A 57,671-nucleotide genomic window follows, 5' to 3' on the forward strand; every position below is an offset into this window, starting at 1 on the left:
CAACGGGAGAAGTGTGTCTGAAAATGAATGTAGGGACGTATGCGTTTATTCCGGAACGGGATTTGGCTTATTCGTTTGCGGTGTTCTTTTTCATAAGCGTATGTTCTGAAACGATTCATAACAGTCATTCTATATTCCTTGTATGCAAGCCGCAGCCTTCTGCGGCTTTTTTTATTGCTTCCGGGATCAAAAAACCGGACTGGGAAAGGATGATCGTGGTATGAGAACAATTTTGCGTATTCGCAATGTAGTAAAGGATTGGAACGGGACATCTTTATTTGAGAATGTGTCGTTGGATGTGATGGAAGGAGAACGGCTCGCACTGTTTGGAAGAAATGGAGCAGGTAAAACGACGCTATTGCGAATATTGCTGGGAGATGAAGCACCAACCTCTGGTCAAGTAGAGCATGATTTGCCACTGGAAGAGCGGGGCTGGCTGAAGCAGCAGGATACGGTGGCTTGGTCTCGAACCGCACTGGAGGCCGCACAGCAAGCCAGCCCTCGGCATTGGCGTCTCAAGCAAGCGTTGGGACAGCTGGAAGCTGACCTAGCCGATGCTGGGAAGGATCTGGAGCATCATCTGGAGCGTTACGGCGAGCTGATGGATGAATACGAACGCCTGCAAGGCTTTGCCTGGGAGTCTGAGGTGGAAAAGGCGCTCACTCGAATGGGAATGCCTGTTCAGACGTGGTCCATTGCTTATGGTGACCTGAGTGGCGGACAGAAGACGAGAGTGCGATTGGCCGGACTCATGGTCAGGCAACCGAAGCTGCTGGTGTTGGATGAGCCGACCAACCATTTGGATGCCGAAAGCTTGCTTTGGCTGGAGCAGTGGCTGTCTACCTATCCGGGGACGCTGCTGTTTGTATCGCATGACAGAGCCTTTTTGGATCGGGTGGCTACGAGTATAGTTGAGCTCACATCGACAGGTATTGGGCGTTATAAAGGCGGCTATAAGGAATATAAAGCGCAAAAGGAGCGGGAACTCCGAGAGCAGGAAGCCAGCTATCGGAAGCAGGAGCTGGCGAAACAGGCTCTGGAGGAAACGATTCGAAATTACAGGGAATGGTTTCATCAGGCGCATCGTGGCGCATCCAAGGTTGAGATGGCCGTTACGCAGAGCTTTTATAAGGCCAAGGCTAAAAAAAATATTTCACGTTATCATGCGAAGGAGAAGGAACTGGAGCGACTGGAGGCCAATAGAGTAGAGCAACCGCGTGAGGCTACGTCTTTGCACATGAAATTAAGTGACAGCGGGTTTCAGGCAAAATATTTGCTGCGTGCTGAGCAGGTCGACTTTAGCTACGCCGACCGTATCATTGTGAAGAATCTAAATCTGATCGTTGCACGTGGAGACCGTCTGGCTGTTCGGGGGCCCAATGGAATGGGTAAAACCACGCTGCTTCGGTTATTAACAGGTCAACTGGAGCCGCAGACGGGAAAAATCACAGCCAACCCACAGTTGAACATCGGATATTTTTCACAGGAGTTGGAGCAGCTTCCGGAGGATCAAACGTTGCTGGACAGTCTGCTTGCGCTCCCGACGATGACCCAAACAGAAGCGAGGACGGTATTAGGCTGCTTTCTTTTTGCGAAAGAGGACGTGTTTAAAAGGATCGGGACACTTAGTATGGGAGAAAAATGCAGGGTAGCTTTTCTGCGTCTGTACTTTAGTGGAGCCAATCTGCTGGTGCTGGATGAACCGACGAATTATTTTGACATTGAAACCCGTGAAATTGTAGAGGATTCTTTGCGTAACTATGATGGAGCACTGGTGCTCGTCTCACATGATCGGGAGCTGGTGAGGTGCACGGCAACTCGGTTACTGGATATGAAGCCGGGGGGCGGATATGAAATCTATGAGGGGACAGCCGACGAAAAGCAAGAAGATGAGCGGAGCCGTCAACGGGAGCCAGAAGACCAGGAGCGGCGTGAGGAACGTCTTCGATTACAATTGCGTCTTACAGAGTTGATGGGAATGACGGGCACGAATGACGAAAATGAGAAGTTGTTGAGCGAAATCAGGCGCATTCGTGCAAATCTGGAGCGGTTGGATGATCTCGATATCTAAAGAAATGAAACGTATGCCCTGCTTGCCAAAGCGCGGTAGTTTGCATATAATAATGAACAATAGTTCGAATTTTTGAAAATGTCTTGATGGAGAAGAGTAGACAGTGTCCGATTGAACAGGGAGGAAGCGCCGTAGGATTGAGAGCGTTTCTGCAAATACTGGGCTGTTGAAGTTCGCTCCGGAGCAGTTCCTTGAACCTCAGGCGCCATGTGAATGGCGAATGTGCAAGTAGGGGATACCGGTTCACGACCGTTACAACGTGCAGAGCGAGACAATGATGCATAGCATAAACAATCACCTGTAACTAGTTGCCGTAAGGCAGAACGCCGGGTGAGCTGAGCTTATTGTCTAACGAGGGTGGTACCACGGTCTTTTCGTCCCTTACCGGGAGAAAAGACCTTTTTTTGTTGTCTGAAAAGCTGGATATGAAGAAAGGGGACTGAACAGGCGATGAGCGAAACCATCCAAATGAAGGAACATTTGCTGGCCTTGAAGGAAGAAGCACTGGAAGTATTGGAGAAGGTGGCAACACCCAAGGAGCTGGCTGATTTACGGGTCAAATATTCGGGGAAAAAGGGCGCACTGACTGAAATCTTGCGCGGTATGGGCAAGCTGAGCGCGGAAGAGCGTCCGGTTGTTGGACAGGTAGCCAATGAGGTGCGCGAGGCGATTGAAGAAGTCGTTAACCGTAAGCAGGACGAGTTCACGAAAGCAGAAACGAATGAGCGTCTGCAAGCGGAAAAGATTGACGTTACGCTGCCTGGACGCGCGTTGCCGCAAGGTGGACTGCACCCGCTCAACAAAGTGATTGAGCAAATCGAGGATATTTTTACAGGTATGGGCTATCGAGTGGCTGAAGGTCCACAGGCAGAGACGGATTATTATAACTTCGAAGCATTGAACCTGCCTAAAAATCACCCAGCACGGGATATGCAGGATTCATTTTACCTGACCGAGGATCTGTTGATGCGTACCCATACGTCACCGGTTCAGATTCGCGCGATGGAAGCGATGAAGGGCGAAACGCCTATTAAGGTTATCTGTCCGGGTACGGTTTTCCGACGTGATGATGACGATGCAACGCATTCTTTTCAATTCCACCAAATTGAAGGGCTTGTCATTGGAAAAGACATTCGTATGAGTGATTTGAAAGGAACCTTACTTCAATTTGCACGCGAAATGTTCGGAGAATCGACCGAAATCCGTTTGCGCCCAAGCTTCTTTCCGTTCACAGAGCCGAGTGCTGAAGTAGACGTGACTTTTGTGAAGAAAAATGGCGAACGTGTATGGATCGAAATTTTGGGCTGTGGCATGGTCCATCCGAAAGTGCTGGAGATGGGCGGTTTTGATCCCGAGGTGTACAGCGGCTTTGCATTCGGTATGGGTGTAGAGCGGATTGCTATATTGAAATACGGTATCGACGATATTCGTCATTTTTATAACAGTGACCTGTCGTTCCTGAAACAGTTTGCGCGTCAATAAACAACTATATCAAGGGAAGTGAACCCATATGAAAGTATCATTCGAGTGGCTGTCCGAGTATGTATCGCTGGATCAGGTAAGCGCGGAGGATCTAGCAGAGAAAATCACCCGTTCGGGTATAGAAATTGATGAGGTCGAGCAGCGCAATCAAGGGATTACTGGCGTCGTTGTCGGCTATGTTAAAAGCAAGGAAAAGCATCCAGATGCTGATAAGCTGAATGTATGTATTGTCGATGCAGGTCAGGAGGAAGATCTGCAAATCGTGTGTGGTGCCAAAAACGTGGATGCAGGTCAAAAGGTTCCTGTTGCAGTTGTAGGGGCAAAGTTGCCGGGAGATTTCCACATTAAAAAAGCCAAGCTACGCGGTGTTGTATCCATGGGCATGATCTGCTCGGCCAAAGAACTGGGCATAAATGACAAGCTGCTTCCAAAGGAATTGCAAGAAGGTATTTTGGTGCTGCCTGAGGATGCTGAAATTGGTATGCCAATTACGAAGCTGCTGGCGCTGGATGATCAAGTGCTGGATTTTGATCTGACACCCAACCGTTCGGATTGCCTGAGCATGCACGGAGCAGCATATGAAGTGAGTGCGATTCTGGGACGTGACATTTCGCTGGCTGACCCGGCTAAGGATCTGGTGGAAATTAGCGATGCAGCAGCAGATCATCTGTCCGTGAAGGTAGATACTCCTGAACTGTGTACGCACTATGCGGCCCGTTATATCACAGGTGTAAAAGTGGGGGCTTCCCCGTTATGGATTCAAAACCGTCTGATGGCGGCAGGTGTTCGTCCGATCAACAACATCGTAGATATTACGAACTACGTCATGCTGGAATACGGTCAGCCGTTGCATGCTTTTGATGCGGATAAGCTGGAAAATGGAAATATTGAAGTTCGACTCGCTCGTGCCGGCGAAACATTGATTACACTTGACGATCAGGAGCGTAAGTTGGAGCCGCATATGCTGCTGATTACAGACGGTGTGAAACCAATTGCTTTGGCAGGCGTGATGGGTGGAGCCAACTCCGAGGTTACGGATGCGACGGTCAGCATTGCGCTGGAATCTGCCAAGTTTGACGGCGGTACAGTTCGCAAAACTTCTCGTCAACTTGGACTGCGTTCAGAAGCAAGTCTGCGTTTTGAAAAAGAGGTTGATCCGGGCGCTGTTGTGCCTGCTGTGAATCGTGCAGCTGCGCTGATTCAGCGTTATGCGGGAGGCACTGTACACCAGGGCATCGTAGAATCTGCGTCTGCAAAAGCTGAAAACCGCATTATCAAGCTGTCGCTAGATAAAATAAACCGATATTTGGGAACCGAACTGTCGCTGCTTGAGGTGAAAACGATTTTCGGTAGACTTCATTTCGGATGTGGCGACGCAGAGCAAGGGGTACTGGAAGTTCAAGTTCCTACACGCCGTGGAGATATTACTATTGACGTGGACTTAATCGAAGAGGTAGCTCGTCTGTATGGTTACGACAATATCCCGACCACGCCGATTGAAGGGCCGACAACTCCGGGAGCTTTGACAGCATCGCAATCATTGCGCCGCTCCCTGCGCAGATTGCTGGCTCATGGTGGTTGGCAGGAGACGATCAGTTACTCTTTTGTACATCCGCAAAGTACGGGGTTATTTAATGCCCTGACAGAAGGTAGCCATCCGGTACGTTTGGCTATGCCTATGAGCGAAGACCGTAGTGTTTTGCGTACGAGTATCATTCCACAGATGCTGGATACAGCAGTGTACAACATGAATCGCAAGCAAGACAATCTGGCGATTTTTGAGATGGGAACGGTATTTTATACAGAGGAACAAACATTAACCCGTCAGCCGCAGGAAATTCAAGTGCTTAGTCTACTGCTGACTGGGGTACGCCGTGAAAAACAATGGAATATTGGTGCTGAAAAGGTTGATTTCTTTGATATTAAAGGCGCGCTTGAAACGGTGTTTGACTATTTCGGGTTGAGTGCCAGCATTCGTTATGTGGCTGACCAACCGCAAAGCTACCATCCGGGCCGTTCCGCTTCGGTATGGCTGGATGTGAATGGAAACTCCCAACGGATCGGTACCATTGGGCAGATTCATCCGGAGCTGCAACAATCTTATGGGCTGAATGATACGTATGTAGCGGAAATTGCGTTGCAACAGGTCGTTGAACACGCAAACTCTCATATTCAGTTCAGAGAGCTGGCTCGCTTCCCGTCCGTGGAACGTGACATCGCCCTCGTGGTGAATAAAGACGTTGAGGCAGGCGAACTGCTTCGTGTTATTCACGCAGCAGGTGGAGAGCTATTGCAGGATGCACGAGTGTTTGATGTATTTACAGGCAGTAAGCTTGGTGAAGATAAGAAGAGCGTAGCTATCTCTCTGACCTATCGTCATTGGGAACATACGTTGACGGATGAAGAGATCAATGCGGCGCATACTCCTGTCGTTACGTCTCTGGAACAAACTTTTGGAGCGGAATTGAGAAAGTAGCAGGAAATGCGGGAAGCCGTATCGAATCTTAGTGACAGAGGTTCGATACGGCTTTTTGGCCTATCATCATAGAAGCTCTCTTACTCTGATATTTACCCGCTGCGGGGAAGCCGGACTAATAAGGTTGAACGCTTCACGGAAGGCGGGTTACCATAGTACCGGACACACCTTAGAATCAACATACAGTAGTATTGAAGGAGGGCATAATTGTGACTACACCAGATCGTACTCGCGTCACTGTAGAGATCTACGGTACTTCTTATAAACTCGTCGGCAGCAATACCGATTATATGAAGCAGGTTGCTAATTACGTGGATGAGCGTATGCACAGCATTTCTCAAGCTCATTCGCGTCTGGATATGCCCCGAATTGCCGTGCTGGCTGCGGTTCATATGGCAGAGGAAGCTGTACAAATCCAGGAAATTCAGAGTCATATGAACCGCTTAGCAGCGGAACGAGCAGAGCTCCGGGGAGATCTGGCGCAACTCCAGACGGCTCTAGGGGAACAGCAGCAAAAAAATACAGATATGCATCAATCTCTTATTCAACTAAAGGAAGAAAAGGAAGCAACGCAGAAGAAGCTGATGGAAACCGAATCTGTATCAGCCAAGGAGATTGCCCAATTGAAGGCAAAGCTGGAACAGCAGGAGAAAAAAGCGGCTGAACTTGAAAATGGACAAAAACAAGCTAAACGTGAATTAGAGGAGTCTCGTCAAGAAGCTTCTCGCAAGCTGAAAGAGCAGCAGGAGGCGGCCAATGCTCGTATCCGGCAGATAGAAGAGCAGATGAAGAAGGAAGTGGCTGAAGCGGCTAAGCAGGCTGAAGCCAAGCTGTCAGCTGCAGAGAAGACTCATCAGGAGCAAAAGCGTACAGAACTGGACAAGCTGCGATCTGCTTTGCAGCAAGAGCATAGTAAGAAGGTAAGCGAATGGCAGACCAAGTGCTCCGGGCTGAATGAGCGGCTGGAGCAGGAACGTAAACAGGCTGAATTGGCGTTGAATGAAGAAAAGCTCCAGCATCAAGAAGCACAGAAACGAGCTGATGAAGCTGCACTGGAGCAGGAGATTCGGGTTGAGGAGCTTCAGGAACAATTAGAACAAGTACAGGCAGGCAGTACAGAGCTTTCTTCTCGTCTGGGAGAGGCTCAAGAGCAAGCAAGAGTACTGAAGCAACAACAGTCCGAGCTGGAGTCTGTGCTAGCCGCACAGAGACAGGTTGCGATAGAGCGAGAGCAGGCAGATACGCTTGCGCGTGAAGAACTGCAAAGCCGATATGATCAATTAGAAGCTGAAGCCAAGGCTGCGCAGCAGCAGACGGCTAAGCTGGAGGAAGAACAGCGGCGGATGCAGAAGCTGCTGGAGCAAGCTCACGTATCTTCTCGCAAGCTGCAAAGTGAGCTGGCAACGCTAGCTGAAAGCGAGAAGTCATGGAAGAAACTTGCAGAAGAACGCCAGTTGGCAGTTGATGAGCTGGAGCTCTCCCTGCTGGAAGCGCGTGAACAGAAGGAATCGATACAGGAGCAATTACAGCACGCAGCGGCTGAGCTCGAAGCTATTAATGATAAATTTGCTTCACAACAGCAACGGCTAGTTCAACTCGAAGCGAGAATCAAGGAGCTTTCACCTGAGCTGATTCGTGTTCAGGATGAGCTTGAGAAAGCCAAAGTCCGAGAGCAAGAGGGAGCGAAGGCGTATCAATCGCTTCAGGAGCAATATGGAAGCATGAAGAGCCGAGCTGGACAGCTGGAGCAAAATATCAAGCAGCTTCAACAGGAAGATCACGAACGGCGGAGTAAGCTGGAACGTGCTGAGGAAGAATCTCTGGAGTGGCAACTTAAATATGATCAGTTGAAGGCAGAAGCGGAACGTCTGGAAGCTGAAGATGCTGCCCGTAAGGAAGAATTTGCATCTTGGGAACGTGAAATAGCGGTAACAGTTGAACAAAAGGAACAGCTTCAGGAGGAGACTCGTTTGGCGGTTGAAGCTGCCAAAACGGCGAAAGCTGAACAGCAGTCCATAGAGCAGGAACGAATGGCCTTGCAGTCTGAATTGGACGAAGTGGGTCAAAAATATGAAATGGCGGCGCATCAGCTTCGTTTGTTACAAGTACAACAGGACGTAGATCGGGAAAATACGGAGAAGATTTCTACAGAATTACGTCAATTACAGGAAGAATACACTAAGCTTCAAACGGAGTACAATGAATGGATTGAACTTATCGAACAGGATCAGTAGATACGGATTATAAATGTAAGGCAATCCCCGGCTGCTCATCGCCGGGGATTGTTTGCTTATTGTATCCACTCAGAAGTGTTTATGACAAAAAGCTGTCCTTTGGCAGACGAAATCTGCTTCGGGACAGCTTTGCCGGGAGTGTCTACTGAAATTATTTCCCGTCTTTGCGACCGGCTTCAAACGGTGTCGATACCGGAATGAACAGGTCGATAATCCCAATAACCAATGCAGCGAGCAATGCGCCCAGAACGGAAACACTGACATTGGTCACCACATACTGAGCGATCCAGATAACCAGAGCGCTCACTAGAAAACCTACGATACCGCGTCCAAATGGAGAAACGCGTCGGCCGAACACTGCCTCGATGATGTAACCAACCAAGGCAATGACAATGGCAAGAATCAGCGCGCTCCAAAAGCCGCCTACACTAAATCCGGGAACGATCCAGCTTACGACCATCAGCACCAGAGCGGCAACGATGAAACGTACAATGTGCCCGAGAATGCTCACGGAATAACCTCCTTTGTTTTTTGAATTTACAGGGTTAGACAAAGGTTAGTGTGTGGCATGAAGAGCTTTCTTATGTGTAAAACAGAGTTGGCAAATAGCGTAAGTTTGCTGCTTTCGGTATAATATAGATATAAGTGAAAGGAGTAGTGAAGTTGGACTCTAAAATTTTCAAAACCCTTGAATATCAAAAAATTCTAAATAAACTAAGTCACTATGCCCAAACGGCAACGGGACAACAGACAGCCCTTCGATTACAGCCCAGCGATGATTTGGAGCATATCAAGAAAATGCTAAAAGGCACGGATGAGGCCTACGCTGCTGATCGCCTCAAAGGAGTGCCTTCATTTAACGGAGTAGTGGATATCACTCCGGCGGTGAAGCGTGCTCGTATTGGTGGAACGTTAAGCCCGCAGGAGTTGCTTGGCATTCGGACAACAGTTCAGGCCGCACGCCGTATACAGGTATACGTGACAAGTTTGCATGAGGAAAATCCTGTCGAAACATTGCTGTATTGGAGTGAGCAGCTTTCGGAGCAGAGAGGTTTGGAAAACTCCATTAAAGGCTGTATTGACGAAAATGCAGAGGTGCTGGATTCTGCCAGCACAGAGCTTTCTCAAATCCGTCGGGAGCTGCGCTCGGGAGAAGTGCGTATTCGTGAAAAGCTGGATTCCATGATTCGTTCCTCAACTGTCTCCAAAATGCTTCAAGATCAGTTGATTACGATTCGCGGAGATCGGTTTGTGATCCCGGTTAAGGCCGAATACCGTTCTTATTTTGGCGGAATTGTTCATGATCAATCCGGGTCTGGTGCAACATTGTTTATCGAGCCTGAATCCATTGTAGCCATGAACAATAAGCTGAGGGAAACAAGGCTGAGAGAAGAGCGTGAAATTGAAGTCATTTTACAAAAGCTGACCGCACTCGTCGCAGAACAAGCAGATATGTTGCTGTATGATGTGGACATTTTGGGCAATCTTGATTTTATTTTTGCAAAAGCGCGTCTCGCCCGTGAAATGAAGGCAACCTTGCCTTTAATGAATGATCGCGGATATTTGAAGCTGAAAAAGGGCAGACATCCTCTAATTCCGTTGGAGCAGGTTGTTCCCATTGATGTGGAGTTAGGAAATTCATACACCTCTATTATCGTTACCGGACCGAACACAGGGGGGAAAACCGTTACTCTGAAAACCATCGGTGTGCTTAGTTTGATGGCGATGTCTGGACTGTTTGTACCTGTTGAGGATGAAAGTCAGCTGTGTGTATTTGATGCAATCTATGCCGATATTGGTGACGAGCAGAGTATTGAGCAAAACTTGAGTACATTTTCCAGTCACATGACCAATATCATTAGCATCCTGAAAAATATGACGCCAAAAAGTCTTGTATTGCTTGACGAAGTGGGGGCAGGAACGGACCCCGCGGAAGGTTCGGCTCTGGCTGTATCTATTTTGGAGCATATACATGCCATGGGTTGCCGCATGGTTGCGACGACTCACTATAGTGAATTGAAGGCGTATGCCTATGAGCGCAAAGGAATTATTAATGCAAGCATGGAGTTTGATGTCGCTACATTAAGCCCGACTTACCGCCTTCTGGTCGGTGTACCCGGACGAAGTAATGCATTTGCCATTGCCGAGCGATTGGGATTGCCAGGGCGTATTTTAGACTATGCCCGTGGTGAGGTAACGGAAGAAGACCAGCGCGTTGAGCACATGATCGCGTCACTGGAGCAGAACCGTTTGACAGCTGAGCAAGAACGGGAAAAAGCGGAGCAGCTGCGTAAGGAAATGGAAGCATTGCGTAGCCGTCATCAAACGGAGTTGGATAAGCTGGAGTCCCAACGGGACCGTATGCTGGAAAAAGCTGAGGACGAAGCAAGAGTTCTCGTGGATAAGGCTCGTAGTGAAGCAGAGAAAATCATTACTGATTTGCGTAAATTGGCTCAGGAAGAAGGGGCCTCGGTTAAGGAGCATAAGCTGATTGCAGCTCGCAGAGAACTGGATGAGGCTGAACCGAAGCAACGCAAAAAAAGTGCCGTCAAACGTCCGGCTGCTACGCGTACTCGTTCTATCATGGCTGGCGATGAAGTATCCGTCCACAGTCTGAATAAAAAAGGCCACGTGGTTGAACTGTCCGGTACCAAGGAAGCTGTGGTTCAACTGGGAATCATGAAGATGAAAGTCAGTCTGGATGATCTGGAACTACTGCAACCTGCCCAAACAACGACTCCAAGAGTTCAAAAACCAGTGACTGGCGTTAAGCGGACACGGGATGATAACGTACGAAGTGAACTTGATCTTCGGGGGGCGAACGTGGAGGAAGCCTTGATGGAAGTGGACCGTTTCATGGATGAAGCGTTTCTGGCCAATCTGGGTCAGGTACACATTATACATGGCAAAGGTACAGGTGTCCTGAGAACCGGTATTCAGGAGTACCTGCGCAAGCATAAGCATGTGAAAAGCTACCGTATCGGTAATTACAATGAAGGCGGCACAGGCGTAACAGTTGCTGAATTGGAATAGCTATGGGTTGCCGGTTTTGCCCGGGAACGCTTGGTAGAACGGGAGGGACGAAGTGAAGATGGCGATTGATGAATTGCTGTCACATCCGTTGGGGATGATGCTGGGTTATTTCTCGGTGGCGGTGCTGGAGCTAATTGTATTTTTGTCGTGTTTTGAGCTGGTAACCCGCTATAAATGCTGGGAAGAGATCAAGCGCGGTAATGTTTCGGTAGCCATGGCTACGGGAGGGAAAATGTTCGGTATTTGCAACGTACTCCGCTTTGCAATGGAAGCCAAATCCAGTGTGTATGATACGATGATTTGGTCGTTCGTTGGCTTTTTACTGCTACTTGCGGCGTACTTTCTTTTTGAGTTTCTGACACCGGTATTTTCTATCGATCAACAGATTAAAGAGGACAATCGTGCTGTTGGCTTGTTCTCCATGATTATTTCTATATCTTTATCTTATGTGATCGGTGCCAGTGTAACTTGACACATCTTGTATACTAGAGCTTGGTATACGCTTGGAACGGAAGGATGATAAAGCTTGGAAATGACTATTTGTCCATGGTGTAACATGGAAATTATTTGGGATGAAGAATTAGGACCTGAGGAAGAGTGTCCTTATTGCCATAATGATCTGAAAGGGTACTCTGACATCACCGATGATGAAGATGAGTCTGTTTCTCCACCTGTTCATAGACATGCCGGTGAGCATGGACATGAAGAGACGAAACATGATCATGTGGCTTCTGTAACCCCGGCGCCCCACTCTCATGGAAAAGAAGACCTAAAGGGTTATCGGACATTGAGTATTCAGCTCGGTGATGATGAGGAGCAGGATATTTTATATGAGGCAGAGGATGAAATCGTAGTTGAAAAACCGGTTGATGCACCGTTGTTGCAGGACAATGAGCTTCATAAGTTGCCTGTACTGCATACTTTGCAAAAATTTGAAGAAAGCGGTGCGGATCTGATGGCTTATGAACAAGGCGCTGAACAAATACTCGACAGACAAGATGAGGTTCTTGAATGTTCTCAATGTGGGGAGTACATGCTGCATGCAGGTTCGCAAACCGTAACCAGAGAAGGTTTTGAACCGTCGATGTCTCCAGCGCTTGGCAAGCCCGTTCTGGATTTGCCGTTCGTCTTGAATGTTTATGTGTGCCCTAGCTGCTTCCATGTCCAGCAGACACTGTCAGAGAATGATCGATTGCGGATGCTGGAGAAGCTCAGCGGTATTTCCAACAATTAAATAACAATCCCCCGGATAGGCCCAAGCTCAATACGGGCATCTTAAATCGAAGAAATCTTTGAACAAGCTGGCTTGAAATAAGCTGATTGGTGATTTTTCGGTTAGGGGGAACTGCATTGAAATCAAACCTGAACGGACAATCCATTCTGCTATTAAGCTTGAATGGATTGTTTGTGTTTGCAGCAGCATTGTCAGGCACATTTCTTAACGTGTATTTGTGGAAAAGCAGGCAGGATTACGCGATGATCGGCTGGTTTAATGTCAGTCAACAAATTGCACTGGGAATTATGGTCTGGGTGGCTGGAAAGTGGGTCAAGGAACATAACAAAATGAATGCCCTACGCGTGGGGACCGCATTATCAGGCCTATTTTATCTGATCGTGTTATATACGGGACCGCAGGCTGTAAACTACATATGGCCGCTCGGGATGCTGCTGGGTGCAGCATTAGGTTTATTCTGGCTGGCGTTTAATGTGATTTTTTTCGAGGTCACGGATCAGGCAAGCCGTGATCATTTTAACGGATGGGTGGGTCTGCTGGGCTCGTTTTCCGGTATAGTGGGTCCTTGGCTGTCCGGTTGGATTATTGCCCGTATGGAGGATGACGCAGGTTATCGCGTGATATTCAGTATTTCCTTGGTCTTTTATGTCGTAGGAGTGGTGCTTAGTTTCTTTCTTCGCAAACGTAAGCCGACAGGAAATTACAATTGGAAGGAGCCCAAGCAACGATTGTCACAAAAAGGGAGTATGTGGCGTCCGTTGTCGTTATCGCTTATTGCCCAGGGCATCCGTGAAGGGGTGTTTGCCTTCCTGATTACGCTGCTCGTATATGTAGCTACCCAACAGGAATGGAAGCTTGCACAGTTTTCACTTATCACGTCGGCGGTTTCATTTTTCAGCTTTTGGGCTGTTGGAAAATGGCTCAAGCCACATTATCGTTCGGCGGGTATGCTGTTGGGTGCCGTGTTGTTGGTGATCGCGCTTTTACCGTTATTGTGGCGTATGGAGTATAGCACGCTACTGATTATGGGGATCGGCACCGCTTTATTTATGCCTTTATATTTAATTCCCATGATTTCTGCGAGCTTTGATTTAATGGGTACGAGTAAAGGAGATGCCAATCAGAGAGTGGAACTGGTTGTATTGCGCGAACTATGCTTAATGGTAGGCCGGTTGATCGGAACACTCATTTTCCTGGGTGTCCTAAGTATCAGCAAGGCTCCTACGGCGATGATCTGGTTGTTGATTGGCCTTGCATTGATGCCAGTGCTCGGATGGTTTTTTATGCGAAGTGTGCTGAAAATGGAACAAAAGACGAAGCAGAGCAAATCTCATTCCCATGTACACCGCTGGCACAAGCAAACCGAATAGTTTGAAAATACATTTAAAAAGACCTCCAGACCCAATTAGTAGTAGGGGAAGGAGGTTCTTTTTTGTATTCCATATGTTAGACCATCGGCTCCGTTGTTTCAGGCGAGGGCTTGGTAGTACGAATTAGAGAATAAAGCTCCATTTCAGGTCGGTGTGTGCCTGTCAGTTCATCAGCCAATAGCTGTGCGGCCATCATACTCGTAACCGTCCCATTTCCCCCGTAACCCTCCAAAAAATAGCAGTTTGGAAAACGTGGATGTGGACCAATATAGGGCAAACCGTCGTGAGAGGAGCCGAATACAGCCGCCCAAGCATAGTCGATCTGAAATGGAACACCGGGAAAATGCTCCTCTAGTGTTTGCAGTAGCTTTTGCTGTTGGTGTAGCAGCCTGATTTCACGTTGATTGGCATCCAGTACAGGTTCATCCAAACCACCAATAATGATGCGTCCTTCCGGTGTTGAGCGTATGTATAGATAAGGACGAGCAGTTTCCCAGATCAGACACTGCTCATGCCACAAGGGAACATCTCCGATTGGATTGGTGGCGATAGCATAAGAGCTTTCTAGAACGGCTCCGCGATCTGTTTTAATCTCCTGTGTTTCATAACCCGTTGCAAAAATGATTTTTTTCGCTCGGATAATTCCACCGCTGGTATGACAAACAACTTCATTTTCGTTGAATTCAAAATGCTTGGCTTCCGTATGCTCATATAAGCGTACACCGAGACGGCTGGCGGATTTCAGCAGTCCTTGGGCAAACAAAAATGGATTAACCTCGGCATCTTCGTGCGTGTACAAGGCTGCTGATTTTCGAAAAGGAAATCGGGCTGCAATCTGTTGCTCATCCCAGTATTCGACGGGAAATCCAAACCGGGTTAGCTGTTTGTACTCTTCCTGAAGCGTCTGCACATCCTCCGATGTACTTGCATAGTACAGGCTACTGCGGCGTATAAAGGACGGATCAATTTCCAGCGTGGTAGACAGTTTTTCCAACTGATCCAGAGCATCTTTGCACATACGGTAAAACAATACACCGTTCGTTTCACCAAACGTATTGATGAAGGAGGTTAAGGTCTTATCATTGCTATATTGCAGCAGTCCGGTATTGGCCGAAGAACTTCCATGTACCAGCTTGCGTTTGTCAATAACCACGGTGTCTACCTGTCGTTCTCCCAATAGCCGGGAGCAGATGGACCCACCCATCCCGCCTCCGATGATCAGTACATCACAATTTAAATCCTCTGCCAAAGGCGGAAAATCCGATGTTTGCTCCAAGGTACTCGGCCAATACGTATTTCCGCTAATCAATTCCATATAAACAGCACTCCTTATAGGCAATATGTAGTATCTCTTATGTGTACATAGTATTTCGCCAAACGGACAAGATAACCAGCGTGCAACAAAACATTTAAGGAGGCACAGAGACTATGCAATCTACCAACATGCAACCCTTGACAGGCAAAGAGCTGGAGTACATCGTGGACTCCATTTCCAATGAAGAACTGCTGCTCAAGCAATGTACGGCGACAGCAGCATCCATTCAGCATCCAGCTATTCAGCAAGCTTGTTTGCAATTCGCGAGAACTCATGAGAACCACCTGAACCTGCTTTCCAATGCACTTCAACAGCACCAGCAGCTTGCTCCTATGCAACCGCAGCAGTAATTATGGATTAACCAATAAAGGAGGTAATATCACGATGTTTTCACAGAACAATACGTCATTTATGCCCGAAGAAGATTTGCTCTATACCATTCTTGCCGATATGAAACGCACGGTGGGAGAGTATACAACAGCGACAACGGAATCCAATTGTCCGTCTGTGCGTCAGATGTTCACCGACCTTACGAACGATACGCTGCGCCTACAAGGCGATTTGTATCGTCTGATGAGTCAGAACAATATGTACTCCACTTCGTCAAAAGCACTGCGCATCGATTTGGACAAACAGATTCAAGAAGCTCGCAAGACCCAACACGAATGCCAACAGTTCATTCAGCAAAAGTCGTCATCAGCGGGGGGATATGGTCAACCTATGCATCAGCAAGGGCAGCCAACTCACCAAAACAACCCTTACTATATGTAAACGGGATATTCCGTTTTTGAAGCAATTTCCCATAACAGCCGTCCGTCTGCCGGGTTTACCGGGGCGGACGGTTTTTCTTTGCAGGTTTAAAGTGCGTATTGTATGATGTATAGTAATCTCTTTCGATGGAGGCCTTATGTAGAATGACAGAGCTAAATGGTTTGAAATTAAAAGTGCTGGAATTGTTAAAAGAAGATGCAAGAAGAACACCGACTTTGTTGGCTACTTTACTGGGGGTTGATGAGCAGGATGTACGCACCTCAATTAAAGAGCTCGAAGACCAACATGTAATCGTTAAGTACGCCGCCGTAGTCAATTGGGATAAAGTCGACGACGAAAAGGTTACTGCTTTGATTGAAGTACAGATTACACCCGAGCGTGGAAGAGGATTTGAAGGTATTGCAGAACGGATTTATTTGTATCCGCAAGTTAAATCGGTTTATCTCATGTCCGGAGCATACGACTTGCTGGTAGAAGTTGAAGGCCGCAACCTCCGTGAGGTCGCTAATTTTGTGTCGGAGAAACTGTCTCCTATTGACTCGGTCTTGTCCACCAAGACTAATTTTACGCTTAAAAAATACAAGCAGGACGGAATTATCTTTGAGGATCATCAGGAAGATAATCGTCTGGTGATTTCGCCGTAAAGGAAGATCATGATGAATCTCAAAACAGAAACATTTACCGACAGTAACAAAGCCATGAGTTCCTATTTGTCCCCGTTGGTGCGCGAAATCCCATCTTCGGGCATTCGTAAGTTTTTTGACTTGGTGGGTGGCAACAAGGATATTATTACCCTTGGTGTAGGCGAACCGGATTTTACAACCCCTTGGCATATGCGGGAAGCCTGTGTCTATTCATTAGAGCGAGGTTTTACCAGCTATACGTCTAATGCGGGAACGCCAGAACTGCGTGAAGCGATTAGTGATTATCTGAATGAGCAATTTGAAGTTAATTATGATCCTAAAAACGAGATTATCGTGACCGTTGGGGGAAGCGAGGCGATTGATCTTGCTTTGCGTGCGTTAATTGTACCTGGCGACGAAATTCTCGTGCCCGAGCCGTGCTACATTTCATATTCTCCAATCACTTCGATTGGAGGCGGGATTCCGGTAGGTATTGAAACATTTGCTAAGGATGAATTTAAGCTGACGGCGGAGGCGTTGGAGGCAAAAATTACACCTAAATCCAAGGTGCTGATTTTATGCTATCCGAGCAATCCAACTGGGGCTACGATGACTTATGAAGATTGGCTTCCGATTGCCGAAGTCGTGGAAAAGCATGATTTGATCGTCATTTCTGATGAAATTTATGCTGAATTGAATTATGGAGAGAAGCATGTTAGTTTTGCCGCTATGCCTGGTATGATGGATCGTACGATTCTCGTCAGTGGTTTCTCCAAAGCCTTCGCCATGACAGGTTGGCGTATTGGATATACATGCGGACATCCAGATCTGATTGCGGCTATGCTCAAAATCCATCAGTACACCGTAATGTGTGCGCCTTCTATGGGGCAAGTTGCGGCACTGGAAGGCTTGCGGAATGGTTTGGGTGAGAAAGATCGTATGGTAGAAGCCTATAATCAGCGTCGCCGTCTGATGGTTGAAGGGTTCCGGGAAATCGGCCTGGAGTGCCATGAGCCAAGAGGGGCTTTTTATGTTTTCCCTAGTATTCAAAGCACGGGACTCAGCTCAGATGAATTTGCACAGCGTCTATTGGCAGAGGCTAAAGTTGCGGCTGTACCGGGTAATGTGTTCGGTTTGGGAGGCGAAGGCTATCTTCGTTGCTCATACGCGACTTCTGTTGCTCAGCTGACAGAGGCACTGGATCGGATTGGTCATTTTGTAGAAAAAGTAAGAAAAGAAGGTTAAAATTATTTTTTTATGGGTAATTCATAAAAAATAGTCTTTTATTTCTAAATTTCTATGCTATAATTTGAAATCGGAAGCAGGAAGTTCAATTTTTCAATTGTAGGAGGAATGCTCATGTCATATGTTGGATATAATTCGTCTAGTTCAATAGGATACGACATTTCCCTAGAAGATGAAATTTTGTTCCTGCGCAATGAGATGATGCGGACGTTTCAGGAAGAGCAGTCCTTCACCTCTGATCTTGTCATCGAGATTAGTTGCAAGCTCGATTTGAAAATCAATGAATACATGAAACTGTATGGTACGGAATGCAAGGTTTAACCGTGTGAAGTCAGCAAAGATAAGAAGAAGGCCGTAGGGCCTTCTTTTTTTGCGTTCACAACTTATGATATATTAATGGCATGGAAGAGGGGGCGTACATATGAGAGCAGGGCTAAAAAGGCTATCGCCATGGATTATCGGAATGCTGGCACTTGTATTATTGGCAGGATGTGGGGGACGGGACAAGGACAGCTTCTCCATTTTTATTATGGATAAAGGGGATGCTTCAGTCATCCGTGAAGAGCTGGCACAAAAGCTTAAGGATAAGCTGGGCGAACAGGCTCCGACTATTGAAATTTCAGTCAGTCCGCTGTATAACCAGCAGAAGCTGGTTGTAGAATATGCGGCCGGGGAGCATGATCTGTTTCTTTTGCCGGAAGAGGACATGAAGCTGTATGGACAGAATGGTTCGAATCTGCCGTTAGATGATGCTTTTGACAAGAAGACGTACGCTCGGGGCGTGTTCGAGGGCGGCGTATTTAAGAAGAAGGGGCAGGAGGAAGAAGGAACAGATGTAAGCAAGGAAACTCATTTGTTCGGAATTCCAGTGGAGCAGATGAAGATGTTTAAGGAGCTAAAATATAACTCAAAAACATTATTTGCTACCGTGCCGCCTCGTACAAGCAATAAGGAAGAAGCCATCAAGGTGCTGAAAGCACTTACGGAATGATAAGGGGGATGGAGTAATATGGGAATCTATACCAGAACAGGTGATGAAGGACAAACTTCTGTGATTGGAGGTCGAGTTTCCAAAGATGATGACCGTGTGGAGGCATACGGTACAATTGACGAGCTGAACAGCTTTGTAGGACAAGCGATCAGCTTTGCCGAAGGGGAAAAGTTTGCGGATATTCGGACTCAATTGGAGGAAATACAGCAGGAGCTGTTTGATTGTGGTTCGGATTTGGCGTTTGTTAAAATCAGTGAAAGCAAATATAAGGTGAAAGACGAGCTGGCAGAGCGTCTGGAAGGCTGGATTGATGCATGTCAGGAGGAAAATCCGAAGGTGGAGCGTTTTATTATACCGGGTGGTAGCACATTATCCTCAACGCTTCATGTTTGCCGCACGGTTTGCCGACGCGCGGAACGCCGTGCTGTTACACTAGGTAAGCATACGGACATTAATCCGGCGGTACGTCGGTATTTGAACCGCCTTTCCGATTATTTCTTTGCCGTTGCTCGCACAGCGAATGTCCGTCAGGGTGTGCCCGACGTCGAATATGTGCGCAGCAAAAAAGTGTTCCGCAAATAAGGAGGCAACCGGGAATTTGTGATGAGCTTGTACTATGAACCTATCGTATATACGATCCCTCCTGAGGAGGAGGGCATGCTGTTGAAGACTATTTTACAAAAACGTATGAACATTTCTCGAAAGTTAATATCCAAACTCAAGCTGACCGAGCAAGGTATTATGCTGAACGGGACACGTGTGTACATCAGCGTAAAGGTGAAGTCCGGGGATCAAGTAGAAATTCGCATGGAGCGCGAGCGTTCTGATGATATTTTACCTGAACCCATTCCTTTTGAGATATTGTTTGAGGATGAACATTTGTTAGTGGTGAACAAGGCGGCGGGCATGATTGTCCATCCGACTCACGGTCATTACACTGGAACACTGGCTAATGGGGTTGTGCATTATTGGCAGGCCAAGGGAGAACTGTTCCGGTTTCGTCCTGTTCATCGTCTTGATCAGGAGACGACGGGGGTGCTGGTAGTAGCTAAAAATCCGTATGTACACCAGCATATTTCTGAGCAGATGATTGCGGGAACGGTGGATAAGCGCTATACGGCTCTGGTGCATGGGCGCCCTGAGCTGCAGGAAGGTAAGGTAGACGGACCGATTGACCGCAACCCGGATAATCCGCATTTACGTATGGTGACCCCGGACGGTTATCCTGCCCTTACGCTGTATAAGCTGGAGGAAGTGTGGAACGGGGGAAGTCGCATCGGACTAAAGTTGGAATCCGGGCGTACGCACCAAATTCGAGTGCATATGACTTATATCGGTTGTCCGTTGATCGGAGATAAAATGTACCGGATTACACCTGATGATGCTGCGCAACGTGAGCGATATGATCAGCTTGATGCCAGGATGCCTCGACAAGCCTTGCATGCCTCAGAACTGTCCTTGGAGCATCCTGTAACCGGGGAGCGGCTGACGTTCTATGCTCCTCTACCTGACGATATGGCTGAAATGCAGGAGCTATTAAGAGCGCAATATTTTTCAGAATAAAATATAAATAAGCTATCGAAACCAAATGGAGGTTAATCTAGCGATGAGCCAACTGAAAGTATATCAGTATTCTAAATGCAGTACCTGTCGTAATGCAGTGAAATGGCTGCAAAACAAGGGACATGAGACGGAACTTATTCCTATTTTTGAACAGCCTCCCGGCCCGGAGGAATTGGAAGATTTAATTCGAAAAAGCGGGCTGGAGCTGAAAAAGTTTTTTAATACAAGCGGTGAGGTGTACAAAGAGTTAAAGCTGAAAGATAAGCTTGGAGACATGAGTCGCGAAGAGCAAATTTCGCTTTTATCCTCGAATGGAAGATTAATCAAACGCCCGATTGTAACCGACGGGAACAAAGTAACGATAGGATTCAAAGAGGAAACATTTGAGGGCACATGGGGAGCTCAATAACGCCCAATTTACACTCACGATATGTTATACTGTGGGGGTTAAATATTATGATGAATGGGAGCAATACAATCTGTGACACAACGCAATGAACAATCCGTAATGCTGGTTGACGGCATGGCCCTGCTATTTCGCGCTTATTATGCAACCGCCGCAAACGGTTATATCCGTCGTACAAAAGCTGGGGTGCCAACGAACGCCATATATGGTTTTATTCGATATTTTTGGGATGCAGTCCAAACGTTTAATCCTACACATGTCATTTGCTGCTGGGATATGGGCGGAACGACATTCCGTGGGGAGCATTTTGCTGCGTATAAAGGAAACCGAGCCGACGCACCAGATGATTTGATTCCCCAATTTACATTGATTCGTGAAGTGACGGACAGCCTCGGCATACCCAACATTGGAGCGGAAGGCTTTGAAGCCGATGATTGTATCGGTACGCTTGCACGTCATTATTCGCAAAATGAGGACATGGATGTAATGATTCTCTCAGGAGATCATGATTTACTTCAATTAGTGGATGAGCGGACACGGGTCATTATTATGAAAAAAGGGCACGGCAATTATATGGTATACACCCCGGAGACCCTGCTGACTGAAAAAGGGCTTAAGCCACGCCAAGTGGTGGACCTTAAAGGCCTGATGGGGGATGCAAGCGATAATTATCCAGGAGTACGAGGTATTGGTGAGAAAACGGCACTCAAGCTGGTGCAGGAATACGACTCTATTGAGGGCATTCTGGAGAATCTGGATCAATTAACACCCTCGGTCCGTAAAAAAATTGAGAGTGATTTGGATATGCTGCATCTTTCACGCAAACTTGCTGAAATTCACTGTGGTGTACCTGTAGCATGTGCTTTGGATAGCTGTCTGCTGACGCTGGATCACGTGCAAATTGTAGACAAGTTTGAGCAGCTTGAAATGAAAAGCTTGTGTACATTGATGGGTGTCGCAACCGGATCTTAATGAAGCTGTTAGGCTTGGTACCTACAATTCAGGTAAAGTAAGTAATATAGGGATACTGACGCTTGGTGCGTTAGTGTCCTTATTTGTATACCCATATGTCGACGGAGTTATATAGTCATGTGAAGGATTATATACAATTGCGATAAGGGGATTGACCTCAGGTACATTTCAGGTGAATATAGTGGAGAGAGAACCGGATTATCGAAAGGGGACAACAGCAACTATGACAGTATTGGGAGCAATTGAGGCAGGCGGTACCAAATTTGTATGTGGAATTGGCAACGAACATGGAGAGGTGCTCGAACGGGCGAGCTTTCCAACCACCACCCCAGCAGAAACAATGGAGAATGTCATCGCATTTTTTGAAGGCAAGGGCATTGAAGCATTGGGCGTAGGCTCGTTCGGGCCGATTGATCCTATCGAAGGTAGTGATACATATGGCTATATTACAACAACGCCAAAGCCACATTGGGGAAATTACAATCTGATTGGCAAACTGAAAGAGCATTTTGATGTACCTATGGGGTTTGACACGGATGTGAATGGAGCAGCACTTGGTGAGTCTATTTGGGGTGCCGCCAAAGGATTGGACAACTGTCTGTATATTACGATAGGTACTGGCATCGGGGCGGGTGCTTTGGTTGGTGGAAAGCTGATACATGGATTATCCCACCCGGAAATGGGGCATATTTTGGTACGTCGTCACCCAGAAGATACTTACGAGGGGACATGTCCTTATCACGGAGATTGTTTGGAGGGACTGGCAGCAGGTCCTGCGCTCGAAAAAAGATGGAAGGTTAAAGGACATGAGCTTTCTGTCGATCACCCGGCCTGGGAAATGGAAGCGTACTATTTGGCACAGGCTTTAATGAGCTATGTATTAATCCTGTCACCGCAGAAAATTATTATGGGCGGGGGAGTGATGAAGCAGGACCAACTGTTCCCGCTCATTCGTACCAAGCTTCAAGAACTTTTGAACGGATACGTACAGCATTCGAGTCTGACAACAGATATTGAGCAATATATCGTATCTCCGGGATTGGGTGACAATGCTGGATTGTGCGGTGCTCTGGCATTGGCAAAGGAAAAGCTCAATCATTAGAATTTATGGTTGACGGCACTCCAAGGTACGGTTATTATATAGGCAACAGTATAGTACGGCTCAAAAAGGGAAGCACCTTTCTTGCGAATACGCAGGATAGGTGCTTTTTTTTGCGTTTTTGTGTTGTGCGGGACTGTCTTTCAACGATATGAGGGAGGAAGAAATCATGGAGATTGTATTTTTAAATCGCTTGTCCAAACGGAATGAACAGGGCTATGAGGACTTTGCTCAGGTATGGATTGGGCAGCATGAAGGGGGATGGAGTGCAGGTTGGAGCACACACCATGTCCCGGATGAAAGTATAGACGACCTTTGGTATGAGGGCAGCTTGTGGCAGGAATTACTGCATGTATACCGTCATGAGCTGGCGCTCAAAATGGCTGAGGGCTACAGGCCCTTAATCCATGGCGTATTTCATGAGCAAGAAGGATCATCAGGACGAGGACAAACGCTGCAAAAGCTGTATTGCTACAGTGATTTGTTTCCACGTGATGAAGTGTATGAGCAGTTGACGATGTGGAGACGGCAAAAAGCAGCAACGGAACGAAAAGCCCCTTATTTTATCGCTACGAATCGGCTGCTTCGACTCATTAGCGTCTATCTTCCCCATACCGAAGAAGAACTTTTGGAGCTGCCTGGTATGGGTCAGGGTAAAGTGTCGCAATATGGGACGGAGCTATTGGCTATTACAACACAAAATGACCGGACCACGCCATTTCCGTTGAACTGGGTAACAGAGACGCTGGAAGAAGAAGTTTTTTTGTCATGGCTATACAAGCAAAAAGAGAACCAGTACAGGCAGGAGCTTAACAAATTCAGCCTAACTAGAACGATTATCGAAGGCATTTCGGACGGTCTTTCACTGGAGCATATCGGAATGAAGACAGGTTTGCATCGTAGAGAGATGATTGAAGCTGTGGAGCATTTGGACAGGGATGGCATTGATATGGAGAAGCTGATCCGCAAGGAATTGGTGAATGTATCTGAAGAGGAGCAGGCAGCCATCTGGTCTGCTTATGAAGAGTTGGGGGATACGCTGCTCAAGCCCGTCATGCTGAAAGTGTATGGGGAAGAAAAGGCAACCGAAACAGGACTGGATCAAATTTACGAGCGTCTGCGTCTGATCCGTATACGGTTTCGTCATCAGCAGGTACCCGACCGACATGTTGGATAATAAAGAACTGATTGAATAAAGCTAAAGTATTAAAGTACATTCAGGGTTCAACATACTAAAAAGCAGCAGCGAGTTCCACACAGGACACGGCTGCTGCTTTTTATGACCAAGCTTAAAATCGAAATAAGTATCCAAATCGGTACTTTTTCCCCTTTTCTTTTAAACCCAGTCTTTCTTGCGGAAAATACAGAACATACTGACACCTAATGCCACCATAATACCAATGACGACAAAATAGCCATAACGTGTATGAAGCTCAGGCATATTATCGAAGTTCATCCCATATATTCCGGTAATGACTGTCAATGGCATAAATACGGTCGTAATTGCCGTAAACACACGCATAATTTCATTGGCACGGTTGGCGATACTGGATTGATAAGCTTCTCGAAGGTTACCCATCAAGTCGCGGTAAGTTTCAAAAGTCTCCGAAATTTTCACAGCATTTTCATAAATGTCGCTGAAATATTTTTGCAATTGATCGTCGATGAGCCGCAAATCCCGTTTGTTCAGGGTATTGATGACTTCTTTTTGCGGACCCAGCACTTTTTTCAGCCACAGAATCTCACTTCGTAAGCCGATGATTTCGTTCAAATGCGACTTTTTCGTATGCATTAGAATATCTTCTTCCAGCTTCTCAATGCGGACCTCAATCCGGTCACCAACCAGAAAATAGTTGTCAACAATCAAGTCGACCAACAGATACATAAAACGGTCAGGCTGGCTGACTTCTTGCTCCCACAGCATAGGCTTGAGGGTACGAAGCTCATTTATTTTCTGCTTGGTCACCGTAATGATAAAATGGCGGCCGAGAAAAATGTTCAAAGCTCGCAAAAATATTTCTTCATCATCAAAACGAATGCTATTTACAACGATAAAATAATGGCTTTCATAAATTTCAATCTTCGGACGCTGTTCTTCTTCACTCAAACAGTCTTCTACTGCAAGATCATGCATGGAAAATAAAGGCTGGAGCACTGCCAAATCATCGACATCGGCATCAATCCAATAAAAACCTTCTGCCGGTGCAGTAAGCGCCATTTCAATTTCTTCGACAGGGGTAAAAACCCCGTTGTTGACCAAACGGATTTTCATATATGTCACTCCTTATGCTCCGTCGTAACGGAAATACGTTTACCTTAAGCATAAGGAATGGACTCAGTTAGCCAGTTAGCCGGTGCGGGTAAGCGTGCACTCCCATCAAAAGCCGGAGGCTTTTGGAGCATGCAGAGCCTGGCGTCCCGTCTTTCGGCAAGCTGAAGTCATTCCTATGCTGTTGTTCAGGGATCGCCGCCTATTCGGACTCGGGTCGCCTTCCATTCCGGATTCACCTCTCAAATGTTCTTTTTTAGATTGCCACAGTATCGCAGGAAACACTCAAATCTGCACTACTGCTCCATATTTTTGCCTAATAGCACTTGTATAGTATAACGCTCGGCCTACGGCCTTTCAAGCGCAAAATCATGGGCTAAATCAACAGTAGTGGCAAGAGCTTCAGCGATAGGAGGGATATGATTTAACCTATGGAAAAGGTAGACAAAATGTGAATACAGGGTACAAATTTAAAAGTCCTATCTTGACGAAGCCCAGCCGATGCATTAAAGTGAACAACAAGAACTTTGTGAACCCAAAATGAATATAGCGAAATCTTATCAAGAGCAGGTGGAGGGACTAGCCCGATGATACCCGGCAACCGGCGATTTTAATCGCACGGTGCTAATTCTTGCAGGACGCGCGCTTTGTACAAAGAGCGTTGCCCTGACAGATGAGAGAGGCGCATATGGATACAAATATGACCTTTCTCTAACCTGAGAAAGGTCTTTTTATTATATGCCCGGCATCTCAACAAGACGATTTTCGCAAAACTTACCGAACAAGGAGTGAGTTTACATGCCGATTAAAATCCCAGACACGCTACCTGCAAAGGAAGTGCTGGAGGGCGAAAATATTTTCGTAATGGATGAAAGCTTAGCTTATCATCAGGATATTCGTCCGTTGCGTATCGCCATTTTGAATTTGATGCCTACAAAGGAAACGACGGAAACCCAACTGTTGCGCCTGGTCGGCAATACGCCGCTGCAAGTGGACGTCACGCTGGTGCACATGAAGTCTCATGTATCCAAAAATACATCGCAAGAATATTTGAACATGTTCTATAAAACGTTTGACGAGATCAAGAACAGTCGCTTTGACGGCATGGTCATTACAGGAGCCCCGGTTGAACAGCTTGAGTTTGAGGATGTGAACTACTGGGAGGAGATCCGGCAAATCTTTGAATGGACGAAAACGAATGTAACTTCGACCATGCATATCTGTTGGGCCTCACAGGCAGGCTTATACCATCATTTCTCTGTCCCTAAATACGGGCTCGACTACAAATGCTTTGGCGTATTTCCACACACTGTGATTAAACCTAAAGTAAAATTGCTACGCGGCTTTGATGAACTGTTTTATGCTCCTCACTCCAGACATACGGAGGTTCGGCGGGAAGATATTGATCATATTGCCGAATTAGAAGTTTTATCCGAATCCGAGGAAGCTGGAGTGTACCTCGTAGCCACGCTTGACGGTAAACAAATTTTTGTAACTGGGCACTCTGAATATGACCCGCTTTCCCTGAAATGGGAATACGACCGCGATGTGGCCAAAGGAATGGATATTGAAGTCCCCAAAAATTATTTTCCTAATGATGATCCCAAGCGCACACCGCCCTCAATCTGGCGGGCACACGCCAATTTATTATTCTCGAATTGGCTGAACTATTATGTATACCAAGAAACACCTTACGATATCGGGCCCCAGATTTAAAAAGGGGCTTGTAGTTTACCCTTGTACAGTACCACCTTGCAGTAGCGCAGCAGTATAGTCTTTGACATCCATTTTTGCAGGATTTGTTATAGCACCCACTATGGAAGTTAACAGGAGGATTCATATGAGTGAGAAACAGTGGAAAATCGAAAGCAGATTGGCACAAATCGGTTCAGTAGAGGAGCCAGTAACCGGGGCTGTTAATTACCCGATTTACCAATCTACGGCGTTCCGCCATCCCCGTCTAGGTCAAAGCACAGGATTTGATTACATTCGGACGATCAATCCCACGCGAAAGGTACTGGAAGAGGCTTCTGCTGCACTTGAATCTGGTGATGCAGGCTTTGCATGTAGCTCAGGTATGGCGGCGCTGCAAACGGTATTTGCATTGTTTGGACAGGGAGATCACCTCATTGTATCGCTGGATCTGTATGGCGGGACATATCGCTTGCTGGAGCGTATTTTATCTAAATTTGGTGTAACAGCAAGTTATGTGGATACGAATGATCTTGAAGCACTCGAACAGTCATGTCGACCGAATACCAAAGCTGTATTCATAGAAACACCTACAAATCCGTTAATGATGATCACTGATATTCGAGCGGTTGCCGAGTGGGCATCACAACATCAGTTGCTTACCATTGTAGATAATACGCTGCTAACCCCATATTTCCAGCGGCCATTGGAGCTGGGCGCGGATATTGTGGTACATAGCGCAACCAAATATTTGGGCGGACACAACGATGTGCTGGCAGGGTTGATCGTAACCAAAGGCAAAGAGCTATCGGCTGAAATTTCCTTCCTGCACAATTCCATAGGGGCTGTGCTTTCCCCGAGCGACTGCTATCAGTTGATGAAGGGGATGAAGACGTTAGCGCTGCGTATGGACCGACATCAGCATAATGCAACAGTGCTGTCTAACTATTTACTGACGCATCCGGCGGTGGCGGAAGTATTTTATCCAGCTCTCGAAGGCCACCCAGGTCGTGAGATTCAAAATAAACAATCCAGCGGAAATACAGGTATCTTCTCCTTTAAAGTAAAGGATGCTCGTTATGTGGAGCCTTTGCTTCGTCACATTAAGCTCATTGCGTTTGCGGAAAGTCTCGGCGGTGTGGAATCATTAATGACCTATCCCGCTGTGCAGACACATGCGGACATACCAGCAGAAATTCGGGATGCAGTCGGGGTAGATGACAGGCTGTTGCGTTTCTCCGTAGGCATTGAACATACAGACGACCTAATTGAAGATTTGCGTTCGGCGCTGGAAGCGGCACGTCAAGAAGTAGAAGGAGGGGAGCAGCAATGATAGAGGATGCGAGAAGGATCGGCCAGGATCTGGACAAAGAGCGGAAGTTCGCTACCAAGCTGCTGCATTTCGGCTCTGAAATTGACAGTGTGACGGGGGCATCGAGCGTCCCGATCTATCAAGCTTCTACCTTTCACCATCATGATATTTTTAATCCTCCACAGCATGACTATAGCCGTTCAGGTAATCCGACACGACAAGCTTTGGAGGATTATATCGCCTTATTAGAAGGCGGAGCTAGCGGTTTTGCCTTTGCATCAGGTATGGCGGCCATCTCTACTACATTTATGCTCTTGTCTGCTGGAGATCATGTCATTGTTTCCGAGGACGTATATGGAGGAACATATCGACTGCTGACCTCCATTTTGAAACGGATGAATATCGAAACGACCTTCGTTGACATGACGGATCTCAACCTTGTGAAAGAGGCGTTGCAGGAGAATACAAGGGCTGTATATATGGAAACCCCATCCAATCCGACACTCAAAATTACCGATGTAGCAGGAATAACCTCTTGGGCACAGGATAACGGACTTTTGACGTTATTGGACAATACTTTTATGACACCTTATTATCAACGTCCGATTGAGCAGGGTGTCGATATTATATTGCACAGTGCGACCAAGTTTCTGGGCGGACACAGCGATGTGCTGGCAGGACTTGCAGTAGCACGTACCGAATCGCTGGGGAGACAAATCAAGCAGCTCCAAAATGGACTGGGTACCGTGCTGGCTCCGCAGGAGTCATGGTTGCTCATGCGCGGTATGAAGACACTGGAGGCTCGTATGGCTCACAGCGAAAAGAGTGCAGCAAAGCTCGCCAATTGGCTGAACGAGCGCAACGACATTGAGGCGGTGTACTACCCGGGTCTGGAGAATCATCCAGGACGTGAAGTTCATGAGCGTCAATCCAGCGGTTATGGTGCAGTAATATCATTTGATGTAGGTTCTGGTGAGCGTGCAAAAGAAGTCCTCAGTCGCGTACGTATTCCAATTGTAGCGGTGAGTCTGGGAGCTGTGGAAAGCATCTTGTCGTATCCGGCGATGATGTCACATGCGGCTATGCCCCATAGTGTACGATTGGAGCGCGGGATTACGGACGGACTACTTCGTTTCTCCGTAGGTCTGGAGGATATTGACGACCTGATCAGTGATCTGGATGAGGCGCTGCGCTAGAGCGTTAGCACATCAGTAGTATCTTTGTCGTTTTCACGCCGGGAGCAAATATGTACAGTACTAAACAGCAAGTTTCCAGTATTTCAGGAGGCTTGCTGTTTTCTATAAGAATGACATGAAGGACAGTGTGAAAAAAGGCACTTTTCAGTCCTGTTTTCTTATTTCTTGGCTATATGCAATGTTGAGGTAAGCTTGGTAGTTGCCTATTTTCCTAGGTGAAAAGCAGATAGAAGCGGGAATAAGTATGGTTCCTTACCTAAAGATATGTTAGTATTATCATTAGGTTTTACTATGCTAAATAGCACAGACAACATACAAGACCAGTCATGAACATACATTACGGCAGGGTTCGAACGCAGGTTTGTGAAAGCATTCTCGTTCATAAGTCCTGTCTTTCATTTCGTCGCCCTGTGACAGCGAAGGAGGATACACCATGAGTGTAATCGACCATATTTTAGATAAAGCCCTACGCGGCGAACGCCTGAATTTAGAGGATACCGTTGCTTTGTTCGAATCAGATGAGGTAGAAAAAATAGGTCATGCGGCGAATAAAGTTATGAATCGCATGCACCCCGATCCCATTAAAACCTTCGTCATCGGACGAAATATTAACTATACGAACGTATGTGACGTATACTGTCGCTTCTGCGCTTTTTACCGTAGACCGGGTTCTGATGAAGGTTATGTTTTGCCGGACGAGGTGATCTTTCAGAAGATCAAGGAAACGCAGGATGTAGGTGGCACCGAAATTCTAATGCAAGGCGGTGTGAATCCGAATCTGCCATTCAGTTATTATACGGATTTGCTGAAAGCTATCAAGGAGCGTTTTCCCGATATTACGATGCACTCCTTCTCGCCAGCTGAAATTCACAAAATGAAGGAAAAATCCGGTCTATCCATGGAAGACACGATTCGAGCCATTCATGAAGCTGGATTGGATTCGCTTCCGGGTGGAGGCGGAGAAATTTTGGATGACCGCACACGCCGCAAAATTAGCCGTCTCAAAGGCTCTTGGCGTGATTGGATGGATGTGATGCAAACGGCTCACAAGGTTGGGATGAACACGACTGCTACGATGGTTATCGGTTTTGGCGAGTTGATGGAGGAGCGTGCGCTGCATTTGTTGCGTGTTCGTGATGCTCAGGACGAATGCATTGAAAACAAATATAATTCTGAAGGATTTTTGGCCTTTATTCCTTGGACCTTTCAGCCAGACAACACCAATCTGAAGAAGGAACGCCAGACGCCGGAGGAATATTTGAAGACCGTTGCGATCAGTCGTCTTGTGTTGGATAACATCAAGCATATTCAGTCTTCATGGGTAACGATGGGACCTGAAATCGGTAAAAAATCGTTGTACTACGGTTGCGATGATTTTGGCAGCACCATGATTGAGGAAAACGTAGTTTCCGCTGCAGGCGCAACGTATAAGGTTAACATTGAATCTATTTTACAGTTGATCCGCGAGACGGGTCACGTTCCGGCACAGCGCAATACCCGTTATGATATTATTCGTACTTTTGACAGTGCCAGCAGTATTGAACATGATTTTATCATGCAAAATTAATATCCGTTAATATATTGTTAATTACAAAACGCTTATCCATCACTAATCTATGTACAAGGATTAGTGTAGATAAGCGTTTTTTGATGTGTTACTTTGCTATGCTTTCCATCGTTTCATATACATGATCTCAGCCTGCGGGTCTGCCATTTGGATGACTGCCTTAAAGCGCTGCAAATCCAACAGATGAACGCTGTAAACGATGACCATTTGTTCTTTTTTATCCTCAGATTCGCTTTTAATCTTGCCCTCTATCTGGGCAGATTCTGCAACAGGCGTGCTGTGTATACGCAGCCTGCGATAAATGGCATCCTCGACGGTTTGCTGTTTCTTGCTGACAACACAAACCATACGCGTCAGACCGGTAAACATCAGCCGGGTCGTTTCATAAGCGGCGAGGCAGGATAAGGCTGAATAGAGAGCTGGCTCCCAGCCTAGCACAAAGCCAGCCGTAATGAGCAGCAGACCATTACACAGCATAACAATCTGTATTAACGGAATCTTGCGATGTGTTAGCAACAATGTGGATGGACGGCCATCGTCTGATTCGTTAAGTCCTAGTGAATCGAGCAGACCACCGTGACGAGCTGCCAGCCCTGCGCCAAGACCGATACAGATTCCGCCGCCCAAAGCACATACGACCGGATGGCCACTCACTGCCGGAAAAGGCGAAAGAATAATGGCTGAGCCCGAAAAGGCGAACAAGCCGGGTAGTGCACGGAGCAGCATGGGTTTGTGAGTAGACAGAGAATACAGCAGCATGAGTGGCAAGTTCAAAACGAATAGCAGTAACCCAAAATGCTCTTGTGTATAAAGCGACATGAGTCTAGAGATCCCCGTGACGCCTCCAGCGATCATATCATGCGGATGTAAAAACAATTCCAGACCGACGGATGCCGTAATTCCACCAATCACCGTATAAAAGACAGGGAACCTGCTCGCATCTCCTGAAGCGGGCTTCACAAGCCGCCTCATAGAGTTTTGGCATGTTTTACAGCGTGCGGCATAGCCTTCCCTCCTATGGATTGTCGTATCCAGCTTTTACAGTTACGCCGAGTTACTTTCTTCCTTTCGTAGGCGGGGGTCCTTGAACTTAAATATTTTGTTTAACATATTAAAAATAGGTTTTGACTGCTTTGTCAGAAGTGGTCCAAGAATCGCCAGTATGAGTACATAGATGGCTGCAAAGGGTTGAACAATATCAAGCAAACCGCCTTCTTTACCCAAGTTGGCCATGATAATCGAAAATTCACCCCGTGCCACAATGGTCAGGCCGATATTTGCTGACGCTTTGGGAGATAAGGAGGCTGTACGCCCAGCCAGCATTCCTGCCCAAATGTTACCAAACAACGTGAGGATGACTGCTACCAGTGCAAGCCATATCGCGTTTCCTCCCAGGGACAGTGGATCAATGGATAGTCCAAAGCTGAAGAAAAACAGGGCGCCAAAGAAATCGCGGAAAGGAACAATTAAATGCTCGATCCGTTTGGCGTGTTCCGTTTCGGCTAGTACCAGACCGACCAACAGGGCGCCGATAGCTTCCGCCACATGAATCGTTTCCGAAAAACCAGCCACCAGAAATAGAGAGCCGAAAACAACAAGTCCGAATACCTCATTGGAGCGAATACGGAGAATCCGATTTAACAGAGGGACGGCCTTACGGCCGATAATAATGACTGCAAGCATAAAGCCTAGCGCGATTAGCGCTGATAGCAGCACACCCCCGAGCGAGGATGAATCGCTAAGAACCAATCCGGAGAGGATGGAGATGTATACGGCGAGGAAAACATCCTCGAACATAATAATGCCCAAAATCATTTCAGTTTCAGCATTGGCGGTCCGCTTGAGATCTACCAGCACCTTCGCAGCAATAGCACTGGATGATATTGTTGTAATTCCGGCGATAACCAGTGTCTCTGCTACAGGGAAGCCGCTCAGGAAGCCAAGAGCCAGCCCCAGTGTGAAATTGATGCCAATATAAATGGTGCCGCCCACGGCAATGGAACGGCCTGATTTAATTAACCGACCTACTGAGAACTCCAGACCCAAGTAGAAGAGAAGAAACAGCACTCCGATTCTTCCCATAAAATCAATAAAAGGGGCGCTTTCGATAAAGCGAAAATCAAAATGCCATAGCTCCATCGCATGCGGTCCAACTGCCATTCCGATCAGGATATAAAAAGGGATGACCGAGAAGCGCAGCTTGGAGGAAATAAGTCCGGCCGCAGCGATGAGAGCAATAGCCAATCCAACCTCAAATACCAGATGATCCATCCAATCACCCGCTTCCGTTCATAAGGATTTGTTTAAAGCGTTTTTGCTGATCGCGTTCCCCAACAACGACTACAGTGGCATCATCGTTAATCATCACTTCAGGACCAGGATTCACATATTTCTTTCCTTTTTTCTCCACAATGGCAATAACAGTGGCTCCCGAATTTTGCCTTACATCCAGCTCACCGATGGATTTGCCGACACTTGCATAGTGAGATTCCACTCTATACCATTCGATAATAAAATCGTCAAACGTCATTTCTACACTTTCAAGCTGTTTGGGCTTATATGTCATACCACCGATGATGGAGGCTACCAATCGCGCTTCCTGATCATTCAGGGTTGTCATAGAAATACTTTGTTCCAGATCCTCGTAATCAAAGTGATACAACTCGCGCCTGCCATCATCATGAATAATAATGACAATTCGGTCGCCACTCTCTGCATCTATTCGATACTTAATCCCGATTCCTGGCAAAATAGACTCTCGAATATCCATTTGTAAAAGCCTCCTGTATGATACGTTATTTAAATGAATGGTATGGGAAATAAATCACATACTTTGGGAGTGACATGGAAACTTTCTTTTTGTATTAAATTTTATAAATTAACATAAAAAACCTGATAAATACACTTTACGTATTACACTTATTGGGAAAGGTTAACAAATAGACATGCAAATGTGGTGATGTGCATGCAAAGGGAGGTTAAGCCACATAACTAGAGGTGAATTTGATGGGGAACAAGTACAATTGCTTTTTTAGTTTGCAAATGACAGGAATAAAAGGCAGACGTAGTTTAGGGATGCTCAATAGCAGCACAAGCGCTATCAAAATGACAAAGGGAAGTGATTTGGCCGCAGCGATCACCAGATGAAGTAAAGGGGAGGATTTACGTATAGCTGGTTTGGAATGGTGCTCCAGACCGTGAGAGTCTGTTTCTAATGAGGAAATATCAGCATGAGGCATAAGAGAAGATCCCGCCGTAAACTGAAGAGATTGAGTGGTGTCTTCCGCATGAAACGTCACAGGAAGGGACAAAATCTGAACGAGGCTCAATATGACAATCATGAATGTACGCAGCATGTTCAGCATCGTTGACATCTTATCTCCTCCCTCTTGTGAAAAATTCATATTACTATAACCTTAACATACCCCACCCTAAATATTCAAACGTCTTTCGGTTTTTTTCCTATATCACAGTAATGTTTATAACACGCCAACCGGCTTTTTGAAACCAGATCATCCTCTTTTGAATATGTCTTTCTGTTTCCAGTCGTTCACTTCGTATAACCCTTCAGAGGCCGCCATATACTGAAAGCAGTGATCGAAAGGAGTGAGCCAATGGAACTGTTTACAGTGTGGACCAATACAGACGGAGATCAGGAAACCGACCGGTTTTACGAAGTGGTCAAAAGTAGAACAAAGGGACTACATATGTCACGGCGCGGATTTCGATTCACTTTCAGACAGCTGGATAACAAAGTGGCATGGACCTGCAAGGGCACAGAAAGCAATTCGGCGTTTGAAAGCTTTCTCCCCTGTGTATACAGCATCATGTCTTCGGCAATAGCGGATTATATTATCGAAGTCAAGGAGTGGGGGCTGCTCAATCTCATTCTCACCAAAGCCTGTTCGCTGCTGGAGAAAGAGGATACAGAGCAAATTGGCAGTATGATTCGTTCACTGTTAAACGATGATGGCCCCAGAGGCCGTTTGAAGCGTCATGGTAAGCTCACTACTCTCCTGGAGAAGGATTTCAAGGAGCTTCGTGTGATCAATTTGGAAGGACTGATTCAATTTAGGCTCCATGCATATAAAAAAGAGCTTGAAGAAATCGTCGACTATGCTATGGAAGAATTCTGGGCAGATCGGCAATACGAAGAATTTATGGGGCTGCTTAAATATTTTGTTTTTTTTCAGGAAAGCAAAGTTCCGCTCGTACACGTACTTCACCAAGGCGGACATAATTTTACGATTCTGGATAGTGCCATGGTGCCCATACCGACTCCTGATGCAGATGACATCATTGTCGAGATGCCAGGCATTGAATTGGAAATGGAGGTCGAGGATCGAATCGTGAGCACCCTTATTTCGATTTCTCCTGCTTCCATTATATTGCACACAGACGATGAACACACCCCCATAGTGCGGACACTCCTGCATATTTTTGAAGATAAAGTGAAGCTGAGCAGACTTTATCCAGGTCAGGATGTTCAAAAATAATAATCTGTTCGTATAAACTAATGGATTTCTGGAAAGCCTTTGCCTCAAGGGGAGGTTTTTTATGAGATCCATGTTGGTATGGAAACGGATTTTGGGAACCGTGTTAATTGCAACCTGTCTGGTATTGCCCGGCAATGAAGTTTACGGTCACAAAGAACCGATCCAGCATAAAAAATGGCAGTCCACACCTGTTTTAGCTCCACGCGAAGAGCAGGTTATTACGACCATGACGGTCACGGCAACAGGATATACAGCAGGCTATGAATCGACTGGCAAACGGCCAAGTCATCCCGGTTACGGTATTACGTATTCCGGTGTAAAAGTGCGTCGTGACAAGAACACACTGTCTACGATTGCGGCTGATCCCAAAACGTTTCCTTTGGGAAGCATATTGTACATTCCAGGTTATGGATACGGGATTGTAGCAGATACAGGTTCTGCGATTAAGGGCAATAAAATTGACTTGTATTTTAAAACAACCCGGCAGGTATATTCTGAATGGGGCAAGAAAGATGTGGATGTTCAAATTATAAAAAAAGGGAACGGAAAATGTACAGAAAAGATGGTCAAATCGCTCCAAAAGGTGATAGAAACGCATAAAACTATTCCGACCGCGACACTGGATGCTTCCATATAATCCTTGAATATTGTTTTTTCCAACATCACATACTATGTTGCGGGATGAGCTTATCCCGCAAAACATACTGGGAGGTTGAGAATTATGCCAAATCAAGGCGGAAGTTCTTTCACGAACAAAGGCTTCAAGGCAAGCGCAGGAAATCAGTTCAAAGCGGAATTTGCACAAGACAATACGGTTGGTGTCGTTTCACAAAAGGTAAAGCAGTCTGAACAAAATAAAATTCAAGACAACTTTCAGACACCAAATGAGAAGTATGATGAAGAATTTGCAACAGAACAAGGTGGTACAGGCGCTGTAGCTCAAAAAGTTCAAAACTCCAGTCGCAACAAAGTTCAAAACAATGCTCAAACACCGAACGAAAAGTTCGACGAAAACTTTAACACGAAATAAAAAAGCATATACAATTGATAATGCTCCGGATTATATCCGGGGCATTTCGTTTTAAGTGAAAGTGATTAGGTACAATAGGTCTAAGGTTTTATCTCCTTTTTAATTGTTTTTAAGGTGGAATTAAGGTTTAAAGTGCAAAATAAAGTCAGTTAAACAACACCACCTTGAAGCATAGGGTTTGGGAGGAGATATACAATGGACGAATTTAAAAATAATAACTCCGGACGCCGGAACGACAACGATCAGGTTGATACCGATAACGCAACTCGGCAAAACGATTCGAACGGTTCCTCATATTATTATTCTTACGGCCCTTTTTCTTCAGTTCAATCGGACGGACAACGTAAGGAAGGGCAGTCGGTGGAAAAGGATGTTGAGATTACGCCACCACAGGCAGTGAGACCTCTTCCTCCCTCATACCATCGCGCTATGCCTGAGCAACAGGATGGTTCGGGTCGGAATGGCGGCAACTGGCAATTCAAACCGAATAAGCCCAAGTCGCAGGTGAAAACAATTTTCTTATCTTTTTTGGCCGGGATGCTGGTCATTACGGTATTGATGTACACAGCTGACCGAACAAATATGTTCACACCCGAGACGGCGTTGACTTCGGCGGCAGCTGAAAGCGGAGAAACGACTAATTCAGGAACAACCGGCTCGACTCCAAGCGCAGTTCCGGCTGTGATGCCTTCAGGTACCGCTGATGTTCAATCTGTTGTGGCCAAGGCTGGGCCGGCAGTCGTCAAAATCGAAACGCTTGCCAAACAAACCAGTGGCAGCAGCGGCAGACAAAGCAGCCCTTATTACAATGACCCGCTGTATCAATACTTTTTTGGTAATCAGTATGGTGACAGTGGCAGCAGCGGTAACAGTAATGAAAATGAAGGTAGCAACAGCGGGCAGCTGACTCCGCTTGGTATTGGTTCCGGTTTTATTTTTGATAAATCGGGTTACGTCCTAACCAACAACCATGTTGTTGAAGGCGCGAGTGTGGTTCAGGTTACAGTAGAGGGGACTAATAAGCCTTACGAAGCCAAAGTCTTGGGAAAAAATGCTGATCTTGATTTGGCGGTACTTAAAATTGAAGGCAAAAACAACTTTCCGACAGTAACTTTGGGTGACTCCGATAACGCTAAAGTCGGCGAGTGGATGGTCGCAATCGGCAACCCTGAAGGCTTTGAGCATTCGGTAACAGCCGGGGTGCTAAGTGCGAAAGAACGTACGATCACCATTAATAGTGAATCGACTGGAAAACCGACGCAATACAAGCATCTCATTCAGACGGATGCGTCCATTAACCCTGGTAACTCTGGCGGACCGCTGTTAAATCTGCAAGGGCAGGTTATCGGTATGAACGTAGCTGTTAGTGCAGACGCACAGGGAATCGGGTTTGCGATTCCGTCCAATACGATTTTGGAAGTCGTCGATAAGCTGAAAAATAACCAGCCTATCCCGAAAGAACCTGTACCTTTCATTGGTGCAAGTCTGTTAAATTTGAGTCCTGAAGTAGCCAAAGAACTGGGTACATCCCTGACCGAAGGCTCGGTTGTACGGGATATTATATACAAATCACCAGCTTATCAGGCCGATCTGCGTCCTTACGATGTGATTATCGGAGCGAATGGCACGCCTTATAGCACATCACAAGAGCTGATCCAGTTCATTCAAAAACAAAAAGTGGGTACAGCACTGACACTTAACATCGAACGAGCCGGACAGAAAAAAGATGTTCAGCTGAAAATTGGCAACAAAAATGACTTTAGCTCGACGCTTCAGCAATAAGCTGATAACTCTACAAAAATGAACATGTGCACGCAAGAAACGGAAGGAAGATCCCTTCCGTTTCTTGCTGTATGAAGCAGCCAGATGCTACACGCGTCTACTCCTGCTACAATAGAAGGAAAAGAAGAGATAAAGGAGTTCGATCGTGTATGCGTTCTACTATTCTAATCATTGATGACGATGAAAAAATTGTTTCCATGCTGCGCAGAGGGCTGGCATTTGAAGGCTATGAAGTGCTGACAGCCGCCAATGGAGCAGAGGGATTAAATAAAATGCTGACAGCTGAGCCTGATGTGGTCGTGCTGGATGTAATGATGCCGCAGGTCGATGGTTTTGAGGTATGCCGTCGCATGCGGGAGGGTGGAAGCACGGTACCTGTTCTGATGCTTACAGCCAAGGATGAGGTTGAGAATCGGGTTAAGGGCTTGGATCTAGGGGCTGATGATTATCTCGTCAAGCCGTTTGCTTTAGAGGAGTTGCTGGCACGAGTGCGAGCGCTTTTGCGGCGTAAAACCGAACAACAGGACAATAACGGAAATCGGCTTACCTTCGAGGATTTACAACTGGATAACGAATCCCGTGAAGTGGTTCGTGGCGGCAAACGCTTGGAACTGACGGCTAAAGAATTTGAACTGCTCCATTTGTTCATGCAAAACCCCAAGCGTGTTCTGTCGCGTGATCTGATTATGGACAAAATTTGGGGCTATGACTATAGCGGAGAATCGAATGTGCTGGAAGTATATATTGCCATGCTACGACAAAAAACGGAGCAGGATGGCGGTAAACGACTCATTCGTACAATTCGGGGAGCTGGCTATATTTTAAGAGGTGATGTGTAATATGTCTATTCGGTGGCGGCTGACAGCTTGGTATTCGAGCATCTTGGCTATTGTACTTGTCATTTTTGGTCTGGCTATTTACGGACTAGTATATTACTACACATATAATGAAGTGAAAAGTCAGCTTATGACTCAGGCGCCACAGATTAACAAGCAATTACGCCTTATTATTAAAGGGGGATTGTTTGAAGTCCCTAACCTGGATTTAGGATTGGAGCAGGGGCGTGGAATAGATGACTCACAGCTATATGTACAAATTTACAATTATACGTCCGGAGTTACCAAAACCACCCAAAATATGAAAGACCTCAATATCACCTTCCCTGTTCCATCCACAGCGGCAGGAGCAGTTCAAAATGAGGGAATTCGACGTGTGAACGTAAATGGGGATTCCTTTATGATTTATCAACAGCCCATTAAGTCCGAGGAGTTGGGCTTGGTGGTCGGGCTGCTACAGGTAGGACAATTCACGGGTTCTCAGGACCGACTCATGAACAGGTTACAAAATGTGCTTGTATACGGTTCGTTGTTTGCATTACTCGCTGCTGCGACCTCAGGTCTCTTTCTGGCTCGCAAGTCTATGAAGCCGCTGGTCAAGGTCATTGAGGGGGCAAATCAGATTCAATCCAGTAATGATTTGAGTGTACGGATTGAATATGACGGACCACCAGATGAAATTGGACAATTAATCGGGACGGTTAACAACATGCTGGGGCGTACAGAGGTGTTTTACAAGGAGCTGGAAGATGCGTACGGTGCACAGCGTCGTTTTGTGGCTGATGCTTCCCATGAGCTTCGTACGCCGCTAACGACGATCCGTGGCAACGTTGATTTTTTGCTCAAAATGTGGACTACCGAACCAGGAGAGCGACCGAATATGGATGAAGAGATGATTCGCGAGCTTTCTATGGAGGCATTAAATGACATGGCGGATGAAGGCAAACGGATGAGCCGTTTGGTGAGTGATATGTTATCACTCGCGAGAGCGGACACAGGGAAAACGTTCGATAAGACTCCCGTTGCGTTGGAACCGCTTGTAAGTGAGGTTGCCCGTCGTGCTCAGTTTTTAGAGCGAACGGCCGAATGGAATGTGGGAGATTTTTCGTTGCTGAATGGTATTTATATGGATGGCAGCAAGGATTATTTGCAGCAAATGCTATTCATCTTCATTGATAATGCATTCAAATATACACCTGAAGGCACAGTCCGATTTGATGCCATTATTTATCAAGGACAGGTGGGGCTACGGATCAGTGATACGGGCATTGGAATGGATAAGAGTGAGGTTCCCTTTATTTTTGACCGCTTTTACCGGGCAGATGAGTCACGCGGGGTGACGGAGGGAATTGGGTTGGGGCTATCTATTGCCAAGTGGATTATTGATGAACATCACGGGTCTGTGGAAGTGGTTACGCGCCAAGGAGAAGGAACGACATTTGTCATCTGGCTTCCGGTCAGCTTTTCCGCGCCTTTGGAATAGGCTATAATAGGAAGGCAACTACATCATAGAATTGGCCGGTAGAGGCGTGGAAGCCCACAGCTGCCCAGTTTTGGAGCTGTATACTGTGTCGAAGAAAGCGGGGGCTCATTTTGGAAGTACTCAGAATTTCGCCCCGGGGTTACTGCTACGGCGTAGTCGATGCCATGGTATTGGCACGTCAGGCAGCCAGAAATCTGGACTTACCCCGGCCTATTTATATATTAGGCATGATTGTGCATAACAGTCATGTCACCAATTCCTTTGAAGACGAAGGGATTATTACACTGGACGGCCCGAACCGTATGGAGATTTTAAGCCAGGTAGAGAGTGGCACTGTTATCTTCACTGCTCATGGCGTATCACCAGAGGTTCGCAAGCTGGCACGAGACAAGGGGCTGACTACGGTAGACGCGACTTGCCCTGACGTCACAAAAACGCATGATCTGATTCGGGAGAAGTCTGCCGAAGGCTATCAGATTGTTTATATTGGCAAAAAGAATCATCCAGAGCCAGAGGGAGCTATCGGTATTGCTCCTGACTATGTTCATCTGATTGAAAAGGAAGAAGAGATCGACAGTCTTACGTTACCAGCTGGCAAAATCCTTATCACGAATCAGACGACCATGAGTCAATGGGACATTAAGCACATTATGAAGAAGCTGCTGGAGAAGTTCCCAGGTGCTGAGATACACAATGAAATCTGTTTGGCGACGCAGGTACGTCAGGAAGCGGTAGCTGAGCAGGCTGGACAGGCGGATCTGGTGATCGTTGTCGGTGATCCGCGCAGTAACAATTCAAACCGATTGGCTCAGGTTTCGGAGGAAATTGCTGGTACAACAGCTTATCGTATTTCTGATGTGACCGAGCTGAAGAGGGAGTGGCTTGAGGGAGTAGCCAAAGTGGCTGTGACTTCAGGGGCTTCCACGCCGACACTGATTACCAAAGAGGTTATTACGTATTTGGAGCAGTATGATGCGGCTAACCCGGATACGTGGGAGATTCAGCGAACCATAGATATGAACAAACTGCTGCCTCCTGTACGGGAGAAGTCAAAAACGACGAAATAGTATGTGATTGATTACAGCCGTTATTCGGATACAACCATCCGGATAGCGGCTTTTTAAATTGTTTTAGTTTATAGATATTATTCGGTTAGCTTCACTAAGTTAGAATATTGAATAATTCGGGATAATTAAGCCTTGACGAGTATAGCTAAAACAGGTATAGTTGCTTTAACGAATAAAAGCTTAAAAGCGAACAAGCGTCTAAGTGACATAATATCAATCTATAATGGGTTAATAAAAATATGTATCATAGAGAGGAAGAAAAAAATGATCGTTATCGCTGGTGTTCAAACACCTGAAGAGCATATTCAAGCTATTGTTGAAGTTATTGAGAAAGAAGGATTGCAGGCTCATGTATCAAGGGGATCGGATCGCACGATCATCGGACTGATCGGTAGCGTAGAGCCCAAGCTGGCTGAACATCTGCGTCAAATGAAAGGCGTAGAAAATGTGGTTAAAATATCGAAGTCCTACAAATTGGCCAGCCGTGATTTTCATCCGGAAAATACGGTTATCTCCATTAAAGGTATAAATATCGGCGGGGGCGAGCTTGTCATTATGGGTGGACCATGTGCCGTTGAATCTGCTGCACAGATAGATGAAATTGCCGGATTGGTCAAAGCAGCAGGTGCGCAAGTTCTCCGTGGAGGTGCTTTTAAGCCGCGTACAGGGCCTTATAGCTTCCAGGGAACTGGTGTAGAAGGTTTGATCATGATGGCTGAGGCAGGCCAAAAGCACGACCTCCTGACCATCACAGAGGTCATGACACCTGAATACGTAGACATTTGTGCGGAATATGCCGATATCCTGCAAGTAGGTACACGTAATATGCAAAACTTCGATCTGCTGCGCAAGTTGGGTACTTGCGGCAAGCCAGTGTTGCTCAAACGCGGCTTTAGCTCGACTTATGACGAGTTCTTGAATGCTGCCGAGTACATCTTGGCAGGTGGCAATCCGAATGTTATGCTGTGTGAGCGCGGTATCCGCACATTTGAAACCTACACTAGAAATACACTCGATTTGTCTGCGATCCCTGTGTTGCAACAGTTGAGCCATTTGCCGGTTATTTCTGATCCTAGTCATGGCACGGGTAGACGTGAATTGGTTGTTCCTATGACGAAGGCTTCGGTCGCTGCCGGAGCGGACGGACTAATTATTGAAATGCATACAGATCCCGATAACTCGATGACGGGGGACGGCGTACAATCCCTGTTCCCAGATCAATTTTCAGATTTGCTGAAAGATTTGGAAATATTGGCTCCTGCTGTGGGGAAAACATTTCACACGCCTAGTACCATTGCTTAAAACCAATGTTTAACATTAATGCATAAAAGTTTTGCTGCAACGCAGTGATGAGATCTAAATTACCTAAAAGCCCGATGTTTCGGGCTTTTTGTGCTATTCAAATGTTATCAAGGGCGTAAGCATATCTAACATTAGTTTAAAAAATACCTTACATAGCTATTGACCCGTGTCATGTTTGAGATTTATAATGACGACAGAAAAAAACATTCGATCATGAACATTTCAGGGTTGTATAAGACTTAATGTTCGGAAAAATTGGGAGGAAGAAGACATGTCCGTTGAAAACGTATTGAAAACAATTCAGGAAAATAATATTGAGTGGGTAGATTTTCGTTTTGTAGATTTGTCTGGTCGTGCTCACCATATTTCATTGCCAGCTTCCGAAGTAGATGCAGAAACATTTGTTAACGGTGTTGCATTCGACGGTTCTTCCATTCCCGGCTATCGTGGCATCGAGGAGTCCGACATGGTTATGCTGCCCGATCCAGAAGCGGTTTTTATCGACCCTTTTACTCAGCATCCTACGCTGAATATTCTGTGTGACATTGCTACGCCAGATGGCGAAAAATACGACCGCGATCCTCGCGGCATTGCAAAAAAAGCTGAGGCATTTCTGCAATCCGCAGGAGTGGGCACAGCAGCATTTTTTGCACCTGAGTCCGAGTTTTTCATCTTTGATGATGTTCGCTACGAAAGCGGCATGAATAGCTCCTCCTTCTTCGTAGATTCCGAGGAAGCAGCTTGGAACACGAACCGTAAGGAAGAAGGCGGCAACCTGGGCTTTAAAGTGGGAGTGAAGGGCGGATATGTACCTGTAGCGCCAGTAGACACCCAACAAGATATCCGTAGTGAAATGTGCCGTTTGCTTGAAGAAGCAGGTCTGAGAATTGAGCGCCATCACCATGAGGTAGCTACAGCAGGCCAAGCGGAAATCAACTTCCGTTTTGATACACTCAAGAAAACAGCAGATAACCTGCTCGTTTATAAATACATTGTACACAACACAGCTCGTCAATATGGTAAAGTGGCAACATTCATGCCGAAACCAATCTTTGGAGACAACGGAAGTGGTATGCACGTTCACCAATCCATTTTCGATGGCGACACTCCTTTGTTCTACGAAAAAGGTGCTTATGCTAATCTGAGTGAAATGGCTCTTCATTACATTGGTGGTATTCTGTACCATGCACCTGCGTTGATCGCTTTGACAAATCCAAGCACAAACTCGTTCAAACGTCTCGTTCCTGGCTACGAAGCGCCAGTTAACCTGGTATTCTCCAAGGGTAACCGTTCTGCGGCTGTACGTATTCCAGTAGCGGCTGTTACTCCAAAAGGCTGTCGGATCGAGTTCCGTACACCAGACTCCACTGCTAACCCTTACCTTGCCTTCTCAGCGATGCTGATGGCGGGTCTGGATGGTATCAAACGCAAATTGAACCCAATCGAATTGGGCTATGGTCCACTTGACACCAACATTTACGAGCTGTCTGACGCTGAAAAAGGTAAAATCCGCAGCGTACCTGGTTCATTGGATGAGGCCCTGGACGCTCTGGAAGCTGACTACGAATTCTTGACAGAAGGCGGCGTATTTACGAAGGACTTTATTGATAACTATGTAGAGTTCAAACGTTCTGAAGCTAAATCGGTGAACATCCGTGTTCATCCACACGAATATAGCCTGTATTTTGACTGCTAATAACTTGATTGCTTAGCTGCTTTGAATAACAACCACTAGCTTACGGGTAACAGTTGTTATTCAAGATAGGTCTCCGGTCTTATGCCGGGGACCTTTTAATATTAAAGTGAAAATTACAAAGTAAAGATGTTAAATATGTTAACATTCACAGCTTTGTCACATCATAAATGAAATTGAAAACATTTTTATACAAGTCTTGAACGCATTTATGAATACTGCTATCATAGCGATAATATCCACACCAGAGTAGAGAAGGGATGGGAATTTGTTGAGTAAGAGAGCCTACAATTTTAATGCAGGACCAGCGGCATTGCCGCTCAAAGTACTGGAACGTGTACAAGCTGAATTCGTAGATTTCCAGGGAACAGGGATGTCGATCATGGAGATGTCTCACCGTGGAGCTGTGTATGAATCTGTTCATAATGAAGCGCAGGAACGCCTGCTATCTCTGCTGGGCAATCCACAAGGCTACAAGGTGTTATTCCTACAAGGGGGCGCAAGTACGCAGTTTGCAATGCTGCCTTTAAATTTCTTGCGCGAAGGACAGACAGCGAGCTATGTAATGACAGGTAGCTGGTCGGACAAGGCATATAAAGAAGCCAAGCTACTGGGCAAGGCTCATATTGCCGCATCCTCCGCTGATGAGAAGTACATGCGTCTTCCGAATGTGGATTCCTTGGACTTGCCTGAGAATACTGCTTATGTGCATATGACGTCCAACGAAACGATTGAAGGTACACAATTTAAGCAATTCCCGGATACGGGTTCTGTACCATTGATTGTGGACATGTCCAGCGATATTTTTTGCAAGCCTTTTGATGTTACTCAATTTGGATTGATTTATGCTGGCGCACAAAAAAATCTGGGACCTTCTGGTGTGACGGTCGTGATTGCCCGTGAAGAGTTGCTGACTTCCTCACCAGACAATATTCCTACGATGTTGCGTTATAGCACATATGAAAAAAATAACTCTCTCTACAATACTCCCCCATCCTTTGCCATATACATGGTGAATGAAGTGCTGAAATGGATTCAGGAAGAAGGCGGTTTGGAAGGCATTGAGCGTGTGAACCAGCAGAAAGCTGCTTTGCTATACGACCGTATTGACAGTAGCGAAGGCTTCTATCGTGGTTGTGTAGACAGCGCTGATCGCTCTATCATGAATGTAACCTTCCGCCTCGCGAATGAGGATCTGGAAAAACAATTTATTAAGGAATCCGAACAGGCCGGATTTATCGGACTGAAGGGACATCGCAGTGTAGGAGGGCTTCGCGCCTCGATCTACAATGCTGTTCCACTGGAGAACTGTCAAGCATTAGCCGAGTTTATGGACGGATTCAAGCAACGTAACAGTTAATTACGCGGACATATATTTCGATACACGATATTTAAAATCGAAAAAGTAAATGTAGAGCCTTCCCTGAATGTGTATAGGGGAAGGCTTTTAGTGGTGTGGGTTGAAATTTTTGTCGTTTGATGTTCATATCTGTCTGATTTTGTTAAAATAAAAGAATGTGTATGTTTATAATGTATACACTTTGGTTAAACTGTAGGTTATTTGTCTGATGAATTTAATGATGAAGGGAACGAAACGTGATGCCATTACATATTGTGCTTGTCGAGCCGGAAATCCCGGCTAACACAGGTAATATTGCCAGAACGTGTGCTGCAACCGGAACTCATCTGCATCTGGTGAAGCCACTGGGCTTCCGTACCGACGATGCCACGTTAAAACGGGCTGGACTTGATTATTGGTATGCTGTCCACATTGAATATCACGAGTCTTTTGCTGAAGTGCAGGAGAAATATCAGGAAGGCCGCTTTTTTTATGCGACGACCAAAGCGAATCAGCGATATAGTGATATTGCATTTCAGGATGGAGACTTCTTGGTATTTGGTAAAGAAACGAAGGGTTTGCCTCCAGAGCTGCTAGCTGCTAATCCAGATACATGTATCAAGATGCCTATGTCTGATAAAGTAAGATCTCTAAACTTGTCGAATTCCGCTGCGATTATTGTATATGAAGCGCTGAGACAAATGGATTTTCCGGATTTATCATAAAGAGCATCGAGTGAACAAGTATAAATGCGAATAAAGAACCAGGACCTTAGTTGCTAATAAGAGTTTCACCTTTGTTGCTCAAAGGTACATGACAGTGGAGCTTAAATAAAGGTTGTATGGTCGAAAATTTGCGAAATTTCTCAGCGAGGGCTAATGATAATTGGCTTTCCGGTCGATAAAAATATTATAGACATTCTGTACCATACTTTGATATGGTTCATGATTTTATGAAAAAATGTAATAAAATTTCCTGTGATCAGCAGGATTCGACAAAAAGACAGCGAATACTACATAAAGAATAGTGTCTTTGTACCTAGTTTTTCGCATGGTAAGAAATTTGTAAGTTATTACTCAATAGGAGAGGTGTACGATCACGATGAAACCTGCCGGTGTGGTACGTAAAGTTGATCAGCTGGGGAGAATAGTTTTGCCTAAGTCACTGCGTAAAAGATACCAAATGAATGAGGGAGATCCTGTCGAAATTTTGGTTCAGGGTGACCACATTATTTTGGAGCGTTACCGTCCAAAATGTGTATTCTGCGGGTCAGTAGAACAAGTGAACGATTTCAAAGACCGTTATATTTGTGCTCAATGCCTGACAGAAATGACACAGTATTCCTCCTAAATGAGGCAAAAGCATCACGACATTCGTTCGTGATGCTTTTTTTCGGATAGAGCCGTACGTCGGCTAGCATATTTAATTTAGTAGTAGACTATAGGTAGCTATTTATAGAACAAAAAATGAGTAGGGACTGGACGCAAATTACCATCGGACGGTTTGTTTACGACTCGACCGTTAAGTATAAGCGAAGAGGAACCGCCTCCGTCCAAATTATAGGCATCTTGAACACCTAGATTGTACATTTTCCCTTGCAGTTCTTCGAGCGTCGCGCCCGAACCCCCGCTTTCATTGTAGCCGTCTACGACAATAATGAGCAACTGATCATCTTTATAGTTGCCAATGACCGTACGTGGGGCCCGCTTGGGGGAGACTTTCCATTTGTCAGGAATAGGAATTTTTTGTCCCCTTTGTAGCAGGGCGGGAACGAAGGTAGCCCCAAAGGCAGGCTTTAAGCTGTCAAGAGCACCTTGACTGTAGAATTTGCCACCGATAAGCTTGCCATCGTTACTCAGTCCGACGAAGGATAAATCCTTAAAACTGGACTGAAAGCCAGTAAGGTAGTGGCCGTTCAAGACAGTAGTGCTTAATGGATAGCGTTTGCCGTCTCCATCCGCAAAGCCGCCTGCATTGATGCCTGCAATAGCTCCGTGTCTCAAGACTGCACGCATGGTGGTTTCGGAGCCACCCAATTTGTCACTTCCCAAAGACATTTTCATAGCTGTAGGATCTTTAAGTTTGACCTTCATAGCGTAGCCATGATAAATTCCCGGGTTTACCTTAAACAATTCAATGGTAATCCGGTTGCTATCTACCCGCTCATAGGGAACCCCCAGTTTGGCGGTGATACGTCGATCATAGATGACCGCGGGCCGCTTGGACTGCGTAGAGGCAGTCACGACAAGCTGATTCATCGTTTGGGTCGTTTGCTTGTATAGCTCAGAAGTCCGGCGAATCGTAGACAAGGTGTAATTTGCCGTTTGCTTGGCTTCAGCAAGCTGCTTGCCTACTGATTGCGTTTGTAGAGTGACTTCAGCTTTTTGCAGACTCGAAGAAGTAGACCCAGGAAAGCTCAATGAGGGATGCACTAACAAAATACACCCCAACAAACCGATAAAAGGAGCAAGGGCCAACATAAAGAACCGGTTCACTTGTTTTGCGTCTACATTCATTTTAGCAAGTCCATTTTTTTCTGAAGTGTATTGAGTTGCTGCTTGACTTCGTTTAATTGGGTATACAGTTTATTGCTGTTATCGGTCTTATTGTTTGCATTATCCTTCGTAAAGGTCAGTAGTTCATTGAAGGACTGGACTTTTCCCTGCAATCCGCTAACTTCCTTGGAAAGAGCAGTCAGTTGCTTTTCATAGTCAGATTTGAGTGCTTGAATCTGTTGGTCTGTATGGGTTTGCATCTCGTTTAGCATTTGCTGCTTCAAGTGATTGCTATACAGATAGGTTGCGAGAGCACCTAGTATAATAAGAATGAACCAAAATAGCAGAAAAGCCTTTACGGGTAACCCCTTTCTTGAATTGCTCCGCCGAGCTTCGGTAGGAGGACGTTCAGGTGAAGCTTGCATACGATTTTCAACTCCCGTGTAAAGTCAAATTTCCAGTCTTTATTTGCAGTTCCAATTCTATCATGGGCCTATTTATTTCGCAAAAGCGAAATAGTCGTATAAAAATATTGGAAAAAGAGATTGCATCGGAAGGAAGTCCTAGGATACAATTTCCTTAAACGTTTTTCGCTTCCTATACGTTCACATTCGCGCAATTTCTACATATGCAATCCCCAATTTTAGAATTATTTTCGCTACTAACTATGTATTTTTTTGTAAAATCAGGAGGTTTAGATATGAGAAAAGTATGGCAGGTGGTCATCATAGATATCCATCCTACAAGTATGCTGGGAACAAAGCTTATTTTGGAAGACCAGCAGGATTTGCTTGTCAGAGGGATGTCTTCCTCCGGAACGGAAGGCTTGGAGCTGGCTTGCTCCATTCGACCGGAAATCATTTTAATGGACTACAGGTTGCCTGAGGGAACGGCGGAACCATTTTTGACACAAATGCGGGCCTTGTCTCCAGACAGCCATATTGTTATTATGACGGATGAGGATAATATTACGTTGTTTCAGCAGCTAATTTCGCTTGGAGCAAATGGAATGCTATCCAAGCAGGCATCACCGAGCCAGTTAATCCATCTGATCAACGGTTTACGCGAAGGATTTGCTTCTTTACCAATGGACTGGATTCGGTGTGGAAACTGGCCCTTTATACCGTTAATGGCATCCGAGCCTTTTGACGAATTGACACAAACCGAAGTGTTTATTATGGAACGTATTGTACAAGGTATTACATATGACAAAATTGCTATCGAGATCGAAGTTAGCCGGCGCTCCATTGATAATTATCTACGTAAAATTTATGCGAAATTAGGCGTGTCCAGCCGGGCGCAGGCGATTGAACGTTATGCCTTATATGCGCGTCAGATGAAGCAGCTATATGCCTGACGCGTCAGCCCGGAGATCATGACCTATTTTTCAGGAGAAGGAGGATGTTCATGCAATATTCCTTTGCTTCACGAACGGCTGCGATGTTGGCTTCTCCAGTGCGTCATATCCGGGAAAATGCGAGAAGACACTCCTTTATATCTCTGGCTGAAGAACTACCTGCACAAGAGCTGTTTCCGGTGAAGTTGCTGGAAGAAGCGGCCCATGATGTGTTTGGCTCCGGCCCTGACGCCCTCCAGTATGGTGAACCGGAGGGCTATTTCCCTTTGCGGGCATGGCTTGCGGGAGAGTGGGAACAGCGTAAAGGAGTAAGAGTACCACCAGGTCAAATCCTTCTCACGACAGGCAGTCAGCAGGCCATTGACCTGATCATAAGGCTGATGGTGGATGAGCGTGATCCGGTATTGGTTGAAAACCCTACATCTCCTGGATGTTTACAAGTACTATCTATGCAGGGTGCGCAGATCGTTCCTGTAGAATCAGATGGGGAAGGTGTCATTCCTGATAAGCTTGAAGCTTTAATGATCCGTTATCGACCCAAGCTTTTTTTTGCCACGCCAACGTTTACAAACCCGACGGGCTCCTTGTGGAGCGCGGCAAGGCGGCAGGAAATTTTGGACCTGTGCAGGCATCATGAGGTGCTAGTAGTTGAGGATGATTCTTATGGTGAATTACATTTGAAGCAAAAAAATGAGTCCCATGACAAGAGTCCGCATGGTCAGAGTCGAAAATTTGCAGAGACTTACCCCTCACTATTTGCGCTGGATCATGCGGGCCAGGGAGGTCAAGTACTCTATATCGGTTCGTTCAATAAAACAGTTGCTCCTGCGCTGAGAACGGGTTGGGCTGCTGGTCCTGCGCCACTGATTGAAGGGATGTACGCCTTGAAGCAGCTGGCTGATATGCAATCCAGTACGATGAACCAACGACTGCTGTTCCAATTGCTGACCAGCTCGCGTTTTCAATGGCACGAGCACTTGGCGATGTTGAACAAGGAATATTCGACTCGACTTCAATTAATCTTGGAGCTGCTCAAGCGCCCGTTTTGGAAAGACGTGACGTATCATATTCCGTCCGGTGGCATGTATGTATGGGTGCAGTTGCCCGATGGGCTGGACAGCGCATTGCTGCTAAAGGCGGCGTTACCCAAAGGCGTAGCCTTTATGCCCGGTGCGCTATGTGCGGTTGGCAGTGAAGGCGCGTCCCATATCCGACTCAATTTTAGCCATCCGGGCCGTGAGCAATTGCTTATGGGCATGAATCTGATCGGTGAGACGATCAGTGAATTTACTGCGCGGAGCTAGCAAAAACCATCGCCCCATGTCAGTCATCCTCTGCTTCCGCAGCAACGGTGGAGTAAGTGATTGGCGCTTTCGCAATCTGAAGCTGTCCACTGTCCTCGTCAAGCTCTGCGTCCATTCCAGTGGCCGTTTTAATGCCATGCTCTTGCAGTACTGCCGCATACTCGTTCAGGGCAGCTTCGCCAAACGGAGTCAGTCGATAGCGGCCGCGGGATACGCGCTCAAACCAGCCGTAGTAGTTGTGCTGAAGTACGGCAGCAGCTGTGCTGACGGCTGCTATGCGGGCTAGCTGCGCCGGAGCGGCTTCCCCCAAGCTCTGCAAGGCTACGGCTACGCGCAGCGCTTTTTCCCGATAGGCAGTGACCAGCTTGCGTCGGGTGCTGCCACCGGTATTGTGGTCACCGCTGCGTGCGTGAAATTCCCGCAGCAGCTTTTCCTTGCGCGAGCCGGGGCGTACCTTTGCTGCATTGTGGACATTGTCGCTAGGCGCCGCAGGCTTACACAGTACCTCAACGAGCGGCGGCTTAGTTTTAAAATGAGTGACAGTGAGCAAGCCAAGTCCTAACTGGCGGCACAGTCCGACCAGCTCGTTCCAGCGCTGATTGACTGCCCCTTTTTTGGCACGATTCCGTTCTACAGCTACATATACATTGCTGCTTAGTTTCAAACGCTGCATGCCTTGCAGCACAAGCGCCAGGTTAAACGTCTTTTTGATCTCCACAATCAGTGGTGTCTGTTGTCCTGGCTTGATACCCACCAAATCGCAGTTGCGCACCTCTCCTTTGACTTCATATCCCAAGTTCTCAAAAAAGGCTTTCACCGGAGCGTACAGCTCCGTCTCATGCCGAACCGCCATGACTTCTTCCGCTCCTTTATCCCATTATTCCGAGCTTATATTGTACCATAATGCGTCAGGTCCGCGTCGTTGTTGTATATTTTAGCACAGTGTATCCCTTGGTTTTTTCGAAAAAGCAGAGAGACCTGTCATAAAAAATAGGTCAATTCTTAAATCAATCTGCATAGGTATGTATTACACTTTTTTTAAGGGGATTGCATCATATCCTGAAAGGCGTGACGAGTGTAGCCATAATCATCAGGAGTGGAGGATAGTCATTACGCAGTCATGGGAGGAACCGAGCATGAATATTTTTGAACGCGTTGCGGAGTACCGGGCGGAAAACAACCGTCTGGCCTGGAGCGGCACTTTTAGAGAGTATATTGAGATACTCAAGAAAGACCCGACGCCGGCGATGACAGCTCATGCACGGGTTTACAAGATGATTGAATCTTTTGGTGTAGAAGAGGTTGGGGGACATAAGCGATACAAATTTTTTGAGCAGGAGATCTTTGGACTGGATCGAGCGCTGGAAAAGTTGGTGGAGGAATATTTCCATTCATCAGCCAGGCGGCTCGATGTGCGCAAACGTATCCTTCTTTTGATGGGACCCGTCAGTGGGGGGAAATCGACATTGGTCACGTTGCTAAAACGTGGTCTGGAGAAATTTTCGAGAACGGATCAGGGAGCTGTATACGCGATTGAAGGCTGCCCCATGCACGAGGACCCGCTTCATCTGATTCCTCATGAGCTGCGTCCCGATTTTGAAAAGGAGCTGGGTGTACGGATTGAAGGTAATCTCTGCCCATCCTGCCAGATGAGATTGCGCACGGAATTTGATGGCGATATTGAAAACGTCCGCGTGGAGCGGGTATTTATATCGGAAGAAAACCGGATTGGTATTGGGACGTTCAGCCCTTCTGATCCGAAGTCACAGGATATTGCTGATTTGACGGGCAGCATCGACTTTTCCACGATTACGGAGTATGGTTCGGAATCCGACCCGCGTGCGTATCGGTTTGACGGAGAATTGAACAAAGCGAATCGTGGACTGATGGAGTTTCAGGAAATGCTGAAATGCGATGAGAAGTTTTTGTGGAATTTGCTTTCTCTGACCCAAGAGGGAAACTTCAAGGCTGGGCGGTTTGCGCTCATCAGTGCAGATGAACTGATCGTGGCTCACACCAATGAATCCGAGTATAAAAGCTTTATTGCAAACAAAAAGAACGAGGCGTTGCAATCACGGATGATTGTAATGCCGATTCCTTATAACCTGAAAGTATCTGAGGAAGAAAAGATTTACGCCAAGCTCATTGAACAAAGTGATATGAAACATATCCACATTGCGCCTCATGCGCTGCGAACGGCTGCCATTTTCTCCGTGCTTACCCGCTTGAAGGAGACGAAGAAACAGGGGATGGATCTGGTCAAAAAGATGCGCATGTATGACGGTGAAGAGGTCGAAGGATACAAGGAAGCCGATCTGAAAGAAATGCAAAGTGAGTTTCTGGAGGAAGGTATGTCCGGGGTAGACCCGAGGTACGTCATTAATCGTATTTCTAGTGCATTGATTAAGCAAAATGTGGAATCCATCAATGCCCTGGACATTTTACGAGCAATTAAGGATGGTCTGGATCAACATGCCTCCATCACAAAGGAAGAACGGGAGCGCTATCTGAATTTCATTTCCGTGGCTCGTAAGGAATATGACGAATTGGCGAAAAAAGAAGTGCAGAAGGCTTTTGTGTACTCTTTCGAGGAATCGGCCAAGACGTTGTTTGACAACTATTTGGATAACATCGAAGCTTTTTGCAATTGGGCGAAAATTCGCGATCCACTCACAGATGAGGAACTCGACCCGGATGAGCGGCTCATGCGCTCTATTGAGGAGCAAATTGGAGTATCGGAAAATGCGAAAAAAGCATTCCGTGAAGAAATATTAATCCGTATTTCCGCGTATTCTCGCAAGGGACGGAAGTTTGAATATCATCATCATGATCGGCTGCGAGAAGCCATTGAGAAGAAGCTGTTCGCCGATTTGAAGGATATTGTGAAGATTACGACTTCGACCAAAACGCCTGACGCTAATCAGCTCAAACGGATGAATGAAGTGATTAAGCGACTGATTGAGGAGCATGGCTACACAGGAGCCAGCGCTAACGATCTGTTGAGGTATGTAGGTAGCCTCCTGAATCGGTAAGACGAAATAATAAACAAGTACAGTATGGTGAAACCATGGGTTGATCGGGATGGTGCCACACGGTTGTGAGGTATCCGATCAACGTGTTTCGTAGAGGGAATTCGGCAAGCACAGGGGATTTCAGGTGCTGTCGGATTCTTTTTTTGTATCATCAGGCAGTTGTGATTATATATTTTCTGAAATTGCTATGAAAAAAATCATAATCAATCTTCTGCTTTTTTAACATTTTCTAAAAAGTTGCCTATAAATATGGTAATGTAAAATCTATGTAAACTATTAATGGAGGAACTTATGATTCATGTCGCGGAGAGTAGATTAAAACAGATACAATATATTGGTATTACTGATGATGATTTGGCTTTATTGCATCATTATCAGGGACTATTCCAATCTATTGTGAATGAGGTGGTCGATCGGTTTTATGAGCATGTAGAAAAGGTTCCGCATCTCATGTCGATTATTTCCAAATGGTCGAATATTGAACGACTAAAACAAACACAACGTGAATACTGGCTTTCTCTCGCAGATGGAAAAATAGATGATCCGTTTATCGAACACCGTCTTTTTGTGGGGCAGGTACATTCCCGAATCGGATTGTCTTCCGATTATTATTTGGGCACGTACATTGCTTATCTTGATATTGCAGTGGACATTTTAAAGCGTTCGGGGATAGAGGACTGGTTTTTTATTGTGCATGCTCTTTCTAAAATGTTCAACCTGGATTCCCAGCTTGTACTGGAAGCTTATCAGGAAAAGGAAAAGGAAAAGGAAAAGGAACAAATCAACGAGCTGGCCGGCGAACAAACGCAGGTGCTGACCGTTGTGTCCCGAATTGCGCAAAATTTGACCGGGATGATTGCTGAGCTTAGGGAAAATACGGATAATATCGCGGAGAGTGCCTGCAACACTGCTTCTTCGCAGGAACATACAGAGGAATTGGTACAGCATTTGAGTGACGAGATTAAGCATATTGAGCAGATGAGCGGTACGATCCGGGAACTGTCCGATCAGACTCATCTGCTGGGACTGAATGCGGCGATTGAGGCTGCCCATGCGCAGGAAGCAGGGCGCGGGTTTCAAATTGTGGCACAGGAGGTGCGAAAGCTTGCATCCAATTCAAAACAAGCACAGGAGCAGATTCAGCGCAAGGTGCTGGATATTGCCCGTATGCTTGACAGTGTACAATCCGAAACAGCTGCCACAACAGCCAGTGCCCGGCAACAGGCTTCCAGCTCAGAGGAATTGGCTTCGTTCACAAAGCTGATCGAAAACATGGTGAAGGAATTGGAAATGCTGCAGCACTCCTCGGAAATGCTGCAGGTGTAAGATGTGGCTTGAAGAGTATCCTTACGTTGGAGGCTTCCTATTGTAACGCTTCAGTTATAGACTTTTTCCATTCTATATGAGCCGCAAGTACTCTTTTCCATAACTCGTCCCGTTCCTGGCGACTGTAGTTAACGAGCGGCTCGCCAAATACATCTGCCAACACTTCCAGCCACTGCGACTTCTTATCCAGCTCTATTTTTTCCAAACCGTTTAGCCCGCGTTTTTTCCAAATACATCCTCTGAGTTCATTCGCCTCTAATTCTTGCCTTTGCCGAATCAGAAACAGGTTAAACCATGGAGATTCCGCTGAGCGGCTATAAAAATGATGTTTCGGCATAAATTCTTCCAAATCCTGAATAACCGCAGGAGCAAAATCAACGCCAACAAATGAAGCAAGCGAGTCATGCTCTAAGCGCCAACCTTTTGTAACAACCCCGGATTCCATAACTTTATAATGAAGAGGGGCTTGTTCATAAGTCCCCATACGGAGTGGAAGAGGCTCATATGGCATATCGCCCAGCCCGACATCAACAATCCATACTTCATCTTCTTGCTGCTCATTTAGCAAGTTCACTGTTAGTCCAAGATGAAATGAATTAATGCGTGGTTCAGCTCCCAGAGGTTGTACCCCGGCACGATGCAGAGAAACTTTGTACCCTAGTGAATATAGTAGTGCACTAAAGGCACCATTCAGATGAAAACAATAACCACTTCTCCCATGTAGAATGAGTTGAACGGATTCTTGAAAACCAATGGCTGCCGGCTTCCTTGCAAAAATGTCCAATGTTTGCCATGAAAGATGTTTTACATGAGCCTTATGCAGCTCAACTAGATAGGAAAGGGTAGGAGACTGAATTTCGGGAATTCCGATTCTGTTTAAATAAGCTTTTATTTCTTCTTTTGTCATGGTGTACATGTACAATCACCTCTATTGTTAGTTTCCCAAATTCTCTTCTCGAAACCATTGAACATTGAGTCTTAGCATCATTGTAGAAGGGGGGAGTGCTGTTTACAATGCTATAAAATTTTGGTTGTACCGGTACAGTCAGCAAGTCGATTGGCTTTAGCGGCATGCGCTTTTCCTGTAGTTGGTTGTCAGAACACAAAAAAACAGACCGTTTCATCGGGTCTGTTTTTTTGTTTAGTTCCAAGCTGACAGATTATAATAATGATCTAAGTTCGCGTCGGTATTTGTTCAAATGAACGAACGACGGAATGACTCGCTTGGCGGAACGGAAGCCGCCTATTCTGATATTGCGGACCACATGATAGGGAGAGATCAATAGTGCGTGAAGCAGATGCAAATCATGGGTGCTCAATGGACGATATCGTTGATAGTAATCTATCGCGCGCAGCATCTTTGTCCCATTCCAAAGACAATTCCGATGAAGAAGATGGGAGAGATCTTTCATCCTTACATGTAGGGAGCAATTTTCAAAGTCGATCAAATGGATCTTGAGCTGTTTGTCTTTAATCAGATTGGGATAATTATAGTCGCCGTGTATAAATGCGGCGGCTTTTTGCTCCTGAGCAATGGCTTCTCTAACTTTGGGCTGCTGTAGGCGATGGGACACTTCTTCACAAAGAGCTACGAGATGCGCTGTGCCTCTATATGGGATGAGGCGTTTTTTGTATCCAGCTATTTCATCGCTCAAGCCTTCATAACGGATTCTGGATGGCGGAGCTTCAGTGATAGGAAAGCCCACGGCACTGGAATGGAATTTGGCTAAAGTAGCAATTCCCTTTTTGAAGTCTATTCTTTTTGTAAATTCTGGTCTGAGTCCATGAACCCAATTGGTTAATGTATACGAAACACCTTCATTGGTCATGTAAGCCGTTTGTTGTACTGTTGGATAGACCTTTTGGCTGCGTGTAAACCCGCGCTCATCCAAGTAGGACAAGACACGTGTAATAAAACGGATCTCTTCTTCCGGGAATTTGTAGGGTTTTAAGCAATAAGTCGTATTAGCGGTCTCAATCTTGTGTATGTCCTTCATTTGACGGGTACGCTGAATTTTGATTCCGTACATCTGCTCAACGTTCGATAAAATCGACATTTTGATCCTCACTTTCTTTTATACATGAGCCCACTCCTGCAAAATATGGATGATTTGTAATCGAAGAGGCCACGACTGATCCCAATTGTCCAGGATTTCGCGATCTCTTGAACGATTCGGGTGTCGGGAAGCATGCCAGGCTTCTCGTGGT

Annotated in this window: 53 protein-coding genes and 1 riboswitch (1 of these 54 running past the window's edge); of the genes, 40 read left to right on the forward strand and 13 right to left on the reverse strand. The window is 46.1% G+C overall.

Translation table 11 applies throughout. The features are described from left to right. Positions 1–220 precede the first annotated feature (220 nt). The 4 genes from abc-f (at position 221) to zapA (ending at position 8,263) form a co-directional block, all read left to right on the forward strand. The gene (abc-f, locus tag KAI36_RS07380) at positions 221–2,071 is read left to right on the forward strand and encodes a ribosomal protection-like ABC-F family protein (RefSeq protein WP_220027401.1); all 1,851 of its coding nucleotides are present in this window, start codon (positions 221–223) and stop codon (positions 2,069–2,071) included. 450 nt (positions 2,072–2,521) lie between these two features. After that, entirely contained in the window at positions 2,522–3,553 is a 1,032-nt protein-coding gene (pheS, locus tag KAI36_RS07385; protein WP_269321413.1) for a phenylalanine--tRNA ligase subunit alpha, read from the forward strand. 28 nt (positions 3,554–3,581) lie between these two features. Continuing rightward, complete coding sequence (gene pheT / locus KAI36_RS07390; RefSeq protein WP_220027402.1) at positions 3,582–6,029, forward strand: phenylalanine--tRNA ligase subunit beta; 2,448 nt, start codon at positions 3,582–3,584, stop codon at positions 6,027–6,029. A 209-nt stretch (positions 6,030–6,238) separates the two neighbouring features. Beyond that, positions 6,239–8,263, forward strand: a complete 2,025-nt coding sequence (zapA, locus tag KAI36_RS07395; protein ID WP_220027403.1) for a cell division protein ZapA — start codon at positions 6,239–6,241, stop codon at positions 8,261–8,263. Between the two features lie 151 nt (positions 8,264–8,414). On the opposite strand, the gene KAI36_RS07400 is transcribed toward zapA, so the two are convergent. After that, the gene (locus tag KAI36_RS07400) at positions 8,415–8,774 is read right to left on the reverse strand and encodes a phage holin family protein (protein WP_023987773.1); all 360 of its coding nucleotides are present in this window, start codon (positions 8,772–8,774) and stop codon (positions 8,415–8,417) included. A gap of 152 nt (positions 8,775–8,926) precedes the next feature. On the opposite strand from KAI36_RS07400, the gene KAI36_RS07405 reads away from it, so the two are divergent. The 4 genes from KAI36_RS07405 (at position 8,927) to KAI36_RS07420 (ending at position 13,900) form a co-directional block, all read left to right on the forward strand. After that, positions 8,927–11,296, forward strand: a complete 2,370-nt coding sequence (locus KAI36_RS07405; protein ID WP_220027404.1) for an endonuclease MutS2 — start codon at positions 8,927–8,929, stop codon at positions 11,294–11,296. 58 nt (positions 11,297–11,354) lie between these two features. Continuing rightward, positions 11,355–11,768: a DUF350 domain-containing protein gene (locus tag KAI36_RS07410; protein ID WP_013309402.1), complete on the forward strand. Its 414-nt coding sequence runs from the start codon at positions 11,355–11,357 to the stop codon at positions 11,766–11,768. Positions 11,769–11,822: 54 nt separating this feature from the next. Next, positions 11,823–12,530: a hypothetical protein gene (locus KAI36_RS07415; protein ID WP_068940106.1), complete on the forward strand. Its 708-nt coding sequence runs from the start codon at positions 11,823–11,825 to the stop codon at positions 12,528–12,530. A 116-nt stretch (positions 12,531–12,646) separates the two neighbouring features. Further along, the gene (locus KAI36_RS07420; protein ID WP_220027405.1) at positions 12,647–13,900 is read left to right on the forward strand and encodes an MFS transporter; all 1,254 of its coding nucleotides are present in this window, start codon (positions 12,647–12,649) and stop codon (positions 13,898–13,900) included. 76 nt (positions 13,901–13,976) lie between these two features. Here the strand turns inward: KAI36_RS07420 and KAI36_RS07425 are convergent, their stop codons facing one another. Continuing rightward, positions 13,977–15,215, reverse strand: a complete 1,239-nt coding sequence (locus KAI36_RS07425) for an NAD(P)/FAD-dependent oxidoreductase (protein WP_220027406.1) — start codon at positions 15,213–15,215, stop codon at positions 13,977–13,979. Between the two features lie 113 nt (positions 15,216–15,328). Here KAI36_RS07425 and KAI36_RS07430 point away from each other — a divergent pair, with 113 nt between their 5' ends. The 12 genes from KAI36_RS07430 to KAI36_RS07485 all read left to right on the forward strand — a co-directional run bounded on the left by KAI36_RS07430 (position 15,329) and on the right by KAI36_RS07485 (position 24,062). Beyond that, a complete protein-coding gene (locus KAI36_RS07430) occupies positions 15,329–15,565 on the forward strand; it encodes a hypothetical protein (RefSeq protein ID WP_013309406.1) in 237 nt (78 codons plus the stop codon). A 34-nt stretch (positions 15,566–15,599) separates the two neighbouring features. Beyond that, positions 15,600–15,986: a spore coat protein gene (locus KAI36_RS07435; RefSeq protein ID WP_013309407.1), complete on the forward strand. Its 387-nt coding sequence runs from the start codon at positions 15,600–15,602 to the stop codon at positions 15,984–15,986. A gap of 143 nt (positions 15,987–16,129) precedes the next feature. Further along, entirely contained in the window at positions 16,130–16,630 is a 501-nt protein-coding gene (locus tag KAI36_RS07440) for an Lrp/AsnC family transcriptional regulator (protein WP_023987779.1), read from the forward strand. A 12-nt stretch (positions 16,631–16,642) separates the two neighbouring features. Continuing rightward, entirely contained in the window at positions 16,643–17,854 is a 1,212-nt protein-coding gene (locus KAI36_RS07445) for an aminotransferase class I/II-fold pyridoxal phosphate-dependent enzyme (protein ID WP_025723315.1), read from the forward strand. Positions 17,855–17,968: 114 nt separating this feature from the next. Beyond that, positions 17,969–18,175, forward strand: coding sequence for an aspartyl-phosphate phosphatase Spo0E family protein (locus KAI36_RS07450; protein ID WP_025723314.1), 207 nt, complete (start codon positions 17,969–17,971; stop codon positions 18,173–18,175). 100 nt (positions 18,176–18,275) lie between these two features. Beyond that, a complete protein-coding gene (locus tag KAI36_RS07455) occupies positions 18,276–18,845 on the forward strand; it encodes a type 2 periplasmic-binding domain-containing protein (protein ID WP_025723313.1) in 570 nt (189 codons plus the stop codon). Between the two features lie 18 nt (positions 18,846–18,863). Next, positions 18,864–19,427: a cob(I)yrinic acid a,c-diamide adenosyltransferase gene (locus tag KAI36_RS07460; RefSeq protein WP_028542959.1), complete on the forward strand. Its 564-nt coding sequence runs from the start codon at positions 18,864–18,866 to the stop codon at positions 19,425–19,427. Between the two features lie 21 nt (positions 19,428–19,448). Beyond that, positions 19,449–20,408, forward strand: a complete 960-nt coding sequence (locus KAI36_RS07465) for an RluA family pseudouridine synthase (RefSeq protein ID WP_013309413.1) — start codon at positions 19,449–19,451, stop codon at positions 20,406–20,408. 43 nt (positions 20,409–20,451) lie between these two features. Beyond that, on the forward strand, positions 20,452–20,817 hold the full coding sequence (locus KAI36_RS07470; RefSeq protein ID WP_013309414.1) for an arsenate reductase family protein: 366 nt from the start codon (positions 20,452–20,454) through the stop codon (positions 20,815–20,817). Positions 20,818–20,889: 72 nt separating this feature from the next. Continuing rightward, positions 20,890–21,786, forward strand: a complete 897-nt coding sequence (locus KAI36_RS07475) for a 5'-3' exonuclease (protein WP_013309415.1) — start codon at positions 20,890–20,892, stop codon at positions 21,784–21,786. 223 nt (positions 21,787–22,009) lie between these two features. Next, positions 22,010–22,888 carry an ROK family protein gene (locus tag KAI36_RS07480; RefSeq protein ID WP_071640060.1) on the forward strand — a complete coding sequence of 293 codons (879 nt, stop codon included), beginning with the start codon at positions 22,010–22,012 and terminating at the stop codon, positions 22,886–22,888. Positions 22,889–23,054: 166 nt separating this feature from the next. After that, entirely contained in the window at positions 23,055–24,062 is a 1,008-nt protein-coding gene (locus KAI36_RS07485) for an HRDC domain-containing protein (protein ID WP_025723307.1), read from the forward strand. Positions 24,063–24,221: 159 nt separating this feature from the next. Here KAI36_RS07485 and corA read toward each other — a convergent pair whose 3' ends face one another. After that, on the reverse strand, positions 24,222–25,157 hold the full coding sequence (corA, locus tag KAI36_RS07490; RefSeq protein WP_023987788.1) for a magnesium/cobalt transporter CorA: 936 nt from the start codon (positions 25,155–25,157) through the stop codon (positions 24,222–24,224). A gap of 551 nt (positions 25,158–25,708) precedes the next feature. After that, positions 25,709–25,834: riboswitch (SAM riboswitch) on the forward strand. 118 nt (positions 25,835–25,952) lie between these two features. Here corA and metA point away from each other — a divergent pair. The 4 genes from metA to mqnC all read left to right on the forward strand — a co-directional run bounded on the left by metA (position 25,953) and on the right by mqnC (position 30,921). Continuing rightward, complete coding sequence (gene metA / locus KAI36_RS07495; RefSeq protein WP_220027407.1) at positions 25,953–26,870, forward strand: homoserine O-acetyltransferase MetA; 918 nt, start codon at positions 25,953–25,955, stop codon at positions 26,868–26,870. 124 nt (positions 26,871–26,994) lie between these two features. Continuing rightward, the gene (locus tag KAI36_RS07500) at positions 26,995–28,179 is read left to right on the forward strand and encodes a PLP-dependent transferase (protein WP_023987790.1); all 1,185 of its coding nucleotides are present in this window, start codon (positions 26,995–26,997) and stop codon (positions 28,177–28,179) included. After that, positions 28,176–29,354, forward strand: coding sequence for an aminotransferase class I/II-fold pyridoxal phosphate-dependent enzyme (locus KAI36_RS07505; protein WP_220027408.1), 1,179 nt, complete (start codon positions 28,176–28,178; stop codon positions 29,352–29,354). The genes KAI36_RS07500 and KAI36_RS07505 overlap by 4 nt, the downstream gene beginning before the upstream one ends. A 433-nt stretch (positions 29,355–29,787) precedes the next feature. Continuing rightward, entirely contained in the window at positions 29,788–30,921 is a 1,134-nt protein-coding gene (mqnC, locus tag KAI36_RS07510; RefSeq protein WP_023987792.1) for a cyclic dehypoxanthinyl futalosine synthase, read from the forward strand. 96 nt (positions 30,922–31,017) lie between these two features. On the opposite strand, the gene KAI36_RS07515 is transcribed toward mqnC, so the two are convergent. From KAI36_RS07515 to KAI36_RS07530, 4 genes are all read right to left on the reverse strand, one after another. Next, entirely contained in the window at positions 31,018–31,881 is an 864-nt protein-coding gene (locus KAI36_RS07515; RefSeq protein ID WP_220028069.1) for a YitT family protein, read from the reverse strand. An 84-nt stretch (positions 31,882–31,965) separates the two neighbouring features. Further along, positions 31,966–33,192, reverse strand: a complete 1,227-nt coding sequence (locus KAI36_RS07520; RefSeq protein WP_025723303.1) for a cation:proton antiporter — start codon at positions 33,190–33,192, stop codon at positions 31,966–31,968. Positions 33,193–33,196: 4 nt separating this feature from the next. Then, positions 33,197–33,691: a cation:proton antiporter regulatory subunit gene (locus tag KAI36_RS07525; protein ID WP_023987795.1), complete on the reverse strand. Its 495-nt coding sequence runs from the start codon at positions 33,689–33,691 to the stop codon at positions 33,197–33,199. 208 nt (positions 33,692–33,899) lie between these two features. Further along, positions 33,900–34,295, reverse strand: coding sequence for a hypothetical protein (locus KAI36_RS07530; RefSeq protein ID WP_025723301.1), 396 nt, complete (start codon positions 34,293–34,295; stop codon positions 33,900–33,902). A gap of 240 nt (positions 34,296–34,535) precedes the next feature. Here KAI36_RS07530 and KAI36_RS07535 point away from each other — a divergent pair, with 240 nt between their 5' ends. The 12 genes from KAI36_RS07535 to KAI36_RS07590 all read left to right on the forward strand — a co-directional run bounded on the left by KAI36_RS07535 (position 34,536) and on the right by KAI36_RS07590 (position 47,299). Next, positions 34,536–35,417 (forward strand): putative sporulation protein YtxC, encoded by an 882-nt coding sequence (locus tag KAI36_RS07535; protein WP_220027409.1) that lies wholly within the window; start codon positions 34,536–34,538, stop codon positions 35,415–35,417. A gap of 61 nt (positions 35,418–35,478) precedes the next feature. Beyond that, a complete protein-coding gene (locus KAI36_RS07540) occupies positions 35,479–36,054 on the forward strand; it encodes a 3D domain-containing protein (RefSeq protein ID WP_220027410.1) in 576 nt (191 codons plus the stop codon). Between the two features lie 84 nt (positions 36,055–36,138). Further along, positions 36,139–36,447 (forward strand): hypothetical protein, encoded by a 309-nt coding sequence (locus tag KAI36_RS07545; RefSeq protein ID WP_023987799.1) that lies wholly within the window; start codon positions 36,139–36,141, stop codon positions 36,445–36,447. Between the two features lie 195 nt (positions 36,448–36,642). Next, positions 36,643–38,229, forward strand: coding sequence for a S1C family serine protease (locus KAI36_RS07550; protein WP_023987800.1), 1,587 nt, complete (start codon positions 36,643–36,645; stop codon positions 38,227–38,229). Positions 38,230–38,378: 149 nt separating this feature from the next. Then, on the forward strand, positions 38,379–39,068 hold the full coding sequence (locus KAI36_RS07555) for a response regulator transcription factor (protein WP_013309432.1): 690 nt from the start codon (positions 38,379–38,381) through the stop codon (positions 39,066–39,068). Between the two features lies 1 nt (position 39,069). Further along, complete coding sequence (locus KAI36_RS07560; protein ID WP_013309433.1) at positions 39,070–40,548, forward strand: sensor histidine kinase; 1,479 nt, start codon at positions 39,070–39,072, stop codon at positions 40,546–40,548. 110 nt (positions 40,549–40,658) lie between these two features. Further along, positions 40,659–41,615 carry a 4-hydroxy-3-methylbut-2-enyl diphosphate reductase gene (locus KAI36_RS07565; RefSeq protein WP_220027411.1) on the forward strand — a complete coding sequence of 319 codons (957 nt, stop codon included), beginning with the start codon at positions 40,659–40,661 and terminating at the stop codon, positions 41,613–41,615. Between the two features lie 264 nt (positions 41,616–41,879). Beyond that, a complete protein-coding gene (gene aroF / locus KAI36_RS07570; protein WP_220027412.1) occupies positions 41,880–42,917 on the forward strand; it encodes a 3-deoxy-7-phosphoheptulonate synthase in 1,038 nt (345 codons plus the stop codon). Positions 42,918–43,188: 271 nt separating this feature from the next. Then, positions 43,189–44,613 carry a type I glutamate--ammonia ligase gene (glnA, locus tag KAI36_RS07575; protein ID WP_023987803.1) on the forward strand — a complete coding sequence of 475 codons (1,425 nt, stop codon included), beginning with the start codon at positions 43,189–43,191 and terminating at the stop codon, positions 44,611–44,613. Between the two features lie 265 nt (positions 44,614–44,878). Further along, the gene (serC, locus tag KAI36_RS07580; RefSeq protein WP_028542950.1) at positions 44,879–45,970 is read left to right on the forward strand and encodes a 3-phosphoserine/phosphohydroxythreonine transaminase; all 1,092 of its coding nucleotides are present in this window, start codon (positions 44,879–44,881) and stop codon (positions 45,968–45,970) included. A gap of 239 nt (positions 45,971–46,209) precedes the next feature. Then, positions 46,210–46,674: a tRNA (uridine(34)/cytosine(34)/5-carboxymethylaminomethyluridine(34)-2'-O)-methyltransferase TrmL gene (trmL, locus tag KAI36_RS07585; RefSeq protein WP_023987805.1), complete on the forward strand. Its 465-nt coding sequence runs from the start codon at positions 46,210–46,212 to the stop codon at positions 46,672–46,674. Between the two features lie 376 nt (positions 46,675–47,050). Next, positions 47,051–47,299 (forward strand): AbrB/MazE/SpoVT family DNA-binding domain-containing protein, encoded by a 249-nt coding sequence (locus KAI36_RS07590; RefSeq protein WP_013309439.1) that lies wholly within the window; start codon positions 47,051–47,053, stop codon positions 47,297–47,299. 98 nt (positions 47,300–47,397) lie between these two features. Here KAI36_RS07590 and KAI36_RS07595 read toward each other — a convergent pair whose 3' ends face one another. Both KAI36_RS07595 and KAI36_RS07600 read right to left on the reverse strand, forming a co-directional pair. Beyond that, positions 47,398–48,465, reverse strand: a complete 1,068-nt coding sequence (locus KAI36_RS07595) for a phosphodiester glycosidase family protein (protein WP_220027413.1) — start codon at positions 48,463–48,465, stop codon at positions 47,398–47,400. Next, complete coding sequence (locus KAI36_RS07600) at positions 48,462–48,869, reverse strand: hypothetical protein (protein WP_023987807.1); 408 nt, start codon at positions 48,867–48,869, stop codon at positions 48,462–48,464. Before KAI36_RS07600 ends, KAI36_RS07595 begins: the two co-directional genes overlap by 4 nt. A gap of 275 nt (positions 48,870–49,144) precedes the next feature. Between KAI36_RS07600 and KAI36_RS07605 the strand changes: the two genes are divergently transcribed. Both KAI36_RS07605 and KAI36_RS07610 read left to right on the forward strand, forming a co-directional pair. Next, positions 49,145–49,801: a response regulator transcription factor gene (locus KAI36_RS07605; RefSeq protein ID WP_220027414.1), complete on the forward strand. Its 657-nt coding sequence runs from the start codon at positions 49,145–49,147 to the stop codon at positions 49,799–49,801. 50 nt (positions 49,802–49,851) lie between these two features. Beyond that, on the forward strand, positions 49,852–51,105 hold the full coding sequence (locus KAI36_RS07610) for an aminotransferase-like domain-containing protein (protein ID WP_029516518.1): 1,254 nt from the start codon (positions 49,852–49,854) through the stop codon (positions 51,103–51,105). A gap of 19 nt (positions 51,106–51,124) precedes the next feature. Here KAI36_RS07610 and KAI36_RS07615 read toward each other — a convergent pair whose 3' ends face one another. Further along, on the reverse strand, positions 51,125–51,958 hold the full coding sequence (locus KAI36_RS07615; protein WP_220027415.1) for a DUF2161 domain-containing phosphodiesterase: 834 nt from the start codon (positions 51,956–51,958) through the stop codon (positions 51,125–51,127). A gap of 283 nt (positions 51,959–52,241) precedes the next feature. Here KAI36_RS07615 and KAI36_RS07620 point away from each other — a divergent pair, with 283 nt between their 5' ends. After that, the gene (locus KAI36_RS07620; protein WP_220027416.1) at positions 52,242–54,137 is read left to right on the forward strand and encodes a PrkA family serine protein kinase; all 1,896 of its coding nucleotides are present in this window, start codon (positions 52,242–52,244) and stop codon (positions 54,135–54,137) included. Between the two features lie 291 nt (positions 54,138–54,428). Next, positions 54,429–55,463, forward strand: coding sequence for a globin-coupled sensor protein (locus tag KAI36_RS07625; RefSeq protein WP_220027417.1), 1,035 nt, complete (start codon positions 54,429–54,431; stop codon positions 55,461–55,463). A 37-nt stretch (positions 55,464–55,500) separates the two neighbouring features. Here the strand turns inward: KAI36_RS07625 and KAI36_RS07630 are convergent, their stop codons facing one another. The 3 genes from KAI36_RS07630 to KAI36_RS07640 all read right to left on the reverse strand — a co-directional run. Further along, entirely contained in the window at positions 55,501–56,379 is an 879-nt protein-coding gene (locus KAI36_RS07630; RefSeq protein WP_220027418.1) for an arylamine N-acetyltransferase family protein, read from the reverse strand. A gap of 244 nt (positions 56,380–56,623) precedes the next feature. Further along, complete coding sequence (locus KAI36_RS07635) at positions 56,624–57,520, reverse strand: aminoglycoside phosphotransferase family protein (RefSeq protein WP_220027419.1); 897 nt, start codon at positions 57,518–57,520, stop codon at positions 56,624–56,626. 18 nt (positions 57,521–57,538) lie between these two features. Further along, positions 57,539–57,671 carry the end of an aminoglycoside phosphotransferase family protein gene (locus KAI36_RS07640; RefSeq protein WP_220027420.1) on the reverse strand. 878 nt of this gene lie beyond the right edge of the window, so only the last 133 of its 1,011 coding nucleotides appear in the window; its start codon lies off the right edge, out of view — the gene reads right to left on this strand; its stop codon occupies positions 57,539–57,541.

The organism is Paenibacillus sp. S02 (assembly GCF_019454065.1).
GTDB lineage: Bacteria > Bacillota > Bacilli > Paenibacillales > Paenibacillaceae > Paenibacillus > Paenibacillus polymyxa_B.

Excerpts from the sequence above, each read along its gene's own strand:
- KAI36_RS07530 (WP_025723301.1), bottom strand. The coding sequence starts at position 34,295 with ATGTCAACGATGCTGAACATGCTGCGTACATTCATGATTGTCATATTG.
- KAI36_RS07435 (WP_013309407.1), top strand. The coding sequence starts at position 15,600 with ATGTTTTCACAGAACAATACGTCATTTATGCCCGAAGAAGATTTGCTC.
- KAI36_RS07470 (WP_013309414.1), top strand. The coding sequence starts at position 20,452 with ATGAGCCAACTGAAAGTATATCAGTATTCTAAATGCAGTACCTGTCGT.
- KAI36_RS07625 (WP_220027417.1), top strand. The coding sequence starts at position 54,429 with ATGATTCATGTCGCGGAGAGTAGATTAAAACAGATACAATATATTGGT.
- KAI36_RS07430 (WP_013309406.1), top strand. The coding sequence starts at position 15,329 with ATGCAATCTACCAACATGCAACCCTTGACAGGCAAAGAGCTGGAGTAC.
- KAI36_RS07425 (WP_220027406.1), bottom strand. The coding sequence starts at position 15,215 with ATGGAATTGATTAGCGGAAATACGTATTGGCCGAGTACCTTGGAGCAA.
- KAI36_RS07465 (WP_013309413.1), top strand. The coding sequence starts at position 19,449 with ATGAGCTTGTACTATGAACCTATCGTATATACGATCCCTCCTGAGGAG.
- KAI36_RS07545 (WP_023987799.1), top strand. The coding sequence starts at position 36,139 with ATGCCAAATCAAGGCGGAAGTTCTTTCACGAACAAAGGCTTCAAGGCA.
- KAI36_RS07560 (WP_013309433.1), top strand. The coding sequence starts at position 39,070 with ATGTCTATTCGGTGGCGGCTGACAGCTTGGTATTCGAGCATCTTGGCT.
- KAI36_RS07635 (WP_220027419.1), bottom strand. The coding sequence starts at position 57,520 with ATGTCGATTTTATCGAACGTTGAGCAGATGTACGGAATCAAAATTCAG.
- KAI36_RS07500 (WP_023987790.1), top strand. The coding sequence starts at position 26,995 with ATGAGTGAGAAACAGTGGAAAATCGAAAGCAGATTGGCACAAATCGGT.
- KAI36_RS07605 (WP_220027414.1), top strand. The coding sequence starts at position 49,145 with ATGAGAAAAGTATGGCAGGTGGTCATCATAGATATCCATCCTACAAGT.
- KAI36_RS07485 (WP_025723307.1), top strand. The coding sequence starts at position 23,055 with ATGGAGATTGTATTTTTAAATCGCTTGTCCAAACGGAATGAACAGGGC.
- KAI36_RS07630 (WP_220027418.1), bottom strand. The coding sequence starts at position 56,379 with ATGTACACCATGACAAAAGAAGAAATAAAAGCTTATTTAAACAGAATC.
- KAI36_RS07480 (WP_071640060.1), top strand. The coding sequence starts at position 22,010 with ATGACAGTATTGGGAGCAATTGAGGCAGGCGGTACCAAATTTGTATGT.
- KAI36_RS07600 (WP_023987807.1), bottom strand. The coding sequence starts at position 48,869 with ATGCAAGCTTCACCTGAACGTCCTCCTACCGAAGCTCGGCGGAGCAAT.
- KAI36_RS07615 (WP_220027415.1), bottom strand. The coding sequence starts at position 51,958 with ATGGCGGTTCGGCATGAGACGGAGCTGTACGCTCCGGTGAAAGCCTTT.
- aroF (WP_220027412.1), top strand. The coding sequence starts at position 41,880 with ATGATCGTTATCGCTGGTGTTCAAACACCTGAAGAGCATATTCAAGCT.
- KAI36_RS07525 (WP_023987795.1), bottom strand. The coding sequence starts at position 33,691 with ATGGATATTCGAGAGTCTATTTTGCCAGGAATCGGGATTAAGTATCGA.
- KAI36_RS07550 (WP_023987800.1), top strand. The coding sequence starts at position 36,643 with ATGGACGAATTTAAAAATAATAACTCCGGACGCCGGAACGACAACGAT.
- KAI36_RS07555 (WP_013309432.1), top strand. The coding sequence starts at position 38,379 with ATGCGTTCTACTATTCTAATCATTGATGACGATGAAAAAATTGTTTCC.
- KAI36_RS07520 (WP_025723303.1), bottom strand. The coding sequence starts at position 33,192 with ATGGATCATCTGGTATTTGAGGTTGGATTGGCTATTGCTCTCATCGCT.
- KAI36_RS07610 (WP_029516518.1), top strand. The coding sequence starts at position 49,852 with ATGCAATATTCCTTTGCTTCACGAACGGCTGCGATGTTGGCTTCTCCA.
- pheT (WP_220027402.1), top strand. The coding sequence starts at position 3,582 with ATGAAAGTATCATTCGAGTGGCTGTCCGAGTATGTATCGCTGGATCAG.
- abc-f (WP_220027401.1), top strand. The coding sequence starts at position 221 with ATGAGAACAATTTTGCGTATTCGCAATGTAGTAAAGGATTGGAACGGG.
- KAI36_RS07590 (WP_013309439.1), top strand. The coding sequence starts at position 47,051 with ATGAAACCTGCCGGTGTGGTACGTAAAGTTGATCAGCTGGGGAGAATA.
- KAI36_RS07620 (WP_220027416.1), top strand. The coding sequence starts at position 52,242 with ATGAATATTTTTGAACGCGTTGCGGAGTACCGGGCGGAAAACAACCGT.
- KAI36_RS07410 (WP_013309402.1), top strand. The coding sequence starts at position 11,355 with ATGGCGATTGATGAATTGCTGTCACATCCGTTGGGGATGATGCTGGGT.
- KAI36_RS07440 (WP_023987779.1), top strand. The coding sequence starts at position 16,130 with ATGACAGAGCTAAATGGTTTGAAATTAAAAGTGCTGGAATTGTTAAAA.
- KAI36_RS07460 (WP_028542959.1), top strand. The coding sequence starts at position 18,864 with ATGGGAATCTATACCAGAACAGGTGATGAAGGACAAACTTCTGTGATT.
- mqnC (WP_023987792.1), top strand. The coding sequence starts at position 29,788 with ATGAGTGTAATCGACCATATTTTAGATAAAGCCCTACGCGGCGAACGC.
- trmL (WP_023987805.1), top strand. The coding sequence starts at position 46,210 with ATGCCATTACATATTGTGCTTGTCGAGCCGGAAATCCCGGCTAACACA.
- glnA (WP_023987803.1), top strand. The coding sequence starts at position 43,189 with ATGTCCGTTGAAAACGTATTGAAAACAATTCAGGAAAATAATATTGAG.
- KAI36_RS07455 (WP_025723313.1), top strand. The coding sequence starts at position 18,276 with ATGAGAGCAGGGCTAAAAAGGCTATCGCCATGGATTATCGGAATGCTG.
- KAI36_RS07505 (WP_220027408.1), top strand. The coding sequence starts at position 28,176 with ATGATAGAGGATGCGAGAAGGATCGGCCAGGATCTGGACAAAGAGCGG.
- metA (WP_220027407.1), top strand. The coding sequence starts at position 25,953 with ATGCCGATTAAAATCCCAGACACGCTACCTGCAAAGGAAGTGCTGGAG.
- KAI36_RS07445 (WP_025723315.1), top strand. The coding sequence starts at position 16,643 with ATGAATCTCAAAACAGAAACATTTACCGACAGTAACAAAGCCATGAGT.
- KAI36_RS07595 (WP_220027413.1), bottom strand. The coding sequence starts at position 48,465 with ATGAATGTAGACGCAAAACAAGTGAACCGGTTCTTTATGTTGGCCCTT.
- pheS (WP_269321413.1), top strand. The coding sequence starts at position 2,522 with ATGAGCGAAACCATCCAAATGAAGGAACATTTGCTGGCCTTGAAGGAA.
- KAI36_RS07535 (WP_220027409.1), top strand. The coding sequence starts at position 34,536 with ATGGAACTGTTTACAGTGTGGACCAATACAGACGGAGATCAGGAAACC.
- KAI36_RS07450 (WP_025723314.1), top strand. The coding sequence starts at position 17,969 with ATGTCATATGTTGGATATAATTCGTCTAGTTCAATAGGATACGACATT.
- corA (WP_023987788.1), bottom strand. The coding sequence starts at position 25,157 with ATGAAAATCCGTTTGGTCAACAACGGGGTTTTTACCCCTGTCGAAGAA.
- KAI36_RS07540 (WP_220027410.1), top strand. The coding sequence starts at position 35,479 with ATGAGATCCATGTTGGTATGGAAACGGATTTTGGGAACCGTGTTAATT.